Origin of the sequence: Myxococcus xanthus (assembly GCF_006402735.1) — a bacterium.
GTDB classification, from domain to species: domain Bacteria; phylum Myxococcota; class Myxococcia; order Myxococcales; family Myxococcaceae; genus Myxococcus; species Myxococcus xanthus_A.
In genome coordinates, this window is record NZ_CP017174.1 from 2025371 (window position 1) to 2083041 (window position 57671).

Below are 57671 nucleotides of genomic sequence, written 5' to 3' on the forward strand. Positions count from 1 at the left end.
GTATCCGAAGCTCCCCCGGCGGACGTACGACACGGAGAAGGCCGAATGCTGTTCCTCGGCCGGGGCCTCGCCCGGTTTCGCGTCGCACTGGTAGTCCAGAACGGCAACAGAGCGCGAACGGTGCAGGAGGGTGGTTCGCATCCGCCCTGGCTATCAGGAGTGGGGGAGGGATGACTTGGAGAATCTTGCCTTGCCGCCGGCAGCCCGGCGGCGCCGGACATTCCCCCATCATCTAAACCGCCCCGGCGAATCCCCTAAACACCGGAGCGGTTGTTCCGATGAAGGGGGGATGGGGCAGCAGCCATTCAGGTTGACGCCCGAGCAGATGGAGGAGCGGCGACTGTTCGCCGCTTCGCTGCTGAAATCGGGCTGGCGCCCGATAGACGTGGCGGGCGAGTGCGGCGTCAGCCGAGGAGCTGTGTCACAGTGGGGGCAAAGCCTTCGCGCAGGGGGGCAGCAGGAGTCTGCGGCGCAAGCCCCATAAGGGCCGCCCCTCGCGGCTGAGCCCTTCGCAGTGGAAGCAAGTGGCCCGAGTGCTCAAGGCCGGCGCCGCTCGGGCCGGTTTCCCACGGAGCGATGGACCCTTCCACGCAGCGCGCGTCTCATTGAGCGACGCTGGGGCGTGCGCGGTACCACCCGCGCTCATTGTCGAGGCCTCTGCATCGGCTGGGGTTCTCCGCGCATCGCCCTCGTCCCCAAGCCCGCGAGCGGGATGAGGTGCTCATCGAAGCCTGGGTAAAGAGAGCCTGGCCTCGCATTGAAAAGGGGCTCGAAGAAGCGGGAGGACGATTGCCTTCAAGGAGGCTTGGCTCAACGCAGCGCCCGCTGCCATTTCGGACCTCATGCGCCTGGCACGAAGAGAATTCCGTGCCCTACAGCATCGTCCCGATGTCCTCCGCTCCTTCTTCGAGCATGCTGGGCTCCATGTTTAGCGGACTCGCCGAGGCGGTTTAGACCATCACCTGCCACTGTCCTGCCGCGATCAACCCCACGCTGCGCCCGGCGAACGACCCGATGCCATCAGGCCCGGAGCGCAGCACGACGAACTCGTTCCGCCGTCGGCTCGGAATCTTCAGCGGACGCATGGCTCCTCCCTCGTAGACGTCGATGCCTCCCAGGTGTGCCAGGTAGAGCGTCGCGCCGTCAGCGGCGATGCCTGTGTAGTCGCGCTCCAGTTGGGGCGCCGGCACCGCCTGCCATTTGTTCGCGGAGCCGATCCACAGCGTCGCGTTGTCGCCAGCGATCGCGTAGCGCCCCCTCGGCAGGCGGCACGCGCAATTCAGACTGGAGCTGCCGGTCAGCGCCAGCTTGTGCCAGGCCTCGCCATCGAATCGCGCACCATGGCCATCGGAGGTCACCGCGATCATGTCGGTGGCGGATGGGCCCGCGATGTCTTCGATGGTGACGTCCTCGCCGTCGATCGTCAGCCGGGGCAACGCGGTGAACCGGTCGCCGACAAGTTGGTAGACCTGTCCCACCGAACCGGCGCAGGCGAGGTCCCTGCCGAGCAGCCGCAGTCGCCGCAATGGCCCCGGGTCCTCGACAGCGGGAATCGAGAAGCTCCGCCGCGACTGCTCGAGTTCCGCGGCCGAGGTCGCCCCACGCCAGTCGAAGCGGATGACCGTCCCGTTCTCTCCGAGCACGTAACCGGGCCCCTTCGCCGCCGCGTCAATCGATACGGCGGCGTCACCGGAAAAGCTGAACGCCAGCTCGAGGCCGTCACGCACGACGATGACGCGGCTCTTGGGGACATCGTCATCGTCGCCAACGGTGCAGGCCAGCAGCATCGCGCCAGACGCCGGGTTGGCGCCTTCCTGGATGTAGTCCTGGCGCTTCAACGCCGTGGGAAACGGGTTCATCTCCCAATCCTAACTGGCGGACCTCTTCGCTCAAAGAGACGTCCCTGGCCCTGGGATGTCGCCCATCGCCCCGGGCACCCGTTGAATCAGGTCGAGTCTCGGTTACCTCACGCCCTTGGAATTTCGACGGCAGTGCGAAGCATTGGTACCCAACCCAGCCGGAGCGGCGCCCCTCTCGTCATCAATGGCCCGAAGAATTTGGGCAGGTCAACGCCACCCCCTGAACGGACTCAACCCCGATGGCTTAGAAGCACGCCAGCGGCAACGCCCTCAGCTCGCTTCGCGTGGGGCCAAAGTCGTCCGCGGTGAAGTACGCCCAGCGGCCCGCGACGAAGACCTCGCCTGGAGAGGACGAGAGCGCTCCAGGCGCGATGTCGGTGACTCGGGTACTCGACCTGGTGCCATCGGTCCACGCCAGCTCGACCCCCAGCGCAGACACGAAGACGCGAAAGGCCACGAAGCCGTCGCGCACGGGGTAGATGGGGTCGGGGTCTCCAGAGATGGAGTTGCTCGGCCCTGGATGGATGTCTTTCACCAGGTGGGTGCCCGACGGTGTTCCATCCGTCACCCAGGGCTCGTAGCCGGTGACGGTGTCATCGGCATAGAAGAAGACTTGGCCGTCCGCCTCGGTGAGCATCGCGGGAGGTGCGTAGCCAGGTGAGGCACCTGGGCTGATGTCCTTGAGCAGCCGCGTGCCACCCCGGGTGCCATCACTCCTCCAGGGCTCACGGCCGTGCGTTCCATCGTCCGCCGTGAAGATGAGCTTCTTGCCCAGGGCGGTGAGCTCGCGCGGCGCCGAGCCCTCTGCGCCCTGGCGGATGTCCTCCACCATCCGCGTGTTCTTCGCGCTGCCCTGGGATACCCAGGGCTCCGTCCCGTGAATGCCATCGTTGGCGGTGAAGTAGAGCCGCGACCCCGCGGCGACGAGGGACTGGATGTCCGAGCCCTGACTTCCCTTGTGGATGTCCTCCACGATGCGCGTGCCGGAGCGGGTGCCATCGGTCTTCCACAGCTCGCGGCCGTGGATGCCATCGTCGGCGGTGAAGAAGGTCTGGTTGTTGTTCACCCGAATCAGACGCTCGGGAGAGGAGCTGGCGCTTCCCTCGGCGATGTCTTCCACCAGCCGGGTGCCAGTGCGAGTGCCGTCGGTCTTCCACAGCTCGCGGCCATGAATGCCGTCATCAGCGGCGAAGAGAATCCAGCTGCCATCCACCACGAAGGGGCCCGGCGAGGAGCTGGCGAGCCCCGGAGCGATGTCCGCCACCAGCCGGGTGCCCCCGGGGGTACCGTCCGTTCTCCACAACTCGCGGCCATGCACGCCGTCGTCCGCGCTGAAATAGACTTTCCCGCCGATTCTCAGGAAGTCACTTGGGTTGCTGGGGAACGCGGAGGCGCTTCCCTCGTAGATGTCCACGAGCAGTTGGGTCCCTTCGGGCGTTCCGTCACTCGTCCACAGTTCCCGGCCATGGACACCGTCGTCATGGGTGAAGAGGAGCCGCCCGCCGATGCCAATAAGCGGCGAGGGTTGGTCCACGAGGTTCTCGAGGAGCAGGACGGACTCCCACTGCGGCTCCCTGCCTCCCGACACGTCCTCTAGCCGCCATAGCGAGTAAGTGCTCTGGACGCCCACGAAGATGCTGACGAACAAGGCTCCGTCCACCTCGGCATGTCCTACGAGGTTCGTGACGTTGGGAGACGGTGAGAGGTCCGCGACCAGCACGGGTTCGGTACAGCGTGCGTGGGAGGGGCCATGCCGGGACGCGTCTGGGCTCAGCCATGCGGCTGTGGACGCCTCGACTTCAAGCGCTTCCTCCATGGGACCGCAGGCGGTGAACAAGAGGCAGGCAGTCGCCCCGGACATCCAGATAGCGATTCGGCGACGCGTCATGACAGTCTCCTCAGGCGGGTCCCGCCCACTGCCGCGCGAACGTAAAGTAACGCCTTCCACACGCCCATCGCGCGATGGTGTGTCAAGACGCCCAATTCTTGACGCAGGCCAGCCTGGTCGACTTACCTCCGGCAGGCTCACGGCACCCAACTCCCGCCTTCCTGTGGCAAACCGTATGGATTTGCGCTCGTGACGGCTACTGCTCACGCGAGTTCGTGCGGTCGCTCAGGCTGGGGTTCGTGATGGCCGCATGTTCCCGGAGGCTTGCCGGTAGTGAACGGGCGTCATTCGTCCTCCTTGCTGGCCCGGCCCTTGCCGCAGGTCCGGGTGAGACGAGCGTTCATGGGGATGCCAGGGTGTGAGCGAGGTTGCGGTCCACCACGGTGAAGCCGGCGGACTGATAGAGGGCGAGGGGGACCGGGTTGTCCGCGAAGGCGTACACGATGGCCTGCCTGGCGCCCATCATGTGCATGCGCCCGAGCCCCTCGTGTATGAGCGCGCGCACCAGCCCGCGCCGCCCAGGCCTGCGCCACGAGGCGAGCCATGGCCTCGTGGTCGGCCACATCGCGATAGGGGCGGAGGCAGAACATCTCTGCTCACTACACCAGGCTGGGTGTGATTCGCACTCGTGGATGGGTTGACGACACTTCATCCCGTTGGACCCCGGCGCGGCCCCGGTAGGTCGCGCGAGCGGCGGAACGAACTCTGCTCGAACTTCAATGGTGCGCATTGCTCTTGGCGCACCCGTGACGCAGCGACCAGACCTTGGATAGGCACAGCCGGGCTCGCGCTCCGCGGCAGGGAAGGGGGCTCGTTTCCTCCAGGGATTCCATGTCGAATGCGAGAATGTCCGTCCATTGGAAATCCCGGCTTCCTCTCGCGACGAGCGCGGGCTCGCCGCGGAAGCGTGGCTACCGCGGGAGCCTGCTGCTCGTGGTCGCGCTCGTGGGCGTGCAGGCGGCGTGTTCCCGCCGCTCCGACTCCACGCCGCCGGAGGGCGCTGCTCCGGTCGCTGCCGCCGCGCCATCCTCTGACTCGGAGGCGTCCGTGAAGACATCTGTCGGGACGTACGAGGATGTCTGGTGCGAGGGCCTCACCCCCGAGCGATGCGGGGACTTCACGGACAAGTGCATCCGGCAGACCTACTGCGATGGTCAGCAGTTCTGCTCCAGCCGAGGCAACCGTCCCAGGGACCACGTCTGTGGTTCGGAGGGCACCGCTGGACTGGCGGAGCCGTGTTGCGAGGGACTGGTGGCCCGCTGCGGCAACCTGACATCCGAGGGAGCCTGCGAGCCCCAGCAAAGCTCTACCGACGTGCTCAAGTGTCTGGCCTGTGGCGACGGTGTCTGTGGGGTACTGGAGCAGCGCTGCAACTGCCCCGAGGACTGTGAAGTCACCAAGGCCCGGCCTCGGATCCGCTACCGGGGACACAGCCCGGAAGGTCCTTCCGCGAACGCACGCGACGTCCCCGCGGGCGTCAAGCGTCCGGGCCAATGCCTGGAGGCGCTGGACGCGGCGGACCCGGTCCGCCTCTGTCTCATGCGGTGGGCCAGCGATGTCCTGGGCCGTACCGACGTCCAGGAACTGCGGCAGGCTGAAACCATCGCACCCTTCACCGCGTTCGACCTGGACCTGCTGGCGTGTTTGTACGAGGAGGATGGACGGGGGAGCCGGGTGCCCCGGAAGCAGTGCCTGGAAACCCTGATGCTGCGGACGAACGATGCCCGCTTGCAGAAGCTGTTGAACCCCTAGCCTCCCTCACGTGCCCATGACCTCGCGTTCCCTGCGTCTGCTGTCCCGCGCGGTGCTTGGTGTGGCCTCCCTGGCCGTATGGACGAGCCACGCGTCCTCTCCCATGCCCACCACGCCCCCGATGATGCGGGCGCTCGCCGACGATGACGTCAGTGCCCTGCGCGAACTGCTGAAGAAGGGGGCGTCCCGGAACGACACGGACGAGCCGAGCTCCCCCCACGTCCAATCTCCCTTGATGGTGGCGTGTGAAGCTGGAAGCGAGAAGGCCGCGCACTTCCTGCTGGATGTCGGAGCGGATCCGCTGCTGATCGTTCCCAGGCATGACCACTACTGGCCGCCCCCCGGCTGGAACGCAGTGTGCTTCGCTCGCTACGGCAAGTTGAAGCGCGTGGAGGAGCGGTTGCTGTCCGCGGGCGTTTCGCCTCCCGGCTCCTGCCTGGAAGAAGCCGACTTCCTTCGCACCGTGCAGGCACGCAAGGCGTCCCAGGTGGCGGTCCTGGCCCGGAAGGGACGGGGACGAATTTCGGACGACGTTCTGCAATACGCGATGGTGACGGCCCTTGCCCACAAGGACACGCCGTTGCTTCGAGCTGTGCTGACCGCGGGCGTTCCCACCCAGAAGAGCCTTGGCTGGGACAGTGTTCTCCAGCAATGGGTGGAGGGGGCGCTGGCCGACAATCAGGTCTCCATCGTCGATGCGCTGCTGGACGCGGGCGTCCGGCCGCCGCTCACCCCGCTCGCAGAAGCGGGGCTCCTTCCTCAAGTGGAGCGGACCCTCAAGCTGGGCGCTTCCCCCAATGGAATGGAAGGTGGAGCACGCGGGCCACTGCTGAGCGCGACGCACCATGGACACACGGAGGTTGTCCGGGTCCTGTTGAAGGCGGGGGCGGATGCGAACGGAAGGCGGTTCGACAACGAACGTCCGCTGCTCGCCGCGGGGGCCCGGCTCCAGAAGGACAAGGGCAACCCCGCGCTCGTGAAGCTGCTGCTCGAGTCCGGAGCGAGCACCGACGTCGAGCACTTCGGCTCCTCGCCGCTCAATCTCGCGGCCAACGGCTGTAGTGCGGAGGTCGTCTCGCTGTTGCTCGCCAAGATGGCTCCACAAGCCATCGCCCGCGAGCCGGGCTCGTACCTGTACGCCCAGGCCCTGCGGGGGGACTCCTCCTGTCCGGAAGCGGAGGCGGTGCGGGTCCTCCAGGCGCTCCTCGCGGGTGGGGTTCGCATCCAGGGCGCGGAGGAACACGACATGCACAGGGATTTCCTGCGGGAGCAGGCGGACCGGAGCCCCGCCATCGCGAAGGTCCTGGCGCAGGCGGGCCTCCCGTGACGGAGACGCTCCCGCCGTCTTGGGTGGCGGGAGCCTTCCCGTCAGGCGGAGCGCCGCTCTTCCGGAACGACCTCACCCAGCTCGAGGCGCGTTCGCAGCCAGCGTGCCAGCGCCTCTGCCTGCTCCTGGCGGGGGAAACTGGCGATGGCTTCCTGGCGCTCCCCTCCGTCGGCGGTGGAGAGCTCGAGCGTGAGATGGTAGTGGCTCACCTGCCCCCCCTTCTGTGTGGGAGCCTGGGGTTCGACGCGGAGCGACCGCACGTCGCGCCACCGTACGTCGAGCACGTGCTTCCGTCCGGAGAAGGGCGGTAGGGAGAGGCTCCGCTCCTGGGGATGGAGACGCAGGTCGTAGTGCCCGGCCTCCACCCGTGCATGTGACCACCGCCCGGCGAGCACACCGCAGACGATGACGACCCCCCAGGCCCCCACGGCCACGGGCAGCGGTGCATGGAGGCCCACAGTGACTCCTGCGAGCGCGACGCACGTCAGGGAGGCGCCCACCAGAACCAGGGACACCAAGGTGGCCGTCCACGGCCCCTCGAGCGTCACGCACTCGCTGCCGTCTTCCCGGAAGAAGGTGGACAAGAGCGGCGGTTCCGGCTTCCAGGCCCCCACCACCAAGGTGCCCAGCCAGAGCATCACCAGGTTGAAGGGCATCAGGAGCATGAGCGTGAACAGCGCCGACCCATCCATGCCCGGCTGCAACACTGCCTCCGAGGGCTGGCCGGGCCGGTAGTACACGGGGATGGTGGCCCCGAGGGGGTAGCGTGCCACCAACTCCTCCGCGAATCCGCGGTCCCCCGAGCGCCACATGGAGGGGCGGGCCTTGCTGCCCTCATAATGCTGCCCGTCGACGGAGTAGGTGTAGGCCACCTTCAGGCCGTAGGTGGTGGCCTTGTTCGCGCGCACCGCATCCACCTCGCTCCGGGTGATGGTGCCCTGCACGGAGGGCCAGCTCTCCGTCTGCACCTGGAGGACCATGTTGGAGACGGTGAAGTAGTCCGCGGCCACCGTGATGGACGTCCACAGCGCCACGAACGCGAGCATTACGGCGGAAGAGACCACGCGAAAAAGCATGGCCCGAGTCTACAGGGATACCCTGGATTGAAAGAAACGGGCCCGGGCCACCCCGAGCACGTGCCAGGACGCTGCGGACGCCACCCGCGTGACGTTTTTTGCCCAGATGCCCAAAGGGGGAGTGGTTCCTGGGCTACCGCTTCAGCCTGGGGCGCAGGGCACTCCAGGTTGGCTCTGGCTGGTGGGCGAGACTGCGCGCCGTCTTTCTTGTCACTGGCGTGCGCGTGCAGGACTGCTCGGGTTGGGACTCCGCTACCGATTGGCTTCGGTACCTCACTGCCGGGGACCGTCTGACGCGGCGTTGCGCTTGGCGCGTGAACGGGGAGGCAGATGGGAAGCTCGTCGTCCGAGCCTTGGGGCCATCATGGACAGCGCACCAGTCGCCACCCGCGGTGCTTCAGCCCTTTTGAGTTTCGTTCTCGCAGGCTTGCTGCTGAGCCTCCTTCGAGCCCATCTCGCGAGCGCACATGACGACGAATCCATGCCTCCACTTCGTGGCGTACGCGTTGAGGCGCCCTTCGTCGCGATGCTTTCGGTGACCTGGGAGGAAATGAGCACGCACACGGGCGCGATTGCCTCGTGGTGCGTGCACGTCGTGTGCTGTGACTATGCCAGCGGCCGTGTGCATTGGACGGTCTCCGAAGACGTGAAGGGTTGGGGGCGGAAGCCAGGCATCGTCGCCATGGACCCTTGCTTGCGAATCCAGCAAGGCCAGGTGTTGCTGGGCCTTTCGACGGTGACCGCGTTCGACGCGGCGAGCGGCCGGCAATTCTGGAGGACCTCGGTGGCGCCCGACCTCGAGTCTACTCCGCCTACGGACGGTGGCTTCTTCAGCTCCCTCACGGGCTCCGCCGGCCCCGTGCGCGCGGAGTATTGGAACTGCAAGAGCGCCCACCCGCAGGACTGACGCGTGTCCGCGAAACAGGCGAGGGCTCCTCCGTCGTGACTGTCACCATCCTCCTGGTGACTGCAGTCACAGCGCGGGGCGCTTGACGCGAGTTCCCGACGTCTGCGTTCCCTTGCCCACCTCGCGCCCATTGGCGTTTGAACACCTCCGGCATGGGGTGCCTGTCATTCCCGCCCGGGACGTCCTCTCCAATTGACCCCCACCGCCGCCACTGATAGGACGCCATGATGTTGAGAATGAGTATCAATATCGACATCATCCTCGCGCCTTCGAGCCCTGTCTGTACACCGTGAACATGCCCACACTTCGTCGCTGGCGGGGTGCCCCCGCGCCATCCTCTCTGGTCCCCACGCTCGCACTCCTCTCCATGCTGTCGATGGGAGTCGCGCGAGCCCAGGATGCGAGCGAGACCCCGGCGCCGGCGACATCCGCTTCCCCCTCTAGCGGGACACCGCACCCGCAGACGCCGGAAGGTGAGGGCGTGCCTGCGCCATCCGGCGGGGTCGTCCCTCCGGTGTTGCTGGCCCAGCCAGAGGCTGTCTATCCGGCCGAGGCGCTCGCCGCGGGGCTTGAAGGCGCGGTGAAGCTCCTCCTGACGCTTGATGCGGAGGGCCGGGTCACGCGCGCGGAGGTGGTCGAGGGACTTGGGCACGGACTCGACGAGGCGGCCGTGAGCGCGCTCGAGAGCGCACACTTCTCCCCGGCGATGCAGGACGGCAACCCCGTCCCCTGCCAGTTCGAGTTCATCCACCACTTCGTCCTCGCCCGTCCTCCCGAGGTCGCGCCGCCAGGCGCCGAGGATGTCGCCCAAGCCGCGTCCGACATGCCCGCGGAAGAGGCGCCCGCGCAGCCTTCCGAGGAGCCCGAGCCTCCCGCTCCCCCTGGCTTCACCTCGGTCGTCCGCGCCAGGTCGACCGAAGCTCGCGCCCTGGTGCGCGGCTCGGAGGCGGTGGACGTCGTCGAATTGGAGAAGGCCCATGAGCGCGCCGAGGACCTCGCGGAGGTGCTGACGCGTGCCTCTGCCGTGCAGGTCCAGCGGACGGGCGGAATGGGGAGCCGGACCCAGCTCTCGCTCGGGGGCCTCTCCGGCGACCAGGTGCGAGTCCTCCTCGACGGCGTCCCCATCGAGTACTCGCCCTATGTCTACGGACTCGGAAGTGTTCCGGTCTCGCTCATCCGGCAACTCGAGGTCTTCAACGGCGTCGTCCCGGTGCGCCTCGCGACGGACGCGCTGGGCGGTGCCATCCACCTGCGCTCCGACCTCGCGAAGCCCGAAACCGGTGCGTCCCTGTCGCTCCAGGGTGGGTCCTTCGGCAGCTACCGAGGGACTGGCAGGCTGACGTGGCGGGCCCACGAGCACGTCTTCGTGCGGGCCGCGGGGTTCCACGACCGCGCGCAGAACGACTACGTCGTCACCGTCCCCGTGGATGACCCGGCGACGGGGCGCGTCTCGCCGCGCGCCCTGCGCCGCAACCACGACGCCTATCGGGGCACCGGAGGCGATATCGAGGTGGGGTTCGAGGCACTGCCGGGCATCGACCGGCTCGTTCTCAATGGCTACCTCGGCCGCTACGACAAGGAGGTCCCACACGATCAGTTCATGATCCAGCCCTATGGCGCGGTCACCTCCGCGCAGGAGAGTTGGGGCCTCGGGCTTCGCTATGAGGTGTCGCCCCATGAGCGGCTGAAGGTGCTCGCCATCGCCGGATACAACCAGCGTGTGGGCGAGCTTCTCGACGCCTCCGACTGTCTATACGACTGGTACGGCGCCTGCCGTGCGACGCGGGCGAGAGCCGGGGAGATTGGCTCGACGCCCCTGGAGAACACCCAGACGCGCCAGACGTTGTTCGGGCGCGTGCGGCTCCTCGGGACGCTGCTCGACCCGGAGGACCTCGAGGTCTCGCTCGGCGCCGACGACAGCGACCGAAGCGGCGAGAACGCCTACCTCACCCGTCTGCAGCAGGAGGACCCCCTCCGAGTGCCGCTCGCGCTCACGTCCGCCTTCGGAGGTCTCTCCCATCGTCAGCTTCTCTGGGACGGCAGGTTGGAGAACACCGTGTTCGTGAAGGGCTACTTGCAGCGCTTCGCCTCGGGGACGAGGCAGGAGGCCGCGGAGAGCCGGTGGGCCGGAGGCTTCGGTGACACCTTGCGCTTCAGTCTGACGCGTGGGCTGCTCCTCAAGGCGTCCTATGAGCGGACAACGCGGATGCCGAGGGTGGACGAGCTCTTCGGCGATGGGGGACTGCTCGTGGAGAACTCGGCGCTCGTCCCCGAGTCGAGTCACAACGCCAACCTGGGCGTGGAGCTCCTCCCCATCGTCACGTCCGTTGGCCGCTTCGGTGCCAACGCGGTTGTGGGCGTCCGCGACGTCGAGAACCTCATCCAGCTCTTCCCTGGCGACGCCACGCAGGCCTACGAGAACGTGGACCACGGCCGCTCCTTCTCGGCGCACGCAGGCCTGGACTGGGACTCACCCGGCGACTGGGTGGGGCTCACCGGCACCGTCACCTGGCTCGACTTCCGCAACCTCGCGCAGGACGGCCAGTTCGCCCGCTTTCACGGGGACCGCATGCCCAACATTCCCTGGCTCCAGGCCTCGGCGACCGCGCGCTTCCAGAAGCGTCAGCTCTGGAGCTCCCAGGACGCTCTTGGTCTGGAGTGGACGACCCGTTTCGTCGAGTCGTTCTACCGCTCCTGGGAGAGCGCCGGGCGGGGCGGCGACAAGGCGCGGGTGCCCACCCAGGTGCTGCACTTCGCCGCGCTCACCTACCGCTCCCGGTTCGAGGGACGCGCCTTCTCCTTCTCCTTCAATCTCCAGAATCTCACCGACGCTCCCGCCTTCGACATCGTCGGTGTCCAGAAGCCGGGCCGCGCGTTCTCCGCGCGCGCCACGGTTGATCTCTGAGCGCTCGATGAGGCGCTTCGAGTCTCCTCGCAGGAACCCTCCGCCAAAAGGAAGCCCGATGAAGCTGAAAACCGCACTCCTCGCCCTCGCCGTGTTCGCCACCGCCTGCTCGGATTCGGAAGACCCGAAGCCTTCGGACGGCGGCACCCAGGTGGACCCCGACGCTGGAACCGCCGAGCCCCTCTATGCCGCCATCACCCAGGTCGCCATCGCTGGTGGAAACACCCAGAGCTACCTGGTGACGTTGGACGACATCGAGAAGGCGCAGACCGTCGGGATTGGCGACGCAATCGAGCTTCCCGCGGACGCGTACATCGCCGCCGGCCTTCCGGGCACCGGCAAGTTCATTGTCAGCAGCTCGAGGCTGCCGACGGTGACCCCCTACACCCTCAACGCTGATGGCTCGCTCAAGGTCGGCGATCCGCTTTCGTTCACCAGCCAGGGTGTCGCCGCGACCGGTGGCTATCAGTCCCAGCACTACTTCGTCAGCGAGACGAAGGCCTATTACTTCGACCACGTGAACTACAAGCTGGTCATCTGGAATCCCCAGGACCTCTCCATCATCACGTCCAAGGACCTGACGTCCCAGCTCAAGAACGGCGACTTCACGTTCCGCTATTCGCAGAGCCTGGCCATCACCGCTGGCGACGACGTCATCATCGCTGGCGGCTGGCACGCCGCGGACGTGCGGACGGTTCCGGCGAAGACTGCGCTGGTCATCGTGGACACGCAGACCGACGAGGTGACCGTCAAGGTCGACAATCGCTGCGGCTGGGCGCGCGACGGCGTCAAGCACACGGATGGGAAGATTTATTACGCCACCGAATCCCTGGGCAGCGGAGCGCACTTCGTCTCTCCCGGGACCACCGGCGCGCCCTGCATGGTCCGCTTCGATCCCGCGACTGGCGAGTTCGATGCGTGGTCCACCACGCTCGATTCCTTCATCAACCCCGGGACGGAGGGGGACATTGCCGCCATGCTCCTGCCTGGAGCTCCCGGCAAGGGCTACCTGCGGGTGATGAACAAGGCCGCCGCGCAGTCCGCCTGGGACGCCGCGGTGGCCGCCGAGCGGCCGTTCAACGGGCAGAACGCCGCCGTGGGTGCCTGGTGGAGCCTGTGGGAGGTCACCCTCGGCGACGCGCCGACCGCGACGCCCGTCGTCCGGGACGACCTGGTGCCCACCAACGGTCGCACCATCCCGCAGAACCCTGGTGAGCTCCTGGTGCTGCCGGAGTTCATCAATGACAACGCCCAGACGCGCTTCCGCCTCATGAGCCCCGAGACGGGGCTCGGGGACGCGAAGACGGTCGTCGAGGGCCAGGTGCGCGGCCTCCTCCGGATCCGCTAGCCACCCGCCTGCCGTTCGGAGCCCCCGCCGTGCATGGGCGGGGACTCCGGTTCATCTGTCATCACCGGGTCTCCCACCATGAGTCTCTTCATCCCCCTCGCGCTGGCGCGCTCCCTTGGGCTGCGCTTGCTGAACCCGCTGCTCGCCGCACGCCCCGCGCGCTTGAGCCGAGGCGTGGGCCCCCTGAGGCGCATCCACGTGCTCCTCGCGGCGGGTCTGCTGACCGCCAGTTGCTCCTCGGGGCCGGCATCACGCACCGCGCCGGTGGCTCGGGTGGACGGGACGCCGGTGACGCTCCAGGACACCTTCCAGTTCGATCTCGACTCGACCCACACCGGACGGACCCACCGGTTGTACGTGGCGGTGCCCGAGGGCCCCGCGCCCGCCGCCGGCCATCCGGTCATCTACCTGCTGGATGGCGGCGCGCACTTTCCCACCCTGGAGCGTCTCACGCGCGCCCTCCCCAGGCTCGCGCGGGGCTTCGGCGTCGCGGCTGCAACGCCGGTCATCGTCGGGCTGACCTACCCGGGTGACCCGGCCCACAACGACCAGGCACGCGGTGAGGACTACACGCCGCCCGCCCCGAATCTCTCGAACACAGGGGACCGGTTCTCGAAGAAGCAGGGGGGAGCGGATCGCTTCCTGGACTTCCTGAAGAAGGAACTCGAGCCCGCGCTTGCATCGAGATTGCCGATCGACGGCTCGCGCACCGCGCTGATGGGCCACTCCTATGGCGGCCTCCTGGTGCTGCATGCGTTCTTCACGAGGCCCACGTCCTTCAACGCCTTCATCGCGGGGAGCCCGTCCATCTGGTGGAACGACCGCTACGTGCTCACCGAGAAGAAGGCCTTCCTGGAGCGGTTCGCGCGGACCCCGGTGAAGGCGCGCGTGCTGCTCACGGTGGGAGGGCTGGAGCAGAAGCCGCGCAAGAGCGAGGGGACGCGGGGCATGTTCGCCGCCGAGCGGCGGATGGTCGACAATGCCCGCGAGCTCGCCGTGGAGCTCGAGGCGATGGGCGGCGGCGATTTCGCGGTCCAGTACCTGGAGTTTCCCGGCGATGATCACTACAGCGCATGGCTCCCCATGCTGAGCCGTGGGCTGCTCTTCTTCTCCGCTCCCTCGCTGCTTCCGGGGGCCGACTGAGCCCGCACGGGCCCTGGCCCCCCTCGTCGGACCCACGCCGCGTGCATCGTGTCGACCTCCTCGCGGATTGTGGAACGGAGCGGTGGCGGTCGACACGGCACCCTCCGTCTTGTGCTTCTCGTTGCTGTCAGACCTGGAGCGTTCCGTTGCTGATGGCGATCTTCGGGCTTCGGAGCCCCATCATGACCCACGCACCGAGAAGCTTGATGAAGAATGAGAGCGTTTGGCTTTTGCCGTTCGGGACGTCATCAGGCAGCACCACGCCGGGCGGGAGGTCGCCTGTCATCGTCCGCATCTCGAGCCGGGGCAGCGTTCCCGTGGGCCAGAGACAGCCATAGAGGCTGAGCCAGTGGCCGTTCTCGAACTCGAGGAAGACTGGCGTGTTGCAGCAGGTGGCGACGAACCGGCGGGTCTTCGCCTCGGGCGTGAGGCGGAACTCCTTGAGGCGGTCGGTGCCCTCAAGGAATCGGACGCGATCCTTGCGGTAGAGCACGAAGCGCGTGGCGCCATGGGATTCCAGGACCTGCCGGGCCGCGGGGAGGGCCTGCATCCTGGCGCCGGCCGCACGGCAGCTGTTGCAACAGCATTCGACGCTGACGATGTGCGCTCCCTCCACTTGGAGATGGACCTGTCCGCAGGCGCAGCTGAGCTGAGGGGGCTGTATCATGGCAGTGCTTTCTCCTTGAGGGGGCAGCCGAAGAGGAGGCGGATGTAGCGGTCGAGGTGATCGAGACTCTCGCGAGCCAAGGCGGATTCGTTTCCTGCCTTGGCGAGAACGAAGGCGCCTTGGATGACCGTCTGTGTGTGGTGAGCCAGGCTCTTGGCCGTCCATCCGCCTGAGATGCGTCGTTCCCTCATGGCGGCGCGAATATCCGGCTCGAGCGTCTCGGCATGCCGGAAGATGCTCGCGGCGCAGGCCTCGCGGATGTCCGGCGAGCTCGCGTAGACCTCCTGCACCATCGTGCCCACCAGACAGGTGAACTCGGCCAGGTTCCCCGCGATGATGGACTTGCGGAAGGCCACGTAGGCCAAGACGCGAGCGAGCGGGTCGTCCGGTGTGTGGTAGGGCGCGCCCTCGAAAAAAGCGGTCGTCGTCTCGGCCCAATGCTCCGCGGCCGCCACGCCGAGCGCTTCCTTGCTCTTGAAGTGATGGAAGAACGAGCCCTTCGTCACCGCGGCGGCTTGACAGAGTTCGTCGACCGAGGTCGCGGTGAAGCCCTTCGTGCGGATTGTTGCGAGCGCGGCCTCGAGTAGGCGTGTCCTGGCGTCACCTCGCTCAGGCTCGTGTTTCGGCGGGCGTGGCATGGGAAGCACCATACCGTTCGGTCGGTATTTGATCAATCCGGTGAACGTTGGAGGGGCCCTGGTGTGCCCAACGGGGCCCAGCCTAAAGCTCCGCCTGCGCCAGGGAACGAGGGCTGGTTCAGCCATTGCGGCTACGCGCTGGCCCCTCAACAGCTTCAGTCAGCGGCGCTCGGCTGTCGCCAGGGTCGCGTGATTCCGTCCCCACTCCGCCAAGGTGCTGACGGCATGGGTGGGCACGGCGCCCGTTTGCGTCAGGGCGTATTCCACCTTGGGAGGTACCACGTCGAACACCGTGCGACTGACGATGCCGTCGGCTTCCAGCTCCCGTAGCTGCTCGAACAGGACCTTCTCGCTGATGCCGGGCACCCGCCGCCTCCGTTCTCCGAAGCGCGCGGGGCGGAGGTGCAACTCACACAGCATGGCTGACTTCCACTTTCCGCCGATGACCGTCAGCGCCGCGTGAAGTCCGCAGTCCGGGGCGTACTGCTTTCTCACCATGCTCCCTCCTTCCCGACACGCATGACTCAAGAATTTGTAAGTGCTTGTCCTGAAACGAAATTCATTCAAAACTTCGCCGCCGGCATCTTCCGTCAGGCCATCGACGCTGGGCATGGCACGGAGGAGAATGCCGCTCTATTCAGAGTTTTGCACAGGGCGCGATAGGCAGCCCGCGGCGCCGCTTGTTCAGCTCACATTCATTCTCGTGGCGGAATGACGCGCTGCCGCGGGTACGTAGAACATGCCGCATGTGTGACCTGCTATTTCGCGCGGCGCGAGTTCCGGCCGATCAAGAGCGAGAGCGTGGAGAGCAGGCCCAGCACCGTCAGTCCTCCCCCGGCCTGGGTGCAGCCCTTCTTGGTGTCGACCGGCTCGGGGAGCGGGTCCTCGTTCTCGATACCGCCGTCAAACTCGGAGCCCCCATCCGCGCATCCGCGCATCTGGCTGATTCCCGCGTTCGCGACCCGTGCCGCGCAGCTCAACTCGAAGTCCACGCTCACGGGGGGAAGCGTGATGTTGGCGTGCTCCAGCGTCGCCTTGAGCGTGGCCCGGTGTCGTCCGGGCGGGAGGCTGTCGATCGGCGGCCGGTGATAGGAATCAGCGCAGCTCACGTAGTCGCAGAAGGTATAGAGGAAGAGCAGCTGCCGGTTGTATTCGTAGCGACGCGGCTCGAGGCTCTCCTCGCCGGTGGAGGTCAGCCCGCTGTGCTTCGCATACGACCAGGGCTCTCCGTCCACCTCCACCGTCCAATGCACCCACGGAAGGAACGGCACCAGTTCTGGTGACGGCGTAAAGCGCAGCGTGGTGGAGTTCCCTTCCACCTGCCTGTCGCCGCAGCTCGAAGCCCCGTACACGTTGAAGATACCCTGGCTCGGCGTGTCGGCCGTCAGGGTGCCGGTGGTCGTGGGTAGAGGGAGGGCGGGGCCGGCGGTGAAGGTCACGGACTCGGTCTGGGTTGGCTGGAACTGACAGACACCCTTTGCCTCGATGCGGTACGTGGTGCCTGGCACCAGCGGTGCGTCCGGGACCAGGACCTGCGTCTGATGCGCGCCCGGCGTGACGATCGCGGGCACCTGCGTTCCATCCGGCAGCAGCAGCCGGACGGTGGACGGCTCCACGCTCTCCAGCAGAGGCGGAACCGTCACCATTCCGGGGACGTTCGCGGGCACCACACCGCCGTCCTCGGGGAGGGGAAAACGCACCCCCACCATGCAGTTGGGCGCGACACAGGCGCGCGCCGGCGTGGGAATGAGCATTCCCATGAGGAACATCCCTACCGCACTCCATTTCCACGTGTGTTCGTGCATTCCTCAATAGACACCGGAACCTGGGGATCGGGCTATCGCCCAGGTGTGGCTCCGGATGGGCGGGGCCGGAGAGAAGCGTGTGTTAGCAACCGCGTCATTGCATGCATCGTCTTGAAGATGGGGCCCGAAGAATGGTGGATCCTCAATGTCGATCATGAGCGCGATGGACATGCGGATGACCGGTAGCGCGTGATGTCGCCGGGCTCAGTCAGCCTGCCCTCGGGGTACGCTCCAGGGGCCCATGGATACCGGGCATCTCGAGGAGTGCGTCGCATGAACCCAGGAGTCTCCATCGTCGCCGACGACACCCGGAGCTGGGGACTGGAGACCCGTGGCCCTGGGCTGCTGCTGCACGTGCCCTCCACGGGCCGCTGGGCGCGGCGGCCATCGGTGCATCTGGAGTCCGCTCCGGACTACCGGATCCGGTTGCGCGGCGGGGGACAGACGCTGCTATGGACCCGCATCGATTCCTACTGGGACCGCGCGGTCTTCGTTCGGGGAACGGCCGCCGCTCCCCAAGTCCTGCCGCCGCTGTCCGCACCCGAGGTCCGGGCCGTGGAGGCCCCACCCGGCTCCGAGGCGTGGTGGGAGGCCTGGAATTGGCGGGTGGCGCGAGCGCTCGTGGAAGCGCCCCTGCCAGTGCTCCACGCTGGCAACTGGTGTCTGCGCCCCGTGCGCGCCATCGCGGCGGAGAAGGCGGAGCGGCACCCTGTGTCCCCCATGGAGTGGGGCTTTGGTCAGCCTCCGATGCCACCGCACTCGCTGGCCTCCATGACGCGGTTCCTGTTCGCGTGGAAGGAGGACTGGTGGGAGTCGCTGCCGGAACAGCGGCCGGGCGCCGTGCTCGGGCTGCGCGCGCTCTCCGCTTCCGAGGACGGGCGTGTGAAGAGCTGGCGAAAGCGCGCGCGGGACGGGACGTTGCCGCCCGTGCTGCTGCTCTTCGTGGACATCCTGGCGAAGTGGGTGGTGCTGGATGGCCATGACCGGCTGCACGCCGCGCTGCTCGAAGGCGTGGAGCCACCGCTGCTGGGCTTGTGGCCGTTCATTGACCGGCCTCGTCCCGGGAACGCCGTCCGCGAGGAGGGCGCCCTGTTCAGCGCGGAGTTTCAGCTGCGCGCCGGAACGACGCCGGAGACCGTCGACCGCGTCAACCGCATGCTGCTGCTCAACTTCACTCCCGGCCCGCGGGGCACCGTTTCACGCGCCTGGCCGCTCCCGGGCGGACGGGAGACCTGGCATGAGGAGGTCTCCGCCCGCCGCCGCAGGGGCCAGCTCCCGCTCCTGGAGGACTCCGACTGGCGCTGGCTCGCTTAGCTCCCCACACGGGGCCCTGCGCGAGACCGCGACGGGAGACATGGGAGCCATCCGTGACGCACGATTGGACGCAGCAGCCGGACTTCGGGTAGGCACAGGCGCTTCATGCCTCCGAGCGAAGCACGGTCATCGGGTCCACGCGCGAAGCACGTCGGGCCGGCAGCCAGCTCGCGAGCAGCGCCACGCCGAGCAGGAGGAGCGCCACCACGACGAAGACGAGCGGGTCCGTGGTGCTCACTCCGTACACGAGCCCCGCGAGCACCTGGCTGAGCCCCAGGGCCCCCAGCACGCCGAGCACGATTCCCAGCCCCGCGAGCCGCGCCGCCTGCCGGAGCACCAGCCCCAGCACGTCTTCCGTCGTCGCGCCCAGCGCGAAGCGGATACCGAATTCCCGCGTGCGCTGCGCCACCGCGTAGGACACGACGGCCGCGAGGCCCGCCACCGAGAGCAGCAGCGCCATCGCACCGAAGGCGCCCAGCAGCAGGAGGCTGAAGCGTCTGGGTGCGAGCGAGCCCGCGAGCAGCTCCTCCACCGTGGACAGGCGCGAGGGCAGCTCGGGGGCAAGCTCTCGCAGCACCGGCCGCGCCGCGGTGACCAGGGCCGCGGAGCCCATCGGACCGTGCACGGCGAGGTGGAAGCGGGAGGAGGCCCGCAGACGCTGCCTGGAGCCGCCATAGAACATGGGCCTGGGCGCGTCATCCAGCCCTTGCTCCCGCACGTCCCCCACCACGCCGACGATGGTGAAGGGACGCAGGTCTCCGTCCATGTTGCCGAACTGAATGAGCTTGCCCAGCGGGTCCTCATGGGGCCAGCGGGCCTTCGCGAGCGATTCGCTGATGACGGCCACGTGCGGCGCGTCGACGGTGTCGCGCGCATCGAACAGACGCCCGCGCACGAGCGGGATGCCGAGCGCGGCGAAGTAGCCCTCGCTCGCCACGCGGTACTCGGCGGAGCCGGTGCGCTCGGGCTCGCGCGCCAGCCGCCCGAAGTCGTCGAAGTCCCCCACCTCGTCGGGGCGGTTGAGCACGAGGAAGGTGCCATCCCCCGCCGGGCTTCCCTCGAGCGGGAAGTTGCTCACGGCGCCCACCGCGCGCACGCCGGGCAGCGCCGCCAGTCGCGAGAGGAGGTGCTCCTGCAACTGCACGTTTCGCCGCCCCTGCGCCTCGTCCTTTGCCGGAGGGAGCACGAGGCTGAGCACCGCGACATCCCCGGTGCGATACCCCGGGTCCAGCGAGAGCAGCCCCATCAGGCTTCGCCCGAGCAGCGCAGCGCCCACCAGGAGGACCAATGCGAGCGCGAGCTGCCCCACGACGAGGGCTCGGCGCGTGCGCTCGGCGCTCCCTCCTCCGCTATGCGTGCGCCCGGCGCCCGCCAGCGTGGCCCCCGGGGGTTGCCGCGCCGCGCGCAGCGCCGTCAGCAACCCCAGCCCCAGTGCGAGCAGCAGCGAGAGCCCGAGGGTGAAGAGGAGCACCGTGGCGTTCACCCCCACCTCGTCGACACGTGGCAGGTGGCCCGGCTCCGCCGCGAGCAGCGCGCGCACGCCCCAGGCGGAAAGCAGGGCCCCCAGTGCGCCTCCCGCCAGTGACAGCAGGAGCGACTCCATGAGGAACCGCCGTATCAACGCGCCGGGCCCCGCGCCCAGGGCCACGTGGATGGCGAGTTCCCGGGAACGGGTGGCCGCGCGCGCGAGCAGCAGGTTCGTGACGTTGGCGCCCGCCACCAGGAGCAGGAAGGCCGCGGCGCCCGACAGCAGGTAGAGCGTGGGCCGCACGCCGCCCACCAGGCTCTCTTGGACGGGCTCCAGGGCGATGTCATGCATCTGTGTGTCGCGGCCGTACTGGGCCTTGAGCTCGCGGGCGATGTGTGTGAGCTCCACTCGCGCGGCCTGGAGGTCGACGCCGTCCGCCAGCCTTCCCACCACCCGCCAGTTGTGCGCGGTGCGGCTGGGCAGGGGAGCCTCGAGCTCTCGCGGAACCCACAGCTGCGTGCCCACCGGGTAGTCGAAGGACTCGGGCATCACGCCCACCACGGTGAATGCGCGCCCCTCGAAAGTGAGGGTGTCCGGCAGGGGCAGTGGCCGTGCGCCCAGGTAGCGCTTCCAGAAGGCGTGGCTCACCATCACCACGGGAGCACCTCCCGCCTGCTGTTCCTCCTCGTCAAAGAGGCGGCCCTGGACTGGCCGCACCGCGAAGGCGGGGAAGAAGTCGCGCGAGGCGCGCGCCAGCGTGGCGAGGGCCGGCTCGTCGGCGCCCGTGACGGCGACGCTCGCCGCTCCCGACACCTGGGCCAGCGCTGAAACGGTGCGAGCGCGCGTCCGCACATCCTCGAAGTTGGGGTCCGAAAACCGCATCGTGTGGCCGTCCGCCGCGCGCTGCGACAGCTCCACGAGGCGCTCGGGACGCGGGTAGGGCAGGGGGCGCAGCAGAACCCCTTCCACTACGCTGAAGAGCGCGGTGCTCGCTCCGATGCCCACCGCCAGCATCAGCACACACCCCAGCGTGAAGCCGGGACTGCGGCCCAGCGAGCGCAGGCTCTGACGCAGTCCACCCAGAACGGAATCCATCGCGACGTCTCCTGGAGCCGGTTGGCGGCTTCCGGAGCGGCTACGTTCTGGCCGGCGGACGATTGCGTGTCCCCCTGCCCATGGTGGTTGCATGCGAACAGGCGGGAGCCATCATGGAACCGTGAGGCGGTGTGCCAGGTCCCATGTCACGGGGTCTCATGGTCCCCATGCAGGCGGGGAATTCCTGGCCCGGCTAGGGCAGGAACTCGACGTACCCGTCCGTTCCATGCACGCGGATTCGCTGCCCATCCCGTATCAGCCGGGTGGCATGCTCGACTCCCACGACGGCCGGCAGGCCGTACTCCCGGGCGATGACCGCGCCATGGGTCATCAGGCCCCCTACCTCCGTCACCAGTCCCTTGATCGCGACGAACAGGGGCGTCCAGCTCGGGTCCGTGTAGGCGGTGACCAGGATGTCGCCCGCCTCGATATCGGCCTTCGCCATGTCCAGGATGACGCGGGCTCGTCCCTCGATGGTCCCGGCGGAAACCGGTAGGCCGACCAGCGCGCCAGCTGGCAAATCATCGCGTCGGTACGCCCCGGGGATGACTTCGCCATCCGAGGTGAGCACCCGGGGCGGCGTGAGCGCTTGATACGACCTGAACGCGTCCTTGCGCTGGCGGATGAGCGGGTCATCCACCTGGTTCGTGCGCACGACGGTGTGGAGCTCCTGGAGCGTGAGGTAGAAGATGTCTTCCTTCTCACGAAGCACGTGGGATTGAACGAGGCGCTCGGCTTCTTGCAACAAGGACTGCTTGTAAACGAAGTAGCGGTTGACCATGCCGTACTTCGGATACTCCCGGTACCCGATGAAGGTCCGGACCCGGTCGATCATCCGCCTGGTTTCTTCGGCCTTCCGCTCCCCGTCCGGCAAGGCCCGCAAGCGCTCCAGCAACTCCTGTTCCTTCTTCCTGGCCTCCTGCCGCCCTTGCTCGAAGCGCCGCTCGCCGGCGCCCGGCTCGAAGTTCTTGATGTTGCCGAGGATGAGGGGCACGAGCGTGGTGGGGCGTTCGCTCCAACGCGGCTTCGTGATGTCGATCTCGCCGACGCAGCGCATGCCGTACTTGTCGAGGTAGGCCTGGATGGCGTCTCGTGCTTCCCGTCCGCCCGCGAGCGTGGCTAGCTCGTCCAGGAATCCCTCGTCCTCGACCTGCTGCAGAAAAGCCACCACGTTTGGATGCGGGCGAATCACATCCGCGACGTCCAGGAGCGCCAGCCCCATCTCCGACGTGACGTTGTGGGGCGCGGACTGCGTGAGCGTGTCGGCCGCGTTCTTCTCGCCCAGCCACGCCTGCAGTTGCTCGTTGAGCCACCAGGTGGCCTCGATCGCCGCCATGATGACCTGAAGGCTTCGTGGATCGAACACGAGCCGCTTCAGCTCTTGGATGTCCGCCACGATGAAGTCGAGCAGCGCCGGTCCGGACTTCGTCCGGATGTCACGCTTCAAGGTGGTGATGGAAGCCTGGCTGCGCCCGATCAGCTCGTCGACAATGGCCGCATCGGTCTCGAGTGGGGCCGGCGCGCCGTCAGCGGGCGCCTTGCCGGGACCTTCGTCTGGGAGTGACTGGATGAAATCGCCGCGTCCGAGGACGGTCTCCAACGCGTCCCGGAGCAGCGGATCGGATTTCCCCAGGGCTTCCAGGAGGCCTGCTCGGCTCGCTGGCGAAGCCAGTCCCTGGGTGACGTCGACGAACAGCCTCCCGCCGGCCTCGTACATCGGCCGCAAGGCTGTCAGTTGGAACAGGGAGAGCCCCAGGGGCTTCATGGCGTCAGTCATCATCTGCTGATGACCGACGGAGACGTAGACGTGATTCTCCCGGTCACCGGCCGAGGGGATGGGGAACAGCGTGGTGATAGGCCGGCTCTGGACGAACTGGAAGCCATCGTCGATCAGGCACCATTCGATGTCCTGGGGGCAACCGAAGTGCGCTTCGATCCTCCGGCCCAACTGCGCGAGCCGTACGACCTGCGCGTCCGTCAGCGCGGCCTGCCGCTGCCGCTCCGGCTCGATTGCTTGTTCGTGCGTCCCGCCTGCCGGCGAGGCGTGGATGGCAAGCTGCTTGGTGGCGACCGACTTGGCGATGACCTCTCCGTCCCGCACCTTGTAGACGTCCGCGTTCACCAGGCCGGAGACCAGTGCTTCGCCCAGGCCGAAGCTGGCCTCCACGGAGGAGACCTTCCGGTTGGAGGTGACAGGGTCGGCCGTGAACAGGATACCGGCCGCCTCCGGGAAGACCATCTGCTGCACGACCACTGCCATGCGGACCTTCCGGTGGTTGAAGCCGTTCCGCAGGCGGTAGGTCACGGCTCGCTCGGTAAAGAGCGAGGCCCAGCACCGGCTGACGTGCTGGAGGATCGCCGCCGGCCCCACGACGTTCAGGTACGTGTCCTGCTGGCCCGCGAAGGAGGCCGTCGGTAAGTCCTCCGCCGTCGCGCTCGAGCGGACGGCGTAGGCGGCTTGCTCGCCAAGCTGGCCGAGCGGGCGGGTGATCGCCGCTGCCAGCTCGTCAGGGATGACGGTCTCTTCGAGGGTTCGGCGGAGCTCAGCGCTGAGCGCGCGGATCTGTTCCCGGTCGTCCGGCTTCAGGCGCGACAGCCGTTCGAGCCGTTCGTCGATCGACGGCGCATCCGCCATGACCCGCTGGAAGGCGTCCGTCGTCACGCAATAGCCAGCCGGCACGTGAATGCCTTCGAGCCGCGAAAGCGCCCCCAGATGCGCGCCCTTGCCGCCAACGACCGCGACCTGCGCCTGGTCGATCTCCTGGAGACCCATCACGTAGCGGCCCATACGCGCACCTCCCTCTGCGAAAGGGTGGCACTGTACTCCTGTGACCGCGGAAAGAGGTGCACCGACTCTTGCGCGCTCCGGGGCCCGCATGTCGCGTCTCTCGGGCCTGTCCTTCCGTGCGTTCTGACGCACTCGTGACGCGTCGGCCGAGTTTGGGATGGGTACAAATTGGGGGCAGGTCGCGGGCGGATATGCGCAAGAAGCGGATCGCGGAGTGGGCGATCAGGAGCACGAGGTGCAGCCCTTCGTCTCGACCAACGGAGGCGAGGCCCTACGATGTTGCGTTCGCTCTGCGCGCGCAGGCGAGCACGTGGCGCTCGTCTCCTTCCCGCTGCGCGTTGGCGATGGTTGCTTCCTCGCGAGGTTTGTTCGCGCCCCGGCGGCTCGTCGTGCGCATCGCTCGCCGTCATGACGCGCGTCTTGATGCAGCTTTGCGCACCCCACGAGGCAACGACCGAATTTGGGGTAGGCACAGGGACGCTCAGCGTCCCTATCCGTCTTATGCTCTCAGCGAGCGCGTACCGTGCAGGAGGTCTTGATGTAGTCCACATCGTCATAATAGGCGCATGTGAAGTACACATCTAGCTTTGAGGTCGCGGTGCAGTCCTGGCGACCGGTCTGGGCGGTGAGGTCTGTGTCCAGATTCACGCAGTCGCAGCTCTTGCAGCTCTCCTTCTTATTCAGACACACATGGCTCGTCACATCGGTCACGATGGTCGCGCAGTATTGAGTGGCGCGCTTGCAGCTTATGTCGCCACACTCGATGGTCTCTGGGAACGAGTTGGTGTCCCCGCCCCCATCGTCCTCGTTCGAGCCACCACAGCCCACCACCAGCATGGAGAGAAGCATCAGGTACCGCGTCGTCGCCTTCATGTCGTCCGCCCGAGGAGTTACAGGGGGCATGAACACCCCCTCCTGATGGGAAGAGACGGGCTGGGCGACACCGTTGCATGAAATCGACCGCTACCCTCCCGGCGAGAGATGCCGGAGGGGCACACTGAGGGCACATGTGGAACCGGGGGCAGAAGAAAAGCTCAGCTTCCCAGGTTGTCCCAGACGGGATTCGAACCCGCAGAACCGAACAACCCAATCCCGAGCCAGGATCGCCTTGACCCGCGACTTTCCTCGGGATTCGGCGCTCCGCTGTCCTGCCCTGTCCTGCTTCTGCTGCCTCTTCACATCCACCTCACGAGGGGGAGGTTATTCCCCCAGAGAGGTGCCTCAAGAAATCCTGGGGCGGAGGAAGGTGGTTCAGCGAGCTGCCGGATTGCCGGTCTGTAATTCCAAATACATTCGTTCGATGGCCGTCCTGGCACAGTGCACGAACGCGGCGACTTCCGGGCCTCTCCTTGCCAAATCGTCCTGCGTCTCTCCAAGGTAAGACGCCCGCGCACTGCGCACGACGCCTCGATGTTCATCCGGCAGTTGTTCAATGACCCACTGGGCCGCAACGTCCTTGGGGGCGATCCCCTCCGTCGACAGGCTGAACCAGATGCGAGCCAGCGCAAGCACCACGTTCCTTTCGTCCCCCCGCCAGTCCGCGGGTCCGTTCCATTGGAGAACGGTATCGTAGAACGCTCTCGCCAAATCGGTCCGGGGTACGGGGTCGAAGAGGTCGGTTGCTGGCGCGCCCAACAGGCAGATGCTGTGTCTCCTTGCCTTGGCCAGCAAGATTGCCAGGTCGGGGTCCACGATGGCGGGCTGGACGTGGCCTGCTTCCAGTTCTCCGCGCAACCATTCCCCGAATTGAAGTTCGCGCGACGGCGGATAGCGCCAAGGGACGACCGCATCCTGGACGACAACGGTCACTTCGAGAGGGCGGAGCGATTCACGCGTCATTGGCCATGCCGAGACCGACAGCAGCTCCATGAGCAGCGAGTGTCGAACGGCTTCGGTCAATGGGGCGCTGACGGTGACCAGCAGATCGATGTCGCTGTGTGGTTTCAGCCCTCCATCAACTGCCGAGCCGAAGAGGTGTATGGCCTGCAGCGAACTGGCGAGGTTACGGCCAATCACCGAGCAGGCGCTTGAAACCTGGTGCGTGATTTCAGCCGGTACGGATGCGTTCATGTCGGCTACCACTGGTATGGTCCTTGGCTCTACAGTTGTAGCTCGGAAGATGCCCCACGCGCTCCCTGGTTGAAAGAACAAGGAGACGAGGCTTCCCCTGTCGTCAACACTCGACGCAGGGACGCAGGCGCGCGACGTGCGCTTGGTCAGCTCGCGGCGGAGATGGAGGAGATAGAGGCCCGGCTGCAGCCTCACTTCCGAAGCTGGGAAGCACATGCCTCCGCCGTGGGGTACGTGAAGGCGCTGCTGGGACACGGCGCCGGCAAAATCGAGTATGCGCGGGTGGGCGACTTCCTCTCCCCCACGAAATCGAATCCGCGCTCGTTCGTGTCGGTCCCCGGATACGTGAATCCGCGTGGGAGAGGGACCGCATGATGCAGAGGTGGACGTACATTCGAGTCGCAGTGGGACTGGTGCTGATGCTCGGGGTCTCCCCGGCCATGGCCGCGAGCAAGAAGGAGTCGATAGACAAGCTCGCCACCAAGTACCACGAGTTCCGGCAATTCAATGGAACGGTGCTCGTCGTGGGTGAGAAGGGCATCATCCTCAAGAAGGCCTACGGGCTGGCGAACTTCGAGTGGCAGATTCCCGCCACCCCGGATACGAAGTTCCGCATCGCCTCCATCACCAAGCAGTTCACGTCCATGGTCATCATGCAGCTGGTGGCCGAAGGCAAGGTGGGGCTGGATGACTCCCTCAGCAAGCTCCTCCCTGACTACCGCCAGGACACCGGCTCGCGCGTCACACTCACCCACCTGCTGAATCACACCTCCGGCATCCCCAGCTTCACCAACCACCCGGACTTCGTGGCGAAGGCATCTCGTAATCCCTTCCCAGCCGCCGAGCTCATCAAGCAGTTGGCCAGCGGCGACCTGGAGTTCGAGCCCGGGACGAAGTACGCCTACAACAACTCGGGCTACTACCTGCTCGGCGCCATCATCGAACGGGTGACGGGCAAGCCCTACGCACAGGTGGTCCAGGAACGAATCTTCGACCCGGTGGGGATGAAGAACTCGGGCTACGACGTCTCGGCGACGGTGCTCCCCAAGCGCGCGAGCGGCTACGTGTCCACGCCCGACGGGCTCCGCAATGCCCCCTACATCAATATGGATGCCCCCTTCGCCGCGGGTGGGTTGTACTCGACGGTGGAGGACCTGTACCTGTGGGACCGGGCGCTCCATGGGGACACGTTGCTCCCGCCAGCGCTCAAGCAGCGGATGTTCACCCCGGGCCTGCAGGGCTATGCGTTTGGCTGGGAGGTTCAGTCCGCCAAGCTGGATGACGGCAAGACAGAGGTCGCTCTCCAGAGCCATCGAGGCGGCGTCGAGGGGTTCTCCACCATCATCTCCCGCTCGCCGGAGACGAAGGAGGCCGTCATCATCCTGTCCAACGTCCGTGGTTCCAACGTGCAGGGGCTGGCGTCCGGCATCTGGAGCCTCCTGCGCGGAGTCAAGCCACAGGCCCCCCGCCGGTCCATCTCAGAAGCCGTGATGACGGCGCTCGCGAAGGGCACCATCACCGAGGCCATCGCCACCTACCGCACCCTCAAGGCCCAGACGCCTGATGAATACAAGTTCAACCCCGGAGAGCTGAACCGGCTCGGCTACCAGCTCATGAAGGAAGGCCGCCTCGCGGACGCGGTTGAGATTTTCAAGCTCAACGTGGAGATGTACCCCACGGATGGGAATGTCCACGACAGCCTCGGTGAGGCCTACCTGGCTCGGGGGGACAAAGCGCTCGCCGCCGAGAGTTATCGCCGCTCACTGGAGTTCGACCCGAAGAACGCCGACGCTGTTCGAATTCTCAAGGAAATCGAGCAGCCCTCGGCCAAGAGTCCCTGAAGACATACTTGCGCGGCCAGCACGCGATGGAATCGACCGAATTCTGGATAGGCAAAGGCGGGAGCGGGCGGAGCCTTCCCCTCTGTGGCCTGCTCTATTTGGTGCTGGCGGGCGCGACATCGCCGGCGCGCTCGGCGAACGGACGGGCATGGCGGACGAGTGAGAGCAGCACCTTGCCCGGCTCCTCGGCCATCAGCTCGTGCGCCGACTGCTCGAACCAGACGAGCTGCTTCGACGGCGCCTTGACGCCCGCGAACCATTCGGCGGCAACCATCGCCGAGACATTGTGGTCGTGGCGTCCGAGGAACAGGATCAGCGGCGTCTTGAGCCGCTTCACATGCGACAGGTCCGCCGTCAGGACCGCGGAAAGGAGCCTCTCGACCGAGAGCTCCTGCGCCTTCCAGACCTGGCGAACCTCCTCGTCGGTGTATTCGGGCGACAGATTCACCGCTGCGCCCTCGAAGCTCGCATCCGGACGCCGATAGGCGGCACCCCCGAAGAAATTGAGCCAGCGGCGCTGGAGCCGGATGTCCTTCAACGGCACCGGCTTCTTGCCAACGGCATAGGGCGCGATCGATTCGAGGTCGCGGATCGCCTCTTCGTTCTTCGTCGCGCGCGCCTGTTCCATCGTCCAGGCCCAGCCGCGCCGCTCGCTCTCCCGCGCATCGATGCCCTGGGCGGCGCCGATATAGGCGTGGAGCCATTCGGGGTGCCTCTCCGCGAGGGTGAGCCCGAGGAGGCTCCCCCAACTATGGCCGAGGACGAAGATCTTCTCCTTGCCGAAGGTTTGGCGCGCCCATTTGACGAGCTCCTCGGCATCGGCGTGCACCTGCTCGACTGTGAGCGTCGGGGCGACCATGGCCGGATCGTTCGCGACATACGTCTTGCCCGAGCCGCGCTGGTCCCACTGGATGACGGTGAAGAATTCGTCCCAGCCGTGCGCGACATACCAGCTCGTCGGCATCGCCACCCAGCCGGGGCCGCCATGGAGCACGAGCAGCACCGGATTGCGCAGGTCGCGGCTGCGGATCGAGACCCATTGGTCGATGCCTCCGAGGCGGAGCTTCTCGGTGCGCTCCATCCCCTCGGGCGCCACGATCTTGCGGAGCTCCGCGATGATCTTGACAGCCTCGGCTCGGTCATGAGGGCCCGGCGCCTCCTGCGCCTGTGCCTGAATGCTCCCCAGAAGCAGCGCCGCCAATGCTAGCCACGATTCTTTGCGCATCACTCCCCCTCGACTCTGCTCGTGATGCCCGTGGATAGCACAGGCCCGATCACCGAGCCAATGCCCGGCCGCTCATGGACGCTCTGGCTTCGTCACCGGTGAGCGCCAAGGTAGATGTCGCGTGAGAGGGCTCAACCAGGTGTGTCCCAGCCTGGATGGGGAACGCCGAAACCATCGCACTCTTGGCGAAGCTTCGTGCACTTGCATCTGGCGGAGTCCGCGGGAATAGACTGATTTGTCATTCCGACTGCGACGTTTGGCGTGCTGCTGGGATTCGTGGTGGTGAGTCACCGGGACATGCGAATCCTCTCCCTCGACGTAACAGAGGCCTGCCCGTCCATCGCTTTGCCCTGGAGTACGGCCAGGGGCAACATGGGCAGGAGCTGCTCTCGTGGATACGCTGAGGGATGTCGCTGCCTGTTCAGTGCAGTCGAATTGGCAATGGCGGAGGAGAATCTACCCGCGCGGGACACGCGTGAGGTCGTCGATGGGCACACCGAACCGGCGCCTCGCTCACTCACCTTGACACACTGCTCATGGTGGTCGTTGCGCGCCTATGACGCGGCGACCGAATTGGGGGCCCCACGGCTTCCATGGCCGGCCCTACCTGGGCGTGCTGATCGCATCGCCTCCCGCGCTCCAGGTGCTGCGCCAGGTCACCACCGTGAGCCCCGTGCCTGCTCCATTCCACCGTCGACCGGGCGATGTCAGTATGTCCTACGCGCCCAATCGTTTCCGCGATTGACGCGGCAAGGAGGCCCGAAACCAGCCTCCAGGGACTGTGGCTCAGGGAGGATGCGATGCGGCGGTTTGGAATGATGCTGGGGCTCTTGTGGGGCGTGGGGTGCGCCACCGCCACGCGAGGTATCGCCACCCAGTACAATCCGGAGACGGGGCGGTACGAGACGCCCACGCACGAGGTCGTCTATCAGGTGCCCGCCGAGGACGCGATGATGACGGCCCGGTACATCCTGGAGAAGAGCCGCTATGACGTGATGGAAAAGGAGGGGGGACTGGAGATGTACTCCTCCTTCATTCCGGACGTCATCCCCCCCGAGCGCTACTACATCCAGGGGAAACGGCTCGGGCCCCGTCAGGCACTCGTTCGAGTCTTTCGCATCAGGTACACTCAGGAGGGGGGAGGCTATACTGCGGAGGTACCCGGTCAGTCCGGCGTGCATCTCTCCGTGCCAGGTGCCTTCTCCAATATCCCTGGGCTGGAGGGCTACCGGCCGGCGCATGGCTACCGCGACCTGGGTATCGAGCAGAAGCTGCTGGAGCGGTTGGAGATGGCTCCCGCGCTGGAGTTGGTGGGCGGCAATTCCCCCGTTCCCATTCGCTCGGTGGTGATGGAGAGCTGGGGCGAGAAGGGTGGGACCACGGCCACCTCCACCGCTCCCGCGTGTGGTGTTCCCGTGGCGGGAGCCTCGTCCCTGTTCTCAGCGGGAGGCGTCCTGCTCGTGGCGGACCCCCTGGGCACGCAGGAGGTGCCGTCCGCGGCGCTGCGGATGTTGTGCGAGGCCTCGGCCCAGGAACTGCCGGTGACGCTGGCGCTGTCCATTCCCGTCTCCGAGCAGCCGCTCCTCGATAGCTACCTCGCCAGCGACGGCGATTCAGCGGCCGTTCAGGAGCTCCTCTCGGGGAGCGCCTTCTGGCGCCGGGCATACCAGGACGGGCGCAGCAGCCGCGCCATGCTGTGGCTCGTCGAGCAGGCCCGCCGCTTGCGCGTCTCCGGAAAGGACGTGGACGTGGCCGCCATCGACTCCGACAGTGCCCACGGCAATGAGCGCGAGGCGCAGATGGCCCAGCACCTGCTGAACGCCCAGTCGAAGCGCCCCCAGGCCTGGACGCTGGTGCTCACGGGCAGCGTCCACGCGCGCACCACGGAGGTGAGCTGGGATGGCGACTTCGAGCCCATGGGCTCTCGCGTGGTGCGCGCCCTGCCCTCGGTGCGTGCCCTGGATGTGGGCTTCCAGCGAGGCACCCAGTTCGCCTGCCGCTACAGCGTCTGGGACGAGGAGTTGGAGTGCAACGTCTTCGGCATCAGCCCGACGATCGAGGCACGGCAGTCCTCCAAGCAGGCCGTTGGCCTGCAGCTCTTCACCTCCCATCAGCCCCACGGCTTCCACGGCCGGCTCTACCTGGGCGCGCTGAGCGCATCGCCTCCCGCGCTCCATGCGCCGCGCCAGGACACCACCGTCGACCCCGTGCCCGCCACGAAGTGACTCGCGGTCTTCCGTGAGAGGCGCCCATCCCCGAGGCTTGCCCGGGGCGACCGCCTCTTCTGGGTCGTTCTCCAACGCCACGGCCCGGAGCGTGGAGCCAAGGTGATGGAGCTGCGGGAAGTCTTCGGGCTCCACCACCGGGACGCGCGCCGAGCTGCGTAGAGTCTCGCCCCCACTCGCAACGGCCTCACGGACCTGCCGCGCCATCCTGCCTACAAAGAAGCTCTGCGATGGGAGCCCGGTCCACGTCGACTTGCAGCTGGCGGGCAGCGATGGCGGCCGCACGCCCCAGGACCCCGGTATAGGTGGGAAACGATAGCGGAACGTGGGCCAGCTCATCCACTCGCATTCCCGCCGCAATGGCAATTGCCGCAGTCTGGACCAGGTCGACCGCCCGCTCACCCACGACGTGGCAACCGAGAATCTTCCGCGTAGCACGGTCGACGACGAGCTTGCAGAACCCGGTCGTTCGCCCATCGATGATGGTCCGGGTCGTCGTGTCGAAGCGCACCACGGCCACGGCGACGTCGTGCGTTTGACGCGCCTTCGCTTCGGTCAGGCCCGCTTGCGCGTACTCGGGATTGGTAAAGCTGCCAATGGGACACACCTCGTCCGCGACCGTAATCATGGGCGCTCGCGCTGTGTTGGAGCCCGCGACGAACCCGTCCTGCAATGCCTGGGGGACCAGCATCCGGCGCCCCGTCACGTCTCCGGCGGCGAAGATGTGCGGCACGGAGGTTCGCAGATGCGCGTCGACGCGCACGAAACCTCGGGAGTCGGTCTCGACTCCCGCGGCCGCGAGGTTGAGTGCGGAGGTGTCCGCCGTCCAGCCCACCGCGACGACGACGAGCGCGGCCTCGACGCTGTCTCTCAGGTTGTCTCTGGCGAAGACCATCCGCACACCACCAGGTGCCTCCTCGAAGCGTTCAATGGCGCCGAAGTCCTCGCGCACGACCATGCCGGCCTGACGAAAGGACTCCGCGACAGCGGTGGACACGTCTTCGTCCTCGGTCGGCAGGATGCGCCCTGCCGCCTGGAAGAGCTGCACCCGCGTGCCGAACGCAGTGAAGACCGACGCTACCTGTGCTCCCGTGGCGCCACCGCCAACGACCACCATGGTCGGCGGAACGGTCGTCAGGCTCCAAGCGTCACTGTGGGTCGCCGTGAGATCGAATCCCGGGACCGGGAGGCGCCGGCTCACGCCGCCGGAGCAGAGGATGAACTTCTCCGCTCGAAACAACAGCCGGCGCTGGGTCTCGACAGTGTGCGGGTCCACGAAGCGCGCCGCGCCGGCGTGCTCGTATACGATGACCCCCGCCGCGGCGATTTGTTCGCGCAGGGCCGCTCGCGCGCGGACCTCTCCGGCGACCTCGCGCACGCGCGTCAGCAGCCGTGCGTAGTCCAGCACGGGCTCGCTCACTGCGATGCCATAGCGCCCCAGTTGCCGAGCGTCTCGGAGTAACCGTGCCGCCTGCGCCAGCGTCCTCACCGGAACCGGCCCGTCGTGGGCCGCCATGCCGCCGAGTGCGTCGCGAGTGACAAGGGCGGTCCGGGCGCCCAGGTCGCCAGCGCGGAGCGCCGCGAGCAGCCCCGCGGGGCCGGCACCGATGACCACGACGTCCATGTTTTCCGAGCCGTTCATGTCCGGAGGTCCGCCAGCCACCGCAGAGCCCGGAGCCCGGGCATGAAGCAGTACTCGCCTCCACGGGTGACCACGAACCGAGGAAGGCCTTGCATGCGCCTGGGGATGGGACGCTTTGGGACTGAGAACACGCCCGTCCCGTCGTTCGCGCCGGCGAGGGGGTCCTTCGCATCGCCCAGCCCGAGAAAGTCACCGCCGTTGATCCACTCCGATTGCACGAACTCGAACTGCCGTCCGAGGTGCGCGCCGATGAAGGCAAACATCAACCCTCGCTCGGCGCCGTCGTCCTCGAGGATGCCCTCGGGCAGTTCGGGCCCGTAGGCCGTTCCGCGCCGGATCATCCGATGGAGTCTGACCACGCCGGCGACGGACGCGTCGCGGGGATTCGCTCGCCGGACGTGCGACGCGGGAGGCGTCTTGTACCCGGTCGGGTCATCTGAATAGAGGAAGGCGTTGTTCCGTGACGAATCGGCGCCAAGGTCGGAATCGTCGTGGTGTGGGCACAGCGCCAGCGGCGCGCCGCTCCGCCACCTCCCCATCATCTTCGCTGCCAGAGACTCCTCGTCCTCCCGGCTGCTCGCGGTGGCCTTCAGGTACTGCCTGAACGAGGCCACCCGCTGATGAAGCTTGCGGAAGGCGACGTACGTCCCATTGCGGCCCAGGACGTCAGGCCAGGGCATCGGGGACACGCCGCCTGTCTCGTCGGGGTAGCCGAGGACGAATTCGCCTGCCTTGAGCGGTTCCTCGTGGGGATTGCTTCCTGGAATGCCGCTGCCCTCGACGGCCGGATGACTGATGCCGTCCTTGAAGCCGAACGGCTCCTTGCCGGTGCTCAGTGCGTGGCAGTCCTGACGCCAGATTGCCTTGATGCCGCCAAGCTCCCGCAGCGCCTTGCGCGCGCGCTCCAGCGCCGTTTCGAGTTGAACCTGCGTCGGCGAAAGCGCCGTCAGCACGACATGGACATCGCTCGTTCCCAGCGGTGGCTCCCAGTGTTCGGGGCTGCTCTCGCCGTCGTCTCCCAGTGCCTTCGCCCGGGCGGCCATCCCCTGTCGGAACTCCCATGCGAAGCTGTCCATCGAGTTTCGTGGCACGCCCAGCGCCTCGAGCCCGTGATACGTGAGCGCGACGCTGAGCCAGCAATCGGCGGTCGGGCTGCTCGGATGGGCGGCCGAGGCCACCACCGAGCAGAGCCGCCCCATCAACTCCCGCCCCGCGCTCCGGTCATCGATGCGGAGGAGGATATAGGTCGCGACGTAGGGAGAAGGGCGGGGTCGCAGCACTCCGCTCTGGATGTCGTCCAGTTCGAGCATCTCAGTGGGCCGTGGCGAGGTTCTTCCAGAAACGCACGAGGCTCTCATCCGCCCCGAACAAGGTGCTGAAGATGGTGGAGTCGGCGACCAGTACGTCGCCGGCCCTGCCGTCGCTCGGCGGCATCCACACCAGCGCATTGAACTCGGTGTTTCCCTCGTTCGTGAAGGGATGGGGCCTGGTCAGGTCGATCGGCTGTTTCGCCAGGACACGAACGGAATGGGAGTCCTCCGTCGTGACCGCGTAGTGCGGCAGGTGCATGTGGAAGTTGAAGTTCTGGACCCCGGAGAGCCAGCCGCGCGTATCCAGGTCTTCCATCACTGTCAAAGGGACGCTTCGGCTCGTTCCTTCGACAACGGCAGGGCGCAGACCCCAATGATTCTCGACGGGGACTCCCAGCCCCTTCATCAACGAGCGCGTATATCCGCCGAAGCGTTGCTGACGAGGCACCAGCGGGTCGCCATGATGGGCGTGTTCCAGGGCGCGCTCCTCCAGGTCCGGTGAGTGTCCGACGTCGTGGTGTGGGCCTATCACCAGGCAGGTGCCTTCGCGCTCAAGGAATGCGCGGACCGCTTCTATCTCCTCCGGGGCGGCCACCTGTCCGGTGACGTTGTGGTCCAGGCCGAAGACGAGCAGCGTGTCCGCATCGGAGAGGACCCTCTCGTCGAGTGGCAGAGAGAAGCCCGCCTGATCGACCCGCTGAAACATGGGGACCCGGTGCCCGGTGACCTCCTCGATGACCCGTTGGAACTTCACCCATGCCCAGAAGAAGAGCTCCAGTGAGCCCGCGACTCCTTGCTGGAACCTCAGCGGGTCTGCCCACTGTGGGGACTCGTAGACGGGCCAGAGGGCTCGGCGAACCTCGGTCATCGTCGAGAATCGGTTGTCCATTTCGGCAGGGTTTCGATTGGCTTCTCCGGGGTAGCTCCAGGACGTGTAGACGCTGACTCGCCGATGCCCCCGCAGGTATCTCCTCGGCGCGTGGTTCTGGTTGTACGTCCGCCCCGACGTTTCGCTCATGACATGCCTCTACTGCATCTGCTCGAGCATCTCGGCGAGCGCGGCCTTGATCTTCAGCGCCTTCTTGATTTCATCGCCCGTGAAGAACGGGTACTCGCCGTACTCGAGAAAGCTGTTGCACTGGTGGTCTCGGATGAATTTGATGAACGCAGGCGTGTTGGTCTTCCAGTCCGTGGGAAACCCTTCGAGGTTCTCGAAGGCGGTGTTGATTCCGGACTGTGTGAAGAGTACGACCGCGTCCTCGGTGTATTTGTCGAAATCGGTGTCGAAGATGCCCTGATACATGAACCGGGTGTCGTCATCGAAGAGCACCCAGCGGAGGTAGTGGAGCTTGAGCGGCGCGAGAAGGTCGGGGTTGGCCTTGAGTGCTTCGGCGACCCTCTGGCCGTAGCCGCGCATTGCATCGGCGCGCCCCGGCTTGACATTGGCAACAATCGTGAAGCCATAACAAGCAGGGGTCTTCGGAAAAATCGGACCGTACTTCCCCCGCTCGAGGTGATCAGTCGACCTGGGAATGGCCATGGCCTGGGGCTTGATCTCCATCGCGAGGCTCCTTCTGTGCGTCCACTTCAAAGCTTGTGGTGGGGCCTAGAAGCTGCAAGCACGTAGACGCTAGCGGAACGAGCACACGCTGCCCCGTCGCCTCGGCGCGCTGGGCCGCGAAGCCATTTCGGATCCGGCATCACGCCCTTCGGTGAGGCGCTGGTGCCGTCACCGTTCGGAATTGAAAGGCACAGTCGCACAGCCTGGGGGTTGACGGAGCACTTGGTCGCTCCGCTGCGAGATGGAATCGCCGCCCACACAATGTGAGGTGGAGCGCAGGTACCTGCACCTGAGTCCGACGGCAAGGTATGGGATGGCGACGCAGGAGCACCAGGCACGAAGGCGCCGCGATGTTCATCGCGAGGTCCGTGTTAAGCAAAAAGGCCCTGTCATCTCTGGCAGGGCCTTTCACGAGAAACACAGGGTCCCTCTGCGTCTTCTACTCGGGTGAAAACGAGGCGGCGGCGAGGCATACTGCGAGGATGCGCATCGTCGCCGTCTCGGACACGCACCTCCTCCACGACGAGCTCGTGATGCCCCCGGGCGACATCTACCGAGATAGGGACACGCTGGGGATTCGCGAGGTGCCAGGTGCAGCACGTTGTTCGTGGCCGAATCCTTATGCAGAGAGTGTCATCGGCTCGATACAGCGGGAGCTGCTGGACCCCTGTGCGAGTACTACGGCGGAATGCAGGTAGCCCTCCCGGAGGAAGTCTGGGTGGCTTACGAAAGCCAGACGTCGAGGCAACTGGCCCGGACGCTGGGTGGGTGCTCGGCCCGAGAAGCTGAAGAAGTGGGTTCTTTGAAACTCACTACGCAGCGATCGAGTACGAGACAGGCACAGGCGTCAGGGGACATACCGCTCGGCGGTGTTCAGTACGGCACCGCCGTCGGTCCCCCCGATGATGAGCACACTCCCTGATTCCAGCCATGTGGCCGTGTGATAGACGCGCGCCGATGACATGGGGGCGATGAACTCCCAGGAGCCATCTCGGCGGAATATCTCCGCGGAGGCACGTGGCATTGCGTAGGGGCTGGAATACCCGCCCGCAATCAGCACCTCGCCCGAGGGCAATGCGGTCGCCGTGTGAAAGAAACGGGCTTCCATCATTTCTCTCTGGGGCGTCCACGAAGTGCTGCTCAATTGAAAGAGTTCCGCTGCCTTGAGGACGCTCCCAGGTTCACCCTTGAGGGAGCCGGTAACCAAGATTCTTCCAGGAGGCAGCATCGTGGAGGCGTGCCCGTTGCGCCCATGTTCCATCTGCGCCGGGAGGAGTCGCCATCCCGCAGCCGGCTGAGTCCAGTCGTAGACCTCGGCCGTCGTCTCCGCTCCATCACCGTTGAAGCCACCGATGGCCACCACCACGCCCGTTTCCAGGAGGGTGAGCGTCAGTGCGTTGCGTTTGACTTTCAAGTTCCCAGCATCTGTCCAGGAGTCGCTGCCCGGGTGATAGAGCGCGGCGGTGTTCAGCCCGTCGAGAGGCGAGTCCCCGCCACCCGCCACCAGTACCTTCCCCGAGGGAAGCAGGACGGCGGCATGGCTGGCGCGTGCTCCGAGTGGGATGGGATTGGCAGGAATCCACTCATTCGCAGCCGCATCGTAGATTTCGGCACTGTTCAGCGCGCCACCTCCGGGGCCCCGGCCACCGACCACCAATACTTTTCCATTCGGTAACAGGGTGGCCGTGTGGTCCATGCGCGCCGTCCCGAGGGTTGGCCCAGGACTCCAACTGTTTGATGAGACGGTGTAGAACTCCGTGGTGTTCGTGGGGGTGTTGCCCGAGCTACTCCCACCAACGACGAGCACTCGACCATTTCCCAGTTTCGTGGCCGTATGTCCTGTGCGCCGCGTCTGCATCGGTGCCACCGACTTCCACCCCGGCGGTTCGCGCCCGCCATCCGGAGGTTCCCCGTCAGTGCCTGCGTCCGAACCGCCGTCCCCTCCGCCGTGCGGCCCGCCGTCCTCGCCGTGCGGCCCACCTCCATCGTTACCTCCATCCAGGCTGCCATTGCCATCAGGGCCCGCATCCGATGCGTCATCCAGGCATACGCCAGGTTCCCTGTTGCAGAATTGGTCCACCGCCTCATCGACGTCGAGGCACGCAGCGAGATGGACGCTGAGCACCAGCAATCCAAGGGCTGTCGAGCGAAGCAGGGGCTTCATGGCCACCTTCCAGACACGAACGCGGACGTCCCATCCAGCCCGAATTGTAGGGGGCCTGGCTCCTCTGGCGACCCCAGCAGGTACATTCCCGTGGCGGCGCCCAGACCCACCAGGCCTCCCACCAGCAGCCCCACGGAGACTGTCTGCAGCCCGCGCGCGCTGCTGGCCACGCTCCGGGCCTCGGCCTGTGAGCCGATGTGCTGCGCCTTGTGAGCCAGCTTCGACTTCTTTCCCTCCGCCAATCCCCAGAAGACGCCCGCTGTGGCGACGAGGGCCCCTCCCGCCACCGCGGGGATGAGCGCTTGGTCTCGCAATGAGGAGTGCGAGCCGGACACCTCTAGCACTGGAGACGATGAAGACTCCGGGAGTCCCGAGGCCACCGCGGGAAGCGGCTCTCGTGGCGCCTGAACCCGCTGAGCCTCTGAGGGGGCCTCCATCTTCAGGGGCTCACGATTGACGCCTCGCGCGGCCAGCTCGTCCAGGACATCCTGGCGCATCGATTCGAAGTGCCGCTTCAGCTTGGGTGAGACAAGCAGCGGCAACTTCGCGGCGGGGTTCAAGAAGAGGGCCGCCTTGAAGGTGGCTTCGGAGTCGCTCAACCGCCCGCTCAACTCCACCATGATGACGCCCTCGTAGAGCGCCAGCACGACCTGATCCTCAGGCCTCTTCGACATCGCCTTGCCGTGGACAACCTCCTCCAGTGCTCGCTCGTACTCGAGGTCCCCTATCAATCGGTGGATGGAGACCGCACAGCGGTGCACGTCTGGGGAAACGTCGCCTCGGGCGCTCAGGGGGAGAAGGGAGAGCCCGAGGCACATGAGCCAGACGCAGGTGTCATGTCGCGACAGGCCGCTCGACAAAACGACTCTTGCATTGTCGTAGATGGAAGGATGCATGATGTCCTCTCGCGCATGGCGTCCGACTTCGTTTACTGCTTCGACGTCACCGGGGATGGGGCGCTGCCATCCGGACTGGGGGGGACGGTGTTTCCGCGGGCCGCGTCGGAAGGCACCACCCCTGTGTTGGAGCCCTGGCGCTGGTGGAACCAGGCGTCGGTGGACGAGTCCATGTATGTCTGCCCAAAGGGACCATGGGCGACGTCCTGCGCGTCCATCGTTTTCATTGCGTCGAACGGAGCCCCAGGCGCTGCTCCGCTCCCGGCAGTCTGGATGACTTCCTGCGGCGGCGGGGGCGTCAATCCCAGCAACTTCTCCAACTCTGCCTTTCGGCTCGTGCCCTCGAAGGCCGAGTCGAGTTCGTTCTTCGTCGGCTTGACCTTGTCGATGTCCTTCTGACTGTAGGGGGGCGTCTTGGATTCCTCGACGGCCACCGCGTTCGCCTTGCGCATGGCCTCTTCGGCGTTCTTCGCGGCAAGGGCTGCCTTCTCCTCCGCGTCTTGGAGTTTCTGAGCCGCCATCCTGGATGCTTCGGTGGCCTCTTTGAGCTTCTTCTCCGCGGCGGCGAGGTCTTCCTTCGACTTTTTCGCCTCTGCGGGCGTCTGTCCTGGCCTCTCCGCGGCCTTGCGTGCAGCGGCGGCGGTCTTCTCCGCCTCGGCCTTCTGCCGTCGCGCGGTATCCGCGTCGCGCCTGGCCTGCGTCAGGTTGTCCCGGGCGGACGCCGCGGCCTTGCGCTTGGCCTCGGCGGCGAGCCGCGCCGTCTCCGCCTTCTGCCGGGCCTCCTCCGCGCGGCGCTGTGCTTCGGCGGGGTCGACTTTCGGAGCTCCAGAACCACCGACCGCTGTCACTGAACCCATGGGACATCTCCTCTCGATGGGGCTTTGCGCCCCCTTGTCAGGATTGAAACAGGCGCCGTGCACGTGATTGGAGGGCCGGGCATGAGGCATGCCCGAGGTGCGTACGTCCTGCGCGAGTCGATGCGTGTCTGCCCCTGCAATCGAGAAGAAAGAGGGAGGTGGCCCACCGACGTCCCAAAAATCTCGGGAGACGACGCTGGCGGAGCCGGTGGCTCAGCGCTCTCGAATCAGGGTCGTCAGCCTCTACGCACGTGGGCACCGCTGGCGGCGGCGTGGCCCTGGCAAGTCGGCGGGACGTGGGCGCGTCAGGCGTGCCAGCAGTCGGGCGCCCGACGGCAGATGGGCGCCGAGGGCTTCAGTCCAGCAATCCCACGAGGCTGATATCCAGTCGGCTGCTGACCAGCCCCAGGAGGCTCTCCAGGGCGAGCTGGTCCTGCTTCATCCTTGGCGCGAGCTCCATGCGAACGCGCTCGAGCAACTGCTCGCGGGCATCAGCGACCTTGCGCGCGACGCCGGAGCGCGAGCCGCCGTACATGCGCGTCAGCCGGTCCATCGTGAACCCATGGAAATGGTGCAAGCGCAGCAGGGTCCGCTCCTGTTCGGAGAGCACCGCCACCGCTTTTCGGAGCGACTCGACGAGGAGCTGGCGCGCATCTTCGCGCAGCAGCGCGTACTCGGGGTCGCTCGGGGCCAGCATCCGCGCGAGTTCCTCGGGAGGCTCCGCGACGAGCTGATGGCGCTCGTCCTGGCCCATCAACTCCCCGGCGATGCGCGCGGCGATGATGCTCACCCAGGTCCGCAGGGGCCCTCGCCCCCCATAGCTCGCAATCCTCGGTGGCGTGTTGCTGCTGCCCACCAGCAGCCGCTCGCGCAGCATCTGCAGCACTTCCTCCACCAGGGGCGGAGACACCTTCCCGAGCCGGGCGGGGACGTGCCGGAGGATGTGTTGTTCAAAAGCCCTGAGGGCCGCCGGGTCCGCGGTGGTGCAGGCGCACGCGAGATACAGGTCGGCACCTTGGAGGATGCGCATCACTTCCGCGGCCTGTCCCACAGGCAGGTGCCGGGCCAGGTGCCGCACGAAGGTCTCAGCCGGGAGTGGCAACGTGGGCCACTGGGTCCGTGCTGCCTCGACGTGTTTGTCCAGCAGCGCCTCGAATCCCTCCACGGCCTCCAGCTCCGCCCGCTGCTCCCGAGACACGTACGCCCGCAGCATCGCTGCCAGGGAGCCTGTTCGCTGTTCGTCGCTCATCGTTTCGCCTCACGCCGTTGCCAGGCCAGCACCGTCTGGAGCTCCGACTGGCCCCGGACCCCCACGGACTCCAGCCGCGTCCGGGCCTCCTCGGCCAGCGCGAGCGCCCGTGCCCGCTCCGGGGAAGAGCGCGTTTTCATGAGCGCCCGGGCCAAAAGGAAGGCGGTCTTGCCGGCGACCCGCGGGTCCTTGACTTCGCCCCATTGGGTTTGGATGCGCCGGGCGCGCTCGAGCAGGGGGACCGCCTCCGCCGAGGTGCCCAGCGTCAGATGCGCTTCCCCGGCGCAGGCCAGGGCGCTAGCGCCGTCCGGGGACTCCGCGCCACCCGTCTTCTCGGTGACCTTCCTCGCCCGCTCGCAGTACGCGAGCGCCTCCTTCGAAGCTCGGGTCGCCAGGGCAAGCTCGGCGAGGGGCAGCAGCACGCTCACCGTCTTCCCGCCCTCCGGGCCATGTTCCTTTTCGAGCCGCTGTAGCGCGTCCATCAAGTCGCGTCGTGCCTCGGCATAGCGGCCCGCCTTCAGGTACACCTGTCCCCGGACTGTCAGCGGCAGGGCGGCGCGTGGCGTGTCCGGGCCCAGCGAACGCTGGACGCGCTCCAGGGCCTCGGTGGCAAAGCCCAGCGCCTCGTCGCCCTGGCCCGCCTCACTGGAGATGTCTGCCTGCTCTGAGAGCGCGAAGATGACGGTGACGTGGTTGGGGCCCCGGGCGCGCTCGAAGATGGCGCGCGCCCGCTCAGCCATGGAGCGTGCCTCCTCCAGTCGACCCGCGACGCGCGAGACCCCGGCGAGGTTCAGCAGAACCGTCCCCATGGGGGTGGTCTCCGGATTGGAGGATGCCTCCTGAAGGGCCAGGGCCTTGCGCCAGGCGCTGACGGCCTCGGCGTACCGGCCCACCTCCAGCGAGGCGGTGGCGACCCGGTTGTAGGACGTCACGAGGGCTGGATTGTCAGCGCCAAGGATGCGCTCGCGCAGTTCCAGGGCCTGGCGGTGGAGCTTCAGCGCGTCTTCATGGCGGCCTTGGTCGATGCGGATGCGCCCCAACTGATGGAGGAGGTTGGGCGTGCGGAGGCTGTCCGGGCGATTCCTCCTCCGCGAGAACTCCAGTCCCTGGAGCGCCTCCTGCTCCGCCTCGGCGAGCTGGCCGTACGACTCTCGCAGCGACGACAGGCGCGTGTGCAGGTCCGTCGTGATGTCCGGGAAGCGCTCTCGCCCCAGCCGCTCGACGGCGGCCCGGGCGTGCCGGATGAGCTTCTCCGCTTCGTCGGGGCGGGACTGCTCCTCGCCCACCGCCCAGATGAGCTCCAGCCAGGCCCGTGCCACCGTCTCGTCATCACGCGCGGCCTCGGCTGCCCACAGGGCCTGGTAGAGAAATGCCTCCGCTTCCTTCGGCTTGTTGAGGCCCCCGAGGACGGTGCCGTGGGCCAGGAATACCTCGGCCTCCAACGGCTTGTAGCCGAGCCCCTTCTGCTCTTCGAGCAGGGCTGACGTCACCGCGAGGCCGTCGGTGAACCGGTGCGACACGAGGTGGGCCCGGACCTGCGCCAGCTTGTGCCGCGCCGCATCCACGCGGGAGCGGAGGTTGTCGGGCGGCTGGGGGCGGCTGGAGAGTCCGGGGGTATCGCGACATCCGACGAGACCCTCGAGGGATGCCGCCAGTTGGCGCGCGTTCTGCACCGTCTGCGCGTCCGCCTTTTCCAGCACCTCCGTGACGGCGGCGATTTGCCAGAGCCGCGCATCGAGGCACGCGGCGGTCTGCCTGGCCTGGTCCGCGGTGTCGCCCGTTGTGGCCCGGCAGGCCTCCGTGCGAAGCGCCTGCCATTGAGCGGTGTGGGCGTCCATCACCGTCGAGAACTGCTTCCAGGCCTGGGCTGCGTACGTCATGCCGGTGGCGAGGAAGGCTGTGCGGATCCGTTCGCGCCGCGCGGGGCTCCATGCCACTGCGAGCTTCTCCGCTTCCCGCGCACAGCTGGCATCGCGCCGCTGCGCCGTCGTCCCGTAGGCCGCGAGGATGCCCATCGTTCCGGCCACGGTCGTCGTGACGACAAGCGGCACGAGTCTCCGGTGCGGCGGTGGAGCGAGGGCCGCCAGCAGGGACTGCATGGTGGGGAAGCGATCCTCGGGCTTCGCGCTGAGCCCCCGGAGGACCGCGCGTCGAACCCGGGTCGGGACCTTCACCTCGCGCTTCGGAGGGCTCATCCTTCCTTGCTGCGCGGCCAGGACCAACTCCTGCATCGTCTCCCCTTGGAAAGGGCGCGCCCCAAAGAGGGCTTCGTGGAGCGCCACGCAGAAGCTGAACTCATCGGAGCGGGCATCCGCGCGCTGACCTCGCACCAGCTCCGGGGCGATGTAGGCCGGCGTGCCCAGCAACTGGCCCGTCCGGGTGAGCTGACCCGTGGGAGTGACAGGGGCCTCGATGTGCTCCTGGCGCGACGCGCCCTCTTCCTGGTGGAGGAGCCGGGCGATGCCGAAGTCCGTCACGAAGACCCGCCCGTCCTTCCCAAGGAGGGTGTTGGCGGGCTTGAAGTCGCGGTGCACCAGTCCCGCGGCGTGCGCGGCGGCCAGTCCTTTGCCGGCTTCAAGGAAGACGCGGAGCACCTCCTTCCAGGGACGCAGCTCCTTCATCCACTCCGCCAGGGTGGTGCCCTCCACCAGCTCCATGGCCAGGAAGACACCGTCTCCGTAGGCGCCCACGTCATAGAGGGTGACGACATTGGGGTGCGAGAGCCGGGCCAGCGCCTGGGCTTCGCGCAGCAGCCGCTGCTGCAGCTCCTCTCGCTGGCTTCCCGTGGGGCGCAACACCTTGAGGGCCACCCGGCGACCGAGCTCTGGATCATCCGCCGCGTACACGATGCCCATGGCGCCGGCGCCGAGGCACTCTCGCACCACATACCGGGAGATCCTGGCGCCAAGCCGCAGTGACTGGGAATGCGTCTCTCCATGGGCTGTCGGAGCGCTGGATGGCGCTTGAGTGCCCACTCCCGCTGCCAGGGCCCACCGACAGTCGGGGCAGGTCTCGACATGTGCCAGGACGTGGGTCCGGTCATCTTCGGAAAGCAGCCCGGCAAGCAAGTCCGTCAGCGTCGTTTCCTGAGGGCACGACTGCATGGGTGAGGACTCCGCAACGCGTTCCGGCTGTCCGAACATAGCAGAGGTCGGGAGCTCGATTGTGCGTGCAGGCAGGTCTCCAGGAAAATTGGGACGCAGGTTGACCCGTTCCCTCTTTCCCCTCGATCGCACGGGCAGGACTGCGTTGACTCGCGCACGGAGCGGAGATGGATCCCGCTCAATTCTCGATTCCCAAGAGAGGCTCTCGACGTTCCGTGAGTTCAGCGTGGGCGAATTCCTGCCTTGTTGCTGCGCGGTCCACTGTGTTCGGCAAAGGACAATCAAGGCCGTGGCGACGGCCTCCCGCTGACATTGTCTCACCCGCTGGTGGTTCTGGAGTTGCAAAAGCGGAGGATGCCGTCAAGAAGTCGGGGGCGGCGCGGCTCTCCGATGCGGCAAGGCACAATGTCAAGGCGGCGCAGGAGGAGTCCGACACCGCGGAGAAGACGAGCAAAGATGCCACCAGAAGGACAGCGCACGCCTCTGCTCTCTGGCCGCGCCACAACGATAGTTCCCGCTGGATTGCGACGTGTCACACGCTCTATCCAGTAGCCTGGAATTGAGTACTACCCTCTCTCATTCCCAGTAGTACTCGATACAGCGGTACCACGCCGGCACCGCCTGAACCCTCGCTCGCTAATCACATAACATGCGCGAGCGCCACGGAATCAGGGCAAGCTCAAATCTCCCGTCATTCCGTTTCGGGCACCACTCCACATCGAGGTACGTTCGTATTCGAAAACTCAAGTCCCTGGACTTGATGCCCACGTGCTCCCTGGCCGCGCCCTATGGCTGCCGAATTCCGCAGGTGGCGCGGCCCTGGACGGTGTCTGTGTCTGTGAATCCGTGAGCGGCCAGGTCGGGCTGGAAGGGCGGGTGCAGGGCGGTATGGTAGACGCTTCGGTGCTCCCAGTCCGCGCGGAACTCCGCCGGCCCCCTGTGTTTTCCTTGAAGTCCTTGCCCGTGCTTTTCGTTGCCACGCTCGCAGTCGCCACGGTGGTTCACGCCGGGAATCCTCAGGGAATGCTCTCGATGTGTCGCGACGACGCGCGCACCGCCGTACGTCGGATACGGGAGTGTGGACCGGAGGAGGGGGCACCCCTGCTCCGCACCGTCGATGAGGTGTGTATCCGGGGGAAGATGGCCCCGGAGATGCGGGGGCTGCCCGACTACGAGGAGGTCGTCCGAAGCGACGAGGAGGCGATGCGCTTGACGCAGGCCGCGGCCGACGCAGTGAGCGCTTGGCGGTGCTCGATGCCCGCCCGCGGGGGAGCCCGTGGGCACGCTGGAGTTACGACGGCTTCCGTGGCTCTCCCGCCAGGGGGCCTCGAGAGCGTCTGTCATGCGCGCCTCGCTCACTCGCCTTGACGCGCTGTCGAATGTGGCTGTGACGCACCCATGACGCAGCGAGAGCGTTTGGGCGGCACTGCTCGCCGTGAGGCAGCCCGTGGCCCTGCTTTACCGTGGAGGGAGAAGCGCTCGCGGAGCAGCTGGATGAAGTGGGTCAGTGGCGCGGGGCGCTGGCGGGATGCGTGGGTGACGGCGCTCCAGCGGCGTCGGATTCCCTGAGGAGTGAGCCGGACGGTCTGCAGTCCATGGTGCTGGCCCGGCAGCATCCATTTGGGCAGCGCCGTCACGCCGATACCGCCACGCACCAGCTCGATCAGCGCCTCGGTGAGGGGGACGGGGGAGACCCGGTGCGGCTCGATGCCCGCGGGCCAGAGCACGCGCGTGAAGACATCGAGCTGCTCCCGAGGCGCGGCATAGGTGAGCAGGTGCTCCCGCACCAGGTCCTCCGCCGTGACATGTCCCCGCCGCGCCAGCGCGTGGTCCTCGGGGACCACCAGCATGAGCTCGTCCTCGAAGAGTGCGGTCTGTGCCAGGCGGGCCTGCGGCGGGACGTCGGTGGTCAAGGCGAGATCCAGCTCGCCATTCAGCAGCGCCCCAAGAGGCTGACGCGTGGCCTCCAGGACGATGCGCAGCTCGACGCGTGGGTGCTCGGCCTGCCACCGCCCGAGGATGGGCGGCAGCCAGCCATACACCGTGTAGCAGCCCGTGCTGAGCCGGAGCAGGTCGTCCTGCGGGTGCGCACGGCAGACCGCTTCGGCCTGGGCCACCTCGCTCAGGACCCGCCGTGCGGAGAGGAGCAGCTTCTCGCCTGAGCCGGTCAGGAGCAGGCGGCGCTGGCGGCGCTGGAAGAGCTGCACGCCCAGGCGCTCCTCGGCATCGCGGAGTTGGTGGCTCAGCGCCGAGGACGTGAGGTGAAGCTGCCGGCTCGCAGCGGCCAGGCTTCCAGTGTCGGCGACCGCGGCAATCAGCTTGAAGTGACGGAGCTCGAGCATGCCGGTCAGCTTCACATGAACCAAATTCAGCATCATCGAGAAATCGTTTCGCTGCGCTTATGGAACGGGTCTCCTTAACGTTGGCGTCCCAGAGCCAGGAGCACGGACGGATGCCCCAGTCAGACAGCTTTCCGAGGATGCAGAGCCTTGTCGTACCCCCATGGTCGTCCGTGCAGATTGACGACATTGAACCGGTCGTCGTCGGCCCCGGCTGCCTTCGGAGGGACTTGCCGAGTACTCGCGACGTGAGGGTCTGGGTCGTGGACATGGCTCCCGGGAGTCAGTGGCCCTTTGTGGACGTCCACGACACCGGAGAGGAGGTTCTCGTGGTGAGCGGTGAGCTCATCGAGGGGGAGCAGCGCTTGGGACCGGGCTCATACCTGTTCTTCCCGCCTGAAAGCCGTCATCAGCCGCGGACCGAGACCGGCGTGCGCCTCTTCGGCATCAACCTCGTGGCCTCCCCGGGGGCTCGGTGAGCCAGGACGCCCTGACTTCCTTCTCCCCATTCCGGATGGACCCCTCGAACACGGAGGGACGGGGCGAGATGGCTCGGCCCTCGCGGACGGGCCGTCGGGACTTCCTGCGTGCGGCGGTGGCGCTCTCAGCGGGCGCGGTTCTGCTCCCCCCTGGGACGGGCCGTGCGACGAAGCCTGTCGACAGCGCCGCGCTTCGCGCCCAGCGGTTGGCCTGGGCCGGAGTGCGGCTGCGGCTCGGACAGGACACGCTCTTCCTGGACCCGTTGAGCGACCCCACCGTGTGGGGGGGCGCGCTGAAGGACCCGCTCGTCCCAGTGGACGTGAGCGACGGGGGCCGCTTCGTCCTGGTGACACATCACCATTCCGACCACTTCGACCGGGTGGCCGTCCGTCAGGCGCTGGGGGATAGCGGGACGCTGGTGTGCGCCCCAGACATGGCCGCGGCGGCTTCCGCATCGGGATTCCGCGTGCGGTCCGCCCCGCTCTACGAGCCCATCTTGCTCAATGACTTCACCGCCACCGCCGTTCCCGCGGCGGACGGCTATGGGGATCCCCAGGTTTCGTGGGTCGTCTCCGGTGGAGGCCGCCGCATCATCCACTGCGGCGACACGCTGTGGCATGGCTCCTGGTGGCACATCGGGCGACAGTTCGGCCCCTTCGATGCGGCATTCCTGCCTATCAACGGGGCGCGCTTCGGTTGGCGCAAGCCCGTGAGCGACGTGCATGCCGTCCTGACGCCGGAGCAGGCGGTGGCCGCGGCCGTGGTGTTGGGAGCAAAGCTCCTCGTGCCCATCCACTACGGCCTCGCTGCCTCAGAGGACTATCAGGAGGTCCCGGACGCGGAAGCGCTGCTTCTGGCCGCCGCACGCACGCGGAAGGTGAACGTGGAGCTGGCACGTCCGGGGGAGTGGCTGACCTGGCAGGCCCGGACCTGACAGCGGGGCTCAATCGGGCCATTCCTCGGAGCATGAGCTGCTCGAGGTGGGCATGCTGGGCGTCCTCCCATGTCAACGCCCGGTCATCCACCAGTGGGGCGCCGTGTGGGCACCGGCAGCGATTTTGGCGTGCTCGCTGATGTATCACCCCCATGGCGCAGCGCCTGAATTCTGGGTAGGCACAGCTGCCCAACGCCGTCTGGATAAACGACCCCGCGCGGCGCACCACCTCTTGTTGGAAGAACGCGCAGTCATCTCACGAACTCACTGTCTCATCCGCGTTGACAGGTTCCGTGGACGCCATGGTCGACCCCGACTTCGACGCGCGCTTCGCGTAAGGGCCATGGTGGCTCTTATGCTGGTGTTAGCAATGCCTTGCATGGCTCAAAGGTCATGGGTGAGCAGGTTCACCAGCCTTCCGAAGGGGTCGCGCACGAAGAATCTGCGCACGCCCCAAGGCTCGTCAGCCGGTCCATACTCTATCGGGATTCCCGCCTTCTTCACCCGAGTGAGGGCTGCATCGAGGTCGTCGACCTCGATGGACATGTCTGGCACTGGTGCGCCTGAGCCCCCTTGCGACATGAAGCTGATCTGCACAGTCATCGTTTCGCTTGAGCCGTAGGTTTCAATCCACCCCATATCCATCAGGACGTCGAGCCCGAGGACGTCCCGATAAAATTGTCTGGCGGCGGCTGGCGTCGTCACGTCCACATTGGTGACGATACGGAGGACCTTCACGATTGCCTCTTCTTTTCGTGCTTCGACAGGGCCATCTGCTTGCGAGTCTCTTCTCCCGTGAGCGCTTCAGTCTGGCTGCCGAGAAGCCACATGTGGCTGAACGGGTCGCGCACGCGACCCTCGAGCTTGCCGTACGGTCGGTCCTCAAGGGGAGGTGGTTGGACTTCGGTCAGGGTTTCGTTTGGGGACATTGGCGCAATGTGCCCCGGGGCGGCCCGCCTCGTATTGAAGGAAATTGCCGCTCGTCGAGAGGTACGTGGTTGCGGTCCTCACCCGACCGAGGGCTATACGCGACGGGAGTGGCTCCCGAGAATGCCCTGAACTCGCGGACCAGATGTGCCTGGTCCGAAAACCCGTGCTCACCGGCCAAGGTGGCCCAGGTCTTCTCCCCTCCGGCCGATTCGAGCACGCTCTGGAACCTGGCGATGCGCGCGAAGAGCTTGGGCTTGACGCCGACATGTACTTGAAACCGCTCAATGAGCCGGCGCGGCGAAAGCCCGAGTCGAACTCCTACCGCACGGACGCTCGCGCCGCCCATCAACAGCGAGCACGCGACCGCCACTGCTTCGTCGCGAGGCTTGGACGCGCGTCCCCGTGCGAGCAGCGCCGCCTCGAGCACGTCGAGCCGGGCCGCGGAGGTGGGGGCTTGCAGCAGGCGCTCACGAAGGATGGTGCCGTCACGCCCCCAGATTTCGTAGAGGTCGACGACCTTCCCGGTCAGCTCCGAGGCCGGCATGCCCAGAAACGGCGACGCACTCGCGGGGGCGAAGCTCACCCCGCAGATGGAGCGTTGGCAGGCAGTGTCGACGACTCTCGGTGCGGTGTGGGCACCCTGAATCGCTACACCACGAGTCTTGTGTGCAAGGCGGCCGTCGAGCCTGTAGTCCCGGAACGCGTCCTCATGAAGATTGACTAGGAGCTGCATACGGCCAGACGGCAGCACGCGCTCGAAGCCGTGGGCGAGCTGCCCGTCGTACGTCCAGAGGGATTCCACGAGAGGAGCCAGAGTGGGGCTCCGAGGCTGGCGCGCGAGAATCATGGCAGCGCGACGGTAACAGAGCCGGGATGCACCTACTGTGACTCAGTCTCGCCGAACGAGCCTGTCCGACTCTTCAGGGGGGTACACCAATGTTGGTCGATTTCACGCAACGGTGTCCTACGGCCTGTCTCTTCCAGTCAGTAGGGGGCATGGGGGCTCCCCGAGGACTCCTAGGAGGACGACATGAAGGCGGCGACACGGTACCTGGTGCTTCTATCCATGCTGGTGGTGGGCTGTGGCGACTCAAGCGAAGGGGAGGGGGACGGAGGCGGAGGTGGAGGTGGAGGTGGCTCGGACTCCGCGCTCAAGTGTGACTCCGTGAGTTGGTGCAGCACGTGGGATGCGGACGGCGCGGAGGTGACGGATGCTCCCCCGCTGACTGGGGGGAAGCTGAGCGACGGCCTTTATCGCAGGGAGCGCGGTTCCAGCTATCCGTTTGCCATTCTCATCAAGGGGAAGTCCATCCTCTTGATTGAGGCGGACATGAGGAACGATTTGGGGACTTGGAAGGTGGAGAACGACCGTCTGGTCATGACCATGACGAGCCGCTGTTCCAACACCGAGAATGAAACCTCGAATGATACCTGGGACTGGACCCATGCCTTCGCGGTCAAGAACGGCGTTCTCTATACGAAGGATCTGACCTGGGACAGGCCCGTCGTCGCCTGGCGCAAGGTAGAGTCGCTGTGTGAGGAGTCCGCCTCGTTCAAGTGCATGGTGAGCAACTGCGCCTGTGAGTTCACGACGAACGGACCCCTCCTGGGTCGGAAGAGCTGCTTCTGAGCTCGGACATCACGGGCCTGGAGTGAGGGTAGATCTCCCAGCCACGGAGGGGCTCCGCCATGGGGCCTCCTGAAGCACGTGGTCCGCTGCCGTGAGTTTCAGTTCCCTGGCGCCCGCCGTGAGGGGGGTGGGCATCACCGGCGGGTCCCTCGGGGCCTGGAGCGACTCCGCCCTCGTCCTGCGGTTGGACGCGTCGTTGTCCAGGCGGATGAAGCCCGATGACGGCGCGCCTCACTCGCTCGCATTGACGCGCTGCTGAAGGTGGCCTCGTGGCACCCATGATGCAGCGGGCTTCGAAGTCGCCGCCTCGGTCGCATGCTCGAGTGCCCGCGCGCGAACCTCCGCGGAGGGAACGCTCATCCCCATCCACGTGAAGAGGCGCTCCAGGACGAGGGCCCGCTCGGGCTCGGCAAGGCCTCCGATGTTCGCACTGTGGTTGCCCCCCGGAGCGAAAAAGCGGAACGCGTCGTTGTCCTCGCGCACGGAAAATGCCGTGGCCGAATACGGGTCATTCTCCCCGTAGATGAAGAGCATCCGCTTGCCATGGTTGCGGACCCAGTGCTCCACCCGAAGCATGGCCCGCATGTCGAACGGCTCCGTCACAGGGAAGCTCACGTACACGTCGGGCGTGTTCTCCCCTGGGTAGCGCAGAAGCCCTCGCAGGTGCTTCGCGGGGAAGCGCGACCAGCCCAACTGCGTCGCGGCTTGGTAGTAGGCGTACTCGAAGGGGGCGATGAAACGGTCCGAGTAAGTGAAGGCAACGCCGACGACAGCGTCCAGGAAGGCGAACGTCTCCGCCGCCGGCGCGCCGGGCGCGGGAATGCTCGCGCAAGCGGACGCGGTGCCGTACTGCCAGAAGTAGAAGGATGCCTCGACGGCGGAGAACTCCAGCGCGCGGTCCGGACCGCCCACGACGGTGAAGGCGGTGTTCCACTTCGTACCTAGCGCGTCCACGAAGGGCAGCAGCTCCCCGCGGCGTAGCAGCACGTCCTGTTGGAAGGACTCCAGCTGCGCGCGGCAGTCCGCATCCCCCAGCTTCGCGAGGAAGTGGACATAGCGCACGTCGCGCAGCCCATGGTTGCTGGGCGCGACATACGGCAGGGTGGCGTCCACGTCATCCGGATAGAAATGGCGGTGATACACGGCCGTCACTCCGCCCTTGCTGCCTCCGGTGGAGAGCCAGCGCGCGGGGTACAGGGGTTTGAAGGCCTGGACGGCGCGGTGGCTGTCGCTCGCGGCCTGGTAGATGGTGAGCAGCCGCGTATCCCGCGATGCCGGCACTGATGTCCCCATGAAGCGGTGCTCCACGGAGAGCTGGTTGGCACCGAGCAAGGCGGTGGGCTCGGCCTGCCAGGGCCTGGTCGCCAGCATGTAGCCCTCGGTGGAGAGCACCATGGGCGCGTCCACCGAGCGGTGAAGGAGCGTCATCCGGAGTTGGAAGCGCTCCCCTTGGGGACGCTCGTGGTCTGCGGGCTGCTCGAGCTGCAGCACGAAGAAGCGCGTGCCCGGGAAGGGCGAGGGCTGCTCGAGGACAACGGTGAGCCCGGGAATGGATTGGAGCCGGGCGAGGATGTCCTCTTGCTCCGCCGCGGTCTCGAGCGCGGCCGCAGACTGCTCCGTGGGGGCAGGCTCTGCGAGGGATGTGTCCCCACACGCCTGGAGTACCATGGCCAGCAGCCAGGCCGCCCTGTGAGTCTTTGTCATGCGATACACCTGGGGGACTTCGAGGAGCCGTTCAAACGCATGCCGGGCACCGCCATATCGGGCAGGCCGGACACCAGCGGCGGAGCCCCGAGCACGAAGCCCGCCGCGCCCCCAACCCGGGAAGGCCGCGTCAACGAAGCATCAGTCGTTCCATGCGGTGCTGTCGGTCGTCGTGCGCGTGACGACCTCAGCCAGCGCGCGCATGTTCCTGACGAACGTGCTCGTCTCGAGATGCCTCAACGGTGAACTCCGGCCCGGGTGTGGCGCGCCCGAGGCAGTGGAGAGGACGAAGACTCTGACGACGCGCTGCACACGGGCCTCCCGCACCAGGTGGAGGCAATGCGCATGGTGGGAGGGCGCCCCCGTCGTGAGAGGGCGTTGGGAGCCGCGCGCCTCACCTCCTGCGAGGACAAAGGCCTCGGGCTCGATTTTGGGGACATCGGTGCGCGCTTTTCGCTCAGGGCCCGCGCATCGATGAGCTGCCTTCAGGGGGCTACACCCGTGTCCAGCAAATGCTTGCACGGTCGTCGCCACCCGGAAGCCTTCCGGCTCAGCTCCTCGCAAACCCCTCGGAGTTCGGACTCGTCCAGCCAGGATGAGAAATCCCGGGTCCCCGTTTCCCAGTCCACCCCGAATCGCACGGCCGCCTGATCATGAAGCCGGGCAAGCCGTAACAGAAGCACCTCGGGTGGCGGCTTGAGGGGGATGAGCGACGGGGCATAGTCCTCCGGGCCCGCGTTGGTGAATTCGTGATCCAGGGGTCTCCGGAGGAGCTTCGCCGGGCGAAGACCGTGTCGCCTGAGCAGGGCTTGAATCAAGCCAAGCCGCTCGCGGCGTGTCTGGGCCTGAAAGAGCGATAGCACCTCGGGAGGCAGGGTCTTCGTGGCCTCGGCCTGTATGGCCTTGCTGTCCGCGGTGTTTCCCGCTCGGAAGGCCAGACGCTGCCGTTCGATGAGCGCCGCGTAGGAAGCAACCACTTCCGGAGCGCGGGTCTGCAACTGATACGGCGGCAACGCGGAACTGCTTGACGGACGGAACCACCTGCTCCCCAGCAGAACGCGTGTCTCGAGCCTGTCCGCGCGGACTGGCCAGCGCGTGGCGACACGCGGCGCGGGAGTCCAACCCGCCGCCGCGGGATCCTGGTGGTTCACGTCCAGGATGGAGTGATACTCCTCCCCTGACTTCCACAAGGGGAAGCCCGCGCAGGGAGAACTCTTGGGAGGGAGTGCCACGCAAGCGTCGAACCGTGACCGCGGCATCGAGCCCAGCAGGGTCAGATCGAGTGCGTCGCCTCGGACATGCCACTCCCACTTCTGGAGTCGCGGAAGCCATGCGTATTGCCGAAGCAGCGAGGCCACGAAGGGCGCTTCCGGACCCGCGATCTGATGGACGGCGAGGAGCGCGTCCGCTGGCTCCTGGGTCCAGACCTGGACATCCCGGAGGGTGGCCTGTACTTCCACGTCCTCGAGTCCAAGGCTGACCGCCAGCTCAACCTCGCGAGGTGCCGCCGGACAACCGCAGATGAGCAGGGCGAGCACCCCGCCCACACATCGGAAGGCACTGGACCTCGGGTGTCCCATGTTCCACTTGCTCCGCATCAAGATGACTCCATGGCTTGCCAGGGGTGAAGCCCATTTCTCGAGGGACGCGCCCCTCATTCCCAAGAGGGGAGTCGGATCGTTTGAAGGGGCTCAGATACGGACGCCCAGGATGACGCCGGGCCAGAGCCGGTCCGAGCCTACGACGAACTGCGACAGGTAGCTGACGCCCGGTCCTCGTCCTCGCGGGGGCGTCGAAGCGGTTCACGGTCAGGCCGGCGAAGAGGGCGAACCTGCGCCGCATCTCCCAGGCCGCGGTGACTCGCAGGCGGTACAAATGAGTGCTCGGTGCCTCGCCGAAGAAGTTCCGCTGCCAGGTTCCGTGGGACACATCCGTGTCGAGCGAATAGCGCTCCTCGGTATCCAGCGGGAAGTGCCCCCCCATGCCCACCATCGTGAAGAGGCGGAAGCCTCCCTCCCACGACGTGCCCAGGGCGCTGGTCGCGAGGACGTGCACGCGCTGGCTGCCGCACTTGATGCCCACGCTCACCAGACCCACCGCTGTGCCGGTGACGCCGTCGGACAAGTTCAAGAGCCGTGGCTTCCTCCCAACCCTCATGTCCTGGCGCCCATCGTCGTCTTCCAGACCCCCACGCCACTCCGGCCGAGCCACGCGGAGCCCCCTGCATATCGCTTCTCGCGGCCCGAGCGTGAATCCGTCCGGGCGCCACGCGCTCGCCGTCCAGATGCACAGGCCGAGGTTGCCCCTTCCCGCACCGCGGGATGGGTGAGCTGGCACGGCCCGGGACGCGGATTGTGACCTGATGGGGCAGGGCGCCCACACGGCCTGGCGCTCACCTCCGCCACTTGCCCGCGGCCCGGGGAGCTTGCGTGGGTGGATGTGGGGGCGGTGCCCGAGCCTCTCTCGCCGCATCGCCAACACAGGAGACCTCGCGCTGCCCGGAGAAGAAGGCGAGGACGACGGAGACGTCGGAGAGGGAGGCGCGCCACGTGTGCCACCGCTCGAAGTCTTCGCAGGTCTCCCCTGGCACACCGAAGCCTGCGATGGAGTTGCCGCCGTCAAATCGTCAGCACGGCTGCGTCCTGCTCGACTTCGAGTTGCACCAACGCAGCGCCATACAGCCAGCGGGCGAGGGCGTCGCGGACGTAGACGCGCGCGAGTTCCTTCAGCACGGCGTCATTGTGTTGGCGGTCATCAAAGAGCGCAGCATATGGCGCGTGGCTCCCATGCGCTGCTCCATCCCTGCTGATTGGCGCCCTCGGTCAGGTCATTGCGGAATGCGGTGTTGCCGCTCCAGCGGGCTCGCATGGCTTCAGGTTCGAGTTTGGGGGCACTTTCGAGTGCTAAATGGGAAGTTTTGCCTCACCTGTTTTTGAAACCCCATGACGAGCGCTGCTCGGAATCGCCTCTGTCACGACTCGACGATGAACGTGGTGTAGTCCACTCCGGTGTTGCCGGTGATGGGGTCGTATGCAGTCACGGTGACTTCGTAGATGCCCTGCTGCTGGACGGACAGCGCTGCCTCGAAGGTGCTGGTCTTCCCGGCGTATTTCAGGGGGAGTTGGGTGAGCGGCTTCCCGTTATGCTTCACCGTGGCCTGTAGCTCATACCGGTTGGAGTCCCAGAGCCCATTGGGCTCGGTAGGGCAGCCACACATGAGTATGAGGTTGGCGCGAAGAGGGAGGGTGAGCTTCTTGTCGGCCGGGAGCTTGAAGAACTCGTGAGCTGACGGGGTCACCACATCCATCACGAAGCCGGGCAGCTCCAGGATGAGGCCATCGCCCTCGAGGTGCTTGCCGGGCAGCATCCAGAGTTGGGTCGTGCTGGTGGCGAGTGCTTGCCGCTGCGCGAGGGGCCCGGACACCTCCACCGTCACCAGCCGCGGCTCGGTGAGGTCCAGGGTGGCCGTGAACTTCGCGGAGGACTCGTCCGCGAGCGGCGCCCCCCGCACTTGTGGCTGCTTCATCAGCGTCTGGGTGTTGCCTGTCGAGCCGGCGGTGACGCCGTTGGCCAGCACCTGGCCCGACTGCGCATCCCGAAGCACCACCCGCACGCCCCCCATTGACGTCCCGACGAACTTGCCGTCCCGGGCGCGAGCCCTCACTACCAGCCGTGTCTCGGCTGCCAGAGCCGTCGTGGAGAACAACAGCAGTGTCCAGAGAATGAGGCTTCGCATGACTCGCTCCGTGTCGGAAGGTCTTGAGCGGGAGCCACATAACACGGCATGCGCACGAGAGGCGCGCACCCTGGTGGAGAAACGCTTCACGGAGGCACTGCCTCTGGGGCCTCGCGAGTGAGGAGTCGCCAGTTCAACGCTGATTCCCCGCGACTGAGGAGATGGTGACGGGCTGCCTCCCACGCTCTTCACCACGTCTTCAAGCACGAACCGCAGCTTCTGCACGCTGGGTGCAAAGGTCGGACAGCTCGTCGCGCAGGGTCCGGCCGACGGCGCCGAGATTCGAACGGGCGTAGAGGGCAAGCTCGAGCCCGTCTACGGCAGGAAAGCCATCCCTCTCGCCCAGCACGCGATGGCCGGACTGCACGCTGCTCGCAGGTAACAGACTGATGCCGAGCCCAGCGCTCACCGCCGCACAGAGGCTCGCGAGGCTGGCACTTGAGTAGCCAATCCGCCAGGCACGCCCGCGGCTCTCCAACGCGTGGATCATGTCCTGCCGATAGAGCGCCCCCACGGGGAACGCCACGAGCGGCAGAACATCCGTGCTACCCTCGCACCTCGCCGTCACCGGCTGCGCCGCGCTGTCGATCCAGCACAAGGACTCCGCCCAGCGCGCATGGGAATCGCTGTCGGCGCCCCACTGCTTGACCAGCAACAGATCGAGCTCGCCGTTGCGGTAGAGGCGCAAGAGGTGGTGGCTCAACCCACACTCGACCTCCAGACGCAGGCGCGGTCGCTCGGCTGCAAAGCGCGTAAGCAGCGGCATCAGCGCTTCGCCCCCGAGATCCTCGGGCACGCCTAATCGCAACACACCGCCGCTGCCGCCGGGGTTCAACGCAACGGACGCCTCCTCGGCCAAGCGAAGGATCCGCTGCGCATAGCCAAGCAGGCGCTCCCCCTCTTCCGTGGGCACTACGTGACGCTGGCCGCGGTTCAGCAGTCGGCAACCCAGGCTCTGCTCAAGGCGAATGAGCTGCTGGCTGACTGTCGATTGGGTCAGGTGCAGGCGCTCGCCGGCCCGAGTGAAATTTCCCGTTTCGACGACCGCGACGAAGCTTCGCAGCAAGAAGAGATCGAGCATTCGGGTGTCTCCACGAAGAGCTCTCGGTCGAACTATTCAGAACTCCACTATGAGTCATTCTAGTATTTCGTTTTCGGATGAAATGGCAGGGGATTAGAGCACCTCGTCAGGAGGTGAAGTCGTGTCCCTGGCGAACATCTGGAGGGTGATGCTCATGACGCTGTTCACGATGGCCTGCGCAGCTTCTGCGGGAGCGGGGAACGGCGGCTCTCCCAAGCCGCCCGAGGCGCTCTTGCAGGCCGCGGAAAAGGGCGATGCGGTGACGGTCTCCGAGCTGCTGCGTCAGGGGGCGGCCGTTGATGCCCGGGACTCTGCGGGCAACACGTCGCTCTTGCTGGCGACCGCCGGGAACCACGTGGCTGCCGTCCGCGTCCTCATCGAGGCAGGAGCGAACGTGAACCTCCAGAACCGCCAGCTCGACAGCGCCTATCTCCTGGCCGGAGCGCGGGGGTACTTGGAGATCCTGCGCCTGACCTTGACGAACGGCGCCGACTTGAAGAGCACCAACCGCTACGGCGGCACCGCGCTCATTCCGGCCTGCGAACGCGGCCACGTGGAGGTCGTGAAAATGTTGCTGCAAGCCGGCGTCGATCCGAACCACGTCAATCGCCTGGGCTGGACTGGACTGCTCGAGGCGATCCTGCTCAGCGACGGCGGGCCACGTCACCAGGCGATCGTACGTCTCCTGATTGACGGCGGTGCCGACGTCAACG

General features: G+C 66.7%; 43 protein-coding genes (2 of these 43 running past the window's edge). 14 read left to right on the forward strand and 29 right to left on the reverse strand.

Annotation, left to right across the window (positions count from 1 at the left end; genetic code table 11):
• Window positions 1-141 carry the 5' portion of a helix-turn-helix domain-containing protein gene (locus BHS09_RS08550; RefSeq protein ID WP_140797633.1) on the reverse strand. 723 nt of this gene lie to the left of the window's left edge, so 141 of the gene's 864 nt are visible here — the first part of the coding sequence; it begins with the start codon at window positions 139-141; its stop codon lies off the left edge, out of view.
• Between the two features lie 504 nt (window positions 142-645).
• Here BHS09_RS08550 and BHS09_RS40225 point away from each other — a divergent pair.
• Window positions 646-954: a winged helix-turn-helix domain-containing protein gene (locus BHS09_RS40225; protein ID WP_161605132.1), complete on the forward strand. Its 309-nt coding sequence runs from the start codon at window positions 646-648 to the stop codon at window positions 952-954.
• Here the strand turns inward: BHS09_RS40225 and BHS09_RS08560 are convergent.
• The 3 genes from BHS09_RS08560 to BHS09_RS39875 form a co-directional block, all read right to left on the reverse strand.
• Window positions 951-1859 (reverse strand): hypothetical protein, encoded by a 909-nt coding sequence (locus BHS09_RS08560; RefSeq protein WP_140797634.1) that lies wholly within the window; start codon window positions 1857-1859, stop codon window positions 951-953. The two genes, BHS09_RS40225 and BHS09_RS08560, sit on opposite strands and share 4 nt — an antisense overlap.
• A gap of 244 nt (window positions 1860-2103) precedes the next feature.
• A complete protein-coding gene (locus BHS09_RS08565) occupies window positions 2104-3747 on the reverse strand; it encodes an ELWxxDGT repeat protein (protein ID WP_140797635.1) in 1644 nt (547 codons plus the stop codon).
• 340 nt (window positions 3748-4087) lie between these two features.
• The gene (locus BHS09_RS39875) at window positions 4088-4213 is read right to left on the reverse strand and encodes an N-acetyltransferase (RefSeq protein ID WP_257792136.1); all 126 of its coding nucleotides are present in this window, start codon (window positions 4211-4213) and stop codon (window positions 4088-4090) included.
• A 380-nt stretch (window positions 4214-4593) separates the two neighbouring features.
• Here BHS09_RS39875 and BHS09_RS08575 point away from each other — a divergent pair, with 380 nt between their 5' ends.
• Together BHS09_RS08575 and BHS09_RS08580 are read left to right on the forward strand one after the other, a co-directional pair.
• Entirely contained in the window at window positions 4594-5499 is a 906-nt protein-coding gene (locus BHS09_RS08575; protein WP_140797636.1) for a hypothetical protein, read from the forward strand.
• Window positions 5500-5515: 16 nt separating this feature from the next.
• Window positions 5516-6826: an ankyrin repeat domain-containing protein gene (locus BHS09_RS08580; protein ID WP_140797637.1), complete on the forward strand. Its 1311-nt coding sequence runs from the start codon at window positions 5516-5518 to the stop codon at window positions 6824-6826.
• 41 nt (window positions 6827-6867) lie between these two features.
• On the opposite strand, the gene BHS09_RS08585 is transcribed toward BHS09_RS08580, so the two are convergent.
• Window positions 6868-7902, reverse strand: a complete 1035-nt coding sequence (locus BHS09_RS08585) for a DUF3592 domain-containing protein (RefSeq protein ID WP_140788885.1) — start codon at window positions 7900-7902, stop codon at window positions 6868-6870.
• A gap of 550 nt (window positions 7903-8452) precedes the next feature.
• On the opposite strand from BHS09_RS08585, the gene BHS09_RS08590 reads away from it, so the two are divergent.
• From BHS09_RS08590 to BHS09_RS08605, 4 genes are all read left to right on the forward strand, one after another.
• A complete protein-coding gene (locus BHS09_RS08590; RefSeq protein ID WP_140797638.1) occupies window positions 8453-8809 on the forward strand; it encodes a hypothetical protein in 357 nt (118 codons plus the stop codon).
• A gap of 481 nt (window positions 8810-9290) precedes the next feature.
• Window positions 9291-11714: a TonB-dependent siderophore myxochelin receptor MxcH gene (mxcH, locus tag BHS09_RS08595; RefSeq protein WP_237080239.1), complete on the forward strand. Its 2424-nt coding sequence runs from the start codon at window positions 9291-9293 to the stop codon at window positions 11712-11714.
• A gap of 58 nt (window positions 11715-11772) precedes the next feature.
• Window positions 11773-13062, forward strand: coding sequence for a hypothetical protein (locus BHS09_RS08600; protein ID WP_140788891.1), 1290 nt, complete (start codon window positions 11773-11775; stop codon window positions 13060-13062).
• A 78-nt stretch (window positions 13063-13140) separates the two neighbouring features.
• Complete coding sequence (locus BHS09_RS08605; protein ID WP_237080240.1) at window positions 13141-14205, forward strand: alpha/beta hydrolase; 1065 nt, start codon at window positions 13141-13143, stop codon at window positions 14203-14205.
• A gap of 127 nt (window positions 14206-14332) precedes the next feature.
• On the opposite strand, the gene BHS09_RS08610 is transcribed toward BHS09_RS08605, so the two are convergent.
• From BHS09_RS08610 to BHS09_RS08625, 4 genes are all read right to left on the reverse strand, one after another.
• A complete protein-coding gene (locus tag BHS09_RS08610; RefSeq protein ID WP_140797641.1) occupies window positions 14333-14872 on the reverse strand; it encodes a GFA family protein in 540 nt (179 codons plus the stop codon).
• A complete protein-coding gene (locus tag BHS09_RS08615; RefSeq protein ID WP_140797642.1) occupies window positions 14869-15510 on the reverse strand; it encodes a TetR/AcrR family transcriptional regulator in 642 nt (213 codons plus the stop codon). Before BHS09_RS08615 ends, BHS09_RS08610 begins: the two co-directional genes overlap by 4 nt.
• 159 nt (window positions 15511-15669) lie before the next feature.
• Window positions 15670-16008, reverse strand: a complete 339-nt coding sequence (locus tag BHS09_RS39880) for a winged helix-turn-helix transcriptional regulator (protein WP_140797643.1) — start codon at window positions 16006-16008, stop codon at window positions 15670-15672.
• Window positions 16009-16268: 260 nt separating this feature from the next.
• Window positions 16269-17315: a copper resistance CopC family protein gene (locus tag BHS09_RS08625; protein WP_140797644.1), complete on the reverse strand. Its 1047-nt coding sequence runs from the start codon at window positions 17313-17315 to the stop codon at window positions 16269-16271.
• 273 nt (window positions 17316-17588) lie between these two features.
• Between BHS09_RS08625 and BHS09_RS08630 the strand changes: the two genes are divergently transcribed.
• Entirely contained in the window at window positions 17589-18629 is a 1041-nt protein-coding gene (locus BHS09_RS08630; RefSeq protein WP_140797645.1) for a hypothetical protein, read from the forward strand.
• Window positions 18630-18732: 103 nt separating this feature from the next.
• Here the strand turns inward: BHS09_RS08630 and BHS09_RS08635 are convergent, their stop codons facing one another.
• The 4 genes from BHS09_RS08635 to BHS09_RS08650 all read right to left on the reverse strand — a co-directional run bounded on the left by BHS09_RS08635 (window position 18733) and on the right by BHS09_RS08650 (window position 26050).
• Window positions 18733-21192 (reverse strand): ABC transporter permease, encoded by a 2460-nt coding sequence (locus BHS09_RS08635; RefSeq protein WP_140797646.1) that lies wholly within the window; start codon window positions 21190-21192, stop codon window positions 18733-18735.
• A 193-nt stretch (window positions 21193-21385) separates the two neighbouring features.
• A complete protein-coding gene (rph, locus tag BHS09_RS08640; protein WP_140797647.1) occupies window positions 21386-23980 on the reverse strand; it encodes a rifamycin-inactivating phosphotransferase in 2595 nt (864 codons plus the stop codon).
• Between the two features lie 507 nt (window positions 23981-24487).
• Window positions 24488-24853, reverse strand: coding sequence for a hypothetical protein (locus BHS09_RS08645; RefSeq protein ID WP_140797648.1), 366 nt, complete (start codon window positions 24851-24853; stop codon window positions 24488-24490).
• A gap of 378 nt (window positions 24854-25231) precedes the next feature.
• Window positions 25232-26050 (reverse strand): AadA family aminoglycoside 3''-O-nucleotidyltransferase, encoded by an 819-nt coding sequence (locus tag BHS09_RS08650; protein ID WP_140797649.1) that lies wholly within the window; start codon window positions 26048-26050, stop codon window positions 25232-25234.
• Window positions 26051-26421: 371 nt separating this feature from the next.
• Here BHS09_RS08650 and BHS09_RS08655 point away from each other — a divergent pair, with 371 nt between their 5' ends.
• Complete coding sequence (locus BHS09_RS08655) at window positions 26422-27891, forward strand: serine hydrolase domain-containing protein (protein ID WP_140797650.1); 1470 nt, start codon at window positions 26422-26424, stop codon at window positions 27889-27891.
• A 94-nt stretch (window positions 27892-27985) separates the two neighbouring features.
• Here BHS09_RS08655 and BHS09_RS08660 read toward each other — a convergent pair whose 3' ends face one another.
• Window positions 27986-29116 (reverse strand): alpha/beta fold hydrolase, encoded by a 1131-nt coding sequence (locus BHS09_RS08660; RefSeq protein ID WP_174258695.1) that lies wholly within the window; start codon window positions 29114-29116, stop codon window positions 27986-27988.
• 800 nt (window positions 29117-29916) lie between these two features.
• Between BHS09_RS08660 and BHS09_RS08665 the strand changes: the two genes are divergently transcribed.
• Window positions 29917-31341 carry a hypothetical protein gene (locus BHS09_RS08665; protein WP_140797651.1) on the forward strand — a complete coding sequence of 475 codons (1425 nt, stop codon included), beginning with the start codon at window positions 29917-29919 and terminating at the stop codon, window positions 31339-31341.
• A 187-nt stretch (window positions 31342-31528) separates the two neighbouring features.
• Here BHS09_RS08665 and BHS09_RS08675 read toward each other — a convergent pair whose 3' ends face one another.
• The 10 genes from BHS09_RS08675 to BHS09_RS08725 all read right to left on the reverse strand — a co-directional run bounded on the left by BHS09_RS08675 (window position 31529) and on the right by BHS09_RS08725 (window position 46502).
• The gene (locus BHS09_RS08675; RefSeq protein ID WP_140797652.1) at window positions 31529-32983 is read right to left on the reverse strand and encodes a dihydrolipoyl dehydrogenase family protein; all 1455 of its coding nucleotides are present in this window, start codon (window positions 32981-32983) and stop codon (window positions 31529-31531) included.
• Window positions 32980-34341, reverse strand: coding sequence for a Dyp-type peroxidase (locus BHS09_RS08680; protein WP_335929698.1), 1362 nt, complete (start codon window positions 34339-34341; stop codon window positions 32980-32982). Before BHS09_RS08680 ends, BHS09_RS08675 begins: the two co-directional genes overlap by 4 nt.
• Entirely contained in the window at window positions 34295-35311 is a 1017-nt protein-coding gene (locus BHS09_RS08685; RefSeq protein ID WP_174260512.1) for a hypothetical protein, read from the reverse strand. The genes BHS09_RS08680 and BHS09_RS08685 overlap by 47 nt, the downstream gene beginning before the upstream one ends.
• A gap of 9 nt (window positions 35312-35320) precedes the next feature.
• Window positions 35321-35854: a hypothetical protein gene (locus BHS09_RS08690; protein WP_140788914.1), complete on the reverse strand. Its 534-nt coding sequence runs from the start codon at window positions 35852-35854 to the stop codon at window positions 35321-35323.
• 847 nt (window positions 35855-36701) lie between these two features.
• Window positions 36702-38018, reverse strand: coding sequence for a Kelch repeat-containing protein (locus BHS09_RS39225; RefSeq protein WP_335929699.1), 1317 nt, complete (start codon window positions 38016-38018; stop codon window positions 36702-36704).
• Window positions 38015-38692, reverse strand: a complete 678-nt coding sequence (locus BHS09_RS08705) for a hypothetical protein (RefSeq protein WP_237080242.1) — start codon at window positions 38690-38692, stop codon at window positions 38015-38017. Before BHS09_RS08705 ends, BHS09_RS39225 begins: the two co-directional genes overlap by 4 nt.
• A 254-nt stretch (window positions 38693-38946) precedes the next feature.
• On the reverse strand, window positions 38947-39771 hold the full coding sequence (locus BHS09_RS08710) for a hypothetical protein (protein WP_237080243.1): 825 nt from the start codon (window positions 39769-39771) through the stop codon (window positions 38947-38949).
• A gap of 355 nt (window positions 39772-40126) precedes the next feature.
• Window positions 40127-41020 (reverse strand): RNA polymerase subunit sigma-70, encoded by an 894-nt coding sequence (locus BHS09_RS08715; protein WP_140797656.1) that lies wholly within the window; start codon window positions 41018-41020, stop codon window positions 40127-40129.
• Window positions 41017-44163, reverse strand: coding sequence for a tetratricopeptide repeat protein (locus BHS09_RS08720; protein WP_140797657.1), 3147 nt, complete (start codon window positions 44161-44163; stop codon window positions 41017-41019). The genes BHS09_RS08715 and BHS09_RS08720 overlap by 4 nt, the downstream gene beginning before the upstream one ends.
• Before the next feature lie 1316 nt (window positions 44164-45479).
• Window positions 45480-46502 carry a LysR substrate-binding domain-containing protein gene (locus BHS09_RS08725; protein WP_237080244.1) on the reverse strand — a complete coding sequence of 341 codons (1023 nt, stop codon included), beginning with the start codon at window positions 46500-46502 and terminating at the stop codon, window positions 45480-45482.
• A gap of 74 nt (window positions 46503-46576) precedes the next feature.
• On the opposite strand from BHS09_RS08725, the gene BHS09_RS08730 reads away from it, so the two are divergent.
• Together BHS09_RS08730 and BHS09_RS08735 are read left to right on the forward strand one after the other, a co-directional pair.
• Complete coding sequence (locus BHS09_RS08730; RefSeq protein WP_237078145.1) at window positions 46577-46942, forward strand: cupin domain-containing protein; 366 nt, start codon at window positions 46577-46579, stop codon at window positions 46940-46942.
• Window positions 46943-47010: 68 nt separating this feature from the next.
• Window positions 47011-47877, forward strand: a complete 867-nt coding sequence (locus BHS09_RS08735) for an MBL fold metallo-hydrolase (protein WP_237080245.1) — start codon at window positions 47011-47013, stop codon at window positions 47875-47877.
• A 384-nt stretch (window positions 47878-48261) separates the two neighbouring features.
• On the opposite strand, the gene BHS09_RS08740 is transcribed toward BHS09_RS08735, so the two are convergent.
• Both BHS09_RS08740 and BHS09_RS08745 read right to left on the reverse strand, forming a co-directional pair.
• Entirely contained in the window at window positions 48262-48615 is a 354-nt protein-coding gene (locus tag BHS09_RS08740; RefSeq protein ID WP_140788924.1) for a VOC family protein, read from the reverse strand.
• Between the two features lie 169 nt (window positions 48616-48784).
• Window positions 48785-49609, reverse strand: coding sequence for a helix-turn-helix domain-containing protein (locus BHS09_RS08745; RefSeq protein ID WP_237080246.1), 825 nt, complete (start codon window positions 49607-49609; stop codon window positions 48785-48787).
• A gap of 228 nt (window positions 49610-49837) precedes the next feature.
• Here BHS09_RS08745 and BHS09_RS08750 point away from each other — a divergent pair, with 228 nt between their 5' ends.
• On the forward strand, window positions 49838-50437 hold the full coding sequence (locus BHS09_RS08750; RefSeq protein WP_140797660.1) for a hypothetical protein: 600 nt from the start codon (window positions 49838-49840) through the stop codon (window positions 50435-50437).
• Window positions 50438-50668: 231 nt separating this feature from the next.
• Here BHS09_RS08750 and BHS09_RS08755 read toward each other — a convergent pair whose 3' ends face one another.
• The 3 genes from BHS09_RS08755 to BHS09_RS08765 all read right to left on the reverse strand — a co-directional run bounded on the left by BHS09_RS08755 (window position 50669) and on the right by BHS09_RS08765 (window position 56958).
• Window positions 50669-52141 (reverse strand): S28 family serine protease, encoded by a 1473-nt coding sequence (locus BHS09_RS08755; protein ID WP_237080247.1) that lies wholly within the window; start codon window positions 52139-52141, stop codon window positions 50669-50671.
• A 2971-nt stretch (window positions 52142-55112) separates the two neighbouring features.
• Complete coding sequence (locus tag BHS09_RS08760; RefSeq protein WP_140788926.1) at window positions 55113-55877, reverse strand: hypothetical protein; 765 nt, start codon at window positions 55875-55877, stop codon at window positions 55113-55115.
• Between the two features lie 199 nt (window positions 55878-56076).
• Complete coding sequence (locus tag BHS09_RS08765) at window positions 56077-56958, reverse strand: LysR family transcriptional regulator (RefSeq protein WP_140797661.1); 882 nt, start codon at window positions 56956-56958, stop codon at window positions 56077-56079.
• A gap of 121 nt (window positions 56959-57079) precedes the next feature.
• Here BHS09_RS08765 and BHS09_RS08770 point away from each other — a divergent pair, with 121 nt between their 5' ends.
• Window positions 57080-57671 carry the 5' portion of an ankyrin repeat domain-containing protein gene (locus BHS09_RS08770; protein ID WP_237078149.1) on the forward strand. 95 nt of this gene lie beyond the right edge of the window, so 592 of the gene's 687 nt are visible here — the first part of the coding sequence; the start codon lies at window positions 57080-57082; its stop codon lies beyond the right edge, outside the window.

Bases quoted from the DNA above. Each gene is read 5' to 3' on its own strand.
- BHS09_RS08560 (WP_140797634.1), bottom strand. From the start codon at position 1,859: ATGAACCCGTTTCCCACGGCGTTGAAGCGCCAGGACTACATCCAGGAA.
- BHS09_RS08565 (WP_140797635.1), bottom strand. From the start codon at position 3,747: ATGACGCGTCGCCGAATCGCTATCTGGATGTCCGGGGCGACTGCCTGC.
- BHS09_RS39875 (WP_257792136.1), bottom strand. From the start codon at position 4,213: ATGATGGGCGCCAGGCAGGCCATCGTGTACGCCTTCGCGGACAACCCG.
- BHS09_RS08575 (WP_140797636.1), top strand. From the start codon at position 4,594: ATGTCCGTCCATTGGAAATCCCGGCTTCCTCTCGCGACGAGCGCGGGC.
- BHS09_RS08580 (WP_140797637.1), top strand. From the start codon at position 5,516: ATGACCTCGCGTTCCCTGCGTCTGCTGTCCCGCGCGGTGCTTGGTGTG.
- BHS09_RS08585 (WP_140788885.1), bottom strand. From the start codon at position 7,902: ATGCTTTTTCGCGTGGTCTCTTCCGCCGTAATGCTCGCGTTCGTGGCG.
- BHS09_RS08590 (WP_140797638.1), top strand. From the start codon at position 8,453: ATGAGCACGCACACGGGCGCGATTGCCTCGTGGTGCGTGCACGTCGTG.
- BHS09_RS08600 (WP_140788891.1), top strand. From the start codon at position 11,773: ATGAAGCTGAAAACCGCACTCCTCGCCCTCGCCGTGTTCGCCACCGCC.
- BHS09_RS08605 (WP_237080240.1), top strand. From the start codon at position 13,141: ATGAGTCTCTTCATCCCCCTCGCGCTGGCGCGCTCCCTTGGGCTGCGC.
- BHS09_RS08610 (WP_140797641.1), bottom strand. From the start codon at position 14,872: ATGATACAGCCCCCTCAGCTCAGCTGCGCCTGCGGACAGGTCCATCTC.
- BHS09_RS08615 (WP_140797642.1), bottom strand. From the start codon at position 15,510: ATGCCACGCCCGCCGAAACACGAGCCTGAGCGAGGTGACGCCAGGACA.
- BHS09_RS39880 (WP_140797643.1), bottom strand. From the start codon at position 16,008: ATGGTGAGAAAGCAGTACGCCCCGGACTGCGGACTTCACGCGGCGCTG.
- BHS09_RS08625 (WP_140797644.1), bottom strand. From the start codon at position 17,315: ATGCACGAACACACGTGGAAATGGAGTGCGGTAGGGATGTTCCTCATG.
- BHS09_RS08630 (WP_140797645.1), top strand. From the start codon at position 17,589: ATGAACCCAGGAGTCTCCATCGTCGCCGACGACACCCGGAGCTGGGGA.
- BHS09_RS08635 (WP_140797646.1), bottom strand. From the start codon at position 21,192: ATGGATTCCGTTCTGGGTGGACTGCGTCAGAGCCTGCGCTCGCTGGGC.
- rph (WP_140797647.1), bottom strand. From the start codon at position 23,980: ATGGGCCGCTACGTGATGGGTCTCCAGGAGATCGACCAGGCGCAGGTC.
- BHS09_RS08645 (WP_140797648.1), bottom strand. From the start codon at position 24,853: ATGAAGGCGACGACGCGGTACCTGATGCTTCTCTCCATGCTGGTGGTG.
- BHS09_RS08650 (WP_140797649.1), bottom strand. From the start codon at position 26,050: ATGAACGCATCCGTACCGGCTGAAATCACGCACCAGGTTTCAAGCGCC.
- BHS09_RS08655 (WP_140797650.1), top strand. From the start codon at position 26,422: ATGATGCAGAGGTGGACGTACATTCGAGTCGCAGTGGGACTGGTGCTG.
- BHS09_RS08660 (WP_174258695.1), bottom strand. From the start codon at position 29,116: ATGCGCAAAGAATCGTGGCTAGCATTGGCGGCGCTGCTTCTGGGGAGC.
- BHS09_RS08665 (WP_140797651.1), top strand. From the start codon at position 29,917: ATGCGGCGGTTTGGAATGATGCTGGGGCTCTTGTGGGGCGTGGGGTGC.
- BHS09_RS08675 (WP_140797652.1), bottom strand. From the start codon at position 32,983: ATGAACGGCTCGGAAAACATGGACGTCGTGGTCATCGGTGCCGGCCCC.
- BHS09_RS08680 (WP_335929698.1), bottom strand. From the start codon at position 34,341: ATGAGAGCCTCGTGCGTTTCTGGAAGAACCTCGCCACGGCCCACTGAG.
- BHS09_RS08685 (WP_174260512.1), bottom strand. From the start codon at position 35,311: ATGAGCGAAACGTCGGGGCGGACGTACAACCAGAACCACGCGCCGAGG.
- BHS09_RS08690 (WP_140788914.1), bottom strand. From the start codon at position 35,854: ATGGAGATCAAGCCCCAGGCCATGGCCATTCCCAGGTCGACTGATCAC.
- BHS09_RS39225 (WP_335929699.1), bottom strand. From the start codon at position 38,018: ATGAAGCCCCTGCTTCGCTCGACAGCCCTTGGATTGCTGGTGCTCAGC.
- BHS09_RS08705 (WP_237080242.1), bottom strand. From the start codon at position 38,692: ATGTCGAAGAGGCCTGAGGATCAGGTCGTGCTGGCGCTCTACGAGGGC.
- BHS09_RS08710 (WP_237080243.1), bottom strand. From the start codon at position 39,771: ATGGGTTCAGTGACAGCGGTCGGTGGTTCTGGAGCTCCGAAAGTCGAC.
- BHS09_RS08715 (WP_140797656.1), bottom strand. From the start codon at position 41,020: ATGAGCGACGAACAGCGAACAGGCTCCCTGGCAGCGATGCTGCGGGCG.
- BHS09_RS08720 (WP_140797657.1), bottom strand. From the start codon at position 44,163: ATGTTCGGACAGCCGGAACGCGTTGCGGAGTCCTCACCCATGCAGTCG.
- BHS09_RS08725 (WP_237080244.1), bottom strand. From the start codon at position 46,502: ATGATGCTGAATTTGGTTCATGTGAAGCTGACCGGCATGCTCGAGCTC.
- BHS09_RS08730 (WP_237078145.1), top strand. From the start codon at position 46,577: ATGCCCCAGTCAGACAGCTTTCCGAGGATGCAGAGCCTTGTCGTACCC.
- BHS09_RS08735 (WP_237080245.1), top strand. From the start codon at position 47,011: ATGGCTCGGCCCTCGCGGACGGGCCGTCGGGACTTCCTGCGTGCGGCG.
- BHS09_RS08750 (WP_140797660.1), top strand. From the start codon at position 49,838: ATGAAGGCGGCGACACGGTACCTGGTGCTTCTATCCATGCTGGTGGTG.
- BHS09_RS08755 (WP_237080247.1), bottom strand. From the start codon at position 52,141: ATGACAAAGACTCACAGGGCGGCCTGGCTGCTGGCCATGGTACTCCAG.
- BHS09_RS08760 (WP_140788926.1), bottom strand. From the start codon at position 55,877: ATGCGAAGCCTCATTCTCTGGACACTGCTGTTGTTCTCCACGACGGCT.
- BHS09_RS08765 (WP_140797661.1), bottom strand. From the start codon at position 56,958: ATGCTCGATCTCTTCTTGCTGCGAAGCTTCGTCGCGGTCGTCGAAACG.